We start from the raw sequence: 56,918 nt of genomic DNA, 5'->3' as shown, positions 1-56,918 counted from the left end.
TGTAATATTTTAACTTACTGTTAAGCATGAAATATAATTTTTTGCAAGTAATTCACTGCCTTCAATTTTAACACATTTTGCCTAGAATGAAAAAGAAGATTCAACATTTTCTTGTAATAAATTTAATCATTTACAACGGCGGTTCCAGATTGATCTGTTGAGTTTTGTGCTGATTCCTCAGCAGTTGAATTTTCAGTATACGGATAGCTGTAAATTCCTGCCTCCATATCTACAATCCCCTTGATTCCTTTGTCGTTCATTTCCTTAGCAATTTGGGGATAATACTTCATCTTATTTCCTAAATCGTTGATACTGACCAAAACCTTATTCCCATCGTTCATGAAAATTTCCAATAATTCCTTATTTTCATTCGTTGGAGCATATTTAATCTGAGATATTCCTTGTTTAACCTCTTCAGATAATTTTTTGTAGCCTTCAAGCACTTTTAGAATTCGTTTAGAGCCGGTAAAACTTTCTAAAATAGGTAGATCTCCGTCACTCTTTTCTACTTCAATCGGAATAATTTTTCCATTTGAAATAACAGGAGAATACTTTCCATCATTCTCTAGGTATGCGACTTCCGGATATTCTTTTACCTCTACCTCAAAATGATTGATTCCATCCAAGCGAACCTCTGCATTTTCAATTTGCAATTCTCGTTTTTTCAAATTTTTTACGTTATCTTTACGATCAAAATATTGAGTCCAAAGATTGTCACCAACGCTAAAATTCAATTCTTTTTCAATTATCTCCGTTGAAATTTTCTCGTTACCTTTTACACTCACACCGCCTAACTTAGCTAATGGTGATATGTAATACAATAATAATAAGGCTGGGATTGAAAATAATCCAATTAAAATCAAGGATCTCTTTACGAGTCGTCGATTGCGCTCATGTTTGATATTAGGCAACCGTTCTAAAAATGAACCATTTTTGGGTCCATTTGGAACGTCCTCCATCTCAGTCTCTTCAATTTCAGACTGTGAAGCAATAGATTCATCTTTTTCGGTCTCTTCTATCTTTTCTTCGGCTGGTCCATCAGTGCTAGATATTTCATTAGCCTCTTCTGAAGTTGTTACCTGCTCCACTGGCTCGCCCTTTTCGAGCGCTTTTTGTTTCAAGTACTCCATATTTGCTAACTGCCAAGGGGTCAAGTTCTCTTGCTTTGGTTTTTCTACTTGATGATTCTCTTTGCTTTCTTCTGGAAACTCTTCACGACTAATGGTCCTCACCTCCAAAATAATTATTTTACAATGTCATTGACCAATGACCACAGTCGCTCTGCTGCATCTGGGATGCCCTCTTGACGTGAAGCTTTCGCCATCATAGCCTTTTTATCGGGATCATTCATAATTTCATCTACTGCTTCTACTAATTTTTCCCCAGTTAAGTCAGAATCAGTGATCATTTTGACAGCTCCGGCGTTGACAAGACTCTGAGCATTTTTCGTTTGATGATCATTAGTGACATAAGGACTGGGAATGAGAATAGCTGGCAATCCTAAAGCCGTAAGTTCTGCGATTGAAGTTGCTCCAGCACGTCCAATCAGTAAATCAACATTTGCCATAACGTCTGTCATATTTTTGATATACGGTTGAAGTGACAGGTTATGATTGATTTTTTCGATATCAAATTTTTCTGCTATTTCATTATAATAACGATCACCAGAAGCATATAACACTTGATATTCTTTCTGTGAAAACTTAGGTAGTGCTTGAATAACCGCTTGATTTATCTTGAGCGCTCCTTGGCTCCCACCAAAAATTAAGACAGTCGGAATGTCTGGCAACAGACCATATTGTTCTAATACTTCTGACTTTCCACTGGTCACCACTTCTTGGGCTCGCGGATTTCCAACTAAGACAGTTTTATTCTCTGGAAAATATTGTGCAGCATCTGGAAAACTAATCCCAACTCGATCAGCAAAGCGACTGAGAAATTTGTTTGTAATTCCCGGAACGCTATTTTGTTCATGAACGATTGTCGGGATTTTCATCCGTGCTGCTGCGTAAACAACTGAACCAGAAACATATCCACCTGTACCAATCACAACATCTGGTTTGAACTCTCGTAAGATTTCTTTCGAACGTTTAATACTTTCAATAAATAACTGGACAGTTTTGACGTTATCAAGCGAAAGTTTTCGCTTAAAGCCTTGGATTTTGATTGTTTTAAAAGAGATGCCTGTCTCAGGCACGATCTTATTTTCCAACCCTCGATGCGTTCCTACATATAAAAACTCTGAATCAGGTTGGATTTTTTGTACGTAACGGATAAACGCTAAGGCTGGATAAATATGTCCGCCCGTGCCGCCGCCTGTAACAAGTATTCTCATTTCATTTCCCTACTTTTCTAATTGCTTAACAGCGTGCATAAATTTGTCTCCACGGATTTCAAAACTAGGGTATTGATCCCAGCTTGCATTCGCGGGAGATAACAAGATACTATCACCTGCTTCACTTTGTTCATAGGCTAAAGGAACCGCCGTTTCAACATTTGAAGTCATAATAATTGTTCTGATTCCTGCTCGTTCAGCCGTTTCGGCTAATTTATCTTTTGTTTCTCCAAAAAGTAAAATCGCTTTGACTCCTTCAAGTGACGGGATCAGTTCATCAAATCCATTTCCACGATCCAATCCACCAGCAAGCAGGATCAACTGTTCATTATCAAATCCGCTTAACGCCATTTCTGTTGCTAAACTATTAGTCGCTTTTGAATCATTGTAAAACTTACGACCATTAATTGTGGTAACGTATTGCGTACGATGAGGAACCCCATGAAAATTACTCAACGCAGAACGAATTCCATCATTTGAAACTCCTTTTAACTTCGCAACGGCAATCGCTGCTAAGGCATTCTCAATATTATGAGCGCCTGGCACTCCCAATTCAGAAGCATCCATGATTTTTTCTTGCTTATAATAAAGACTCCCATCAATAGAATAAGCTCCATTTTCAAGTTTTTCTTTCGATGAAAAAGGAATGATTTGAGCCTTAGTTTGTTTACTCATTGCCTGCAATTCTTCTGAATTCCAGTTTAAAACTAAATAATCATCTGCTCTCATATTTTCTTGGATTGACCACTTCGCGGCCACATAATTTTCACGTGTTTTATGATAGTCCAAATGTGCCTCGTAAATATTAGTAATGACAGCGATCTGTGGTTTAAATGTTTCAATCCCCATCAATTGGAAACTTGACAATTCCATTACTATATCATCTTCAGCTGATGCTTTAGCAGCCACTTCACTGGCAGGAAAGCCAATATTACCAGCGAGATGGGCTTTCCCAGCAGTACGTTCTTGATTCAACAATAGACCGATCATGGTGGTGGTCGTCGTCTTGCCATTCGTTCCGGTAATACCAACGATTGGACATTCAGCGACTTGATAAGCCAACTCCACTTCGGTCAAGATTGGGATATGCAATTCCTCTGCTTTAGCTACTAATGGATTGTCATAAGGAATACCAGGGTTTTTCACCATTAAAGAAAAATCCTCATCTAGCAGCTCGATCGGATGATGCCCAGTGATCACCCGCACACCTTGTTCCAATAACCCTTGAGCCTCTGGGTTTTCTTCAAACGGTTTTCCGTCGTTGACCGTAACAAGTGCGCCCAAGTCATTCAACAACTTGGCCGCACTAAATCCACTCTTCGCTAATCCTAAGACTAATACTTTTTCGTTTTGATATTGTTTAATTTGTTTCATTTTCAGTCATCTCCTACAGTACGATCAATAAAACAATGATGGATGCAATGAGCCCAATAGACCAGAACACTGTGTCTACTTTCCACTCTGACCAACCAGACATCTCAAAATGGTGATGTAATGGTGACATTTTAAAAACACGCTTACCTGTCATTTTAAAGGAAGTGACCTGAATAATCACGCTTGCTGTTTCAAAGATGTATACCAAACCAATTAATAACAATGTCCACTCTTGATGTAAGATAATCGACACGGCTGCCAGTAGCCCACCTAATGCAAGCGATCCAACGTCACCCATGAAAATTTTTGCTGGTTTCTTATTATAAGGAAAGAAGCCAACTAGTCCGCCCATCACAGCAAGACAAACAATTAAAACCTCATACTGTTGTTGTTTCCAAGCAATGATTCCGTATGTGGCAAATGAAATTGTTTCTAAGCCAGATACTAATCCATCGATTCCATCTGTTAAATTTACTGCATTTGAAAAACCGACCAACCAAAAAATCACAAACAAGCCATAAATAATATTTAGTGGCAAATCAATACCGAAGAAATTCAAGGTATTGGGATAACCTTCCATTCGATAGATAACGTAAAAAACAATCGCTACAATCACCTGAGCAATGAATTTCTGACTTGATGTCAACCCTTCATTTTGTTTTTTTGCTAGTTTAATGAAATCATCTAAAAAGCCGATAATTCCATACAGCAATAAGACAAACACTAAAATCAACAGTGAAGTCGTCATTTTTTCTGTCCAAAGACTATACCAAATCGATGTAATCACAGCTGCGGCTAAAAACCCAAGTCCGCCCATCGTCGGGGTACCTGCCTTTGAGTTATGCCATTTCGGGCCCTCATCACGAATTTCTTGTCCTTGTTTCTTCATCCTAAAGTAGCCAATTATAAAAGGCATGCCTGCTACAGTAATTGCGAAACTACTGGCAAAAGCAATAAATAGTTGTGCCGGTTGCATTTTATTCTCTCCAGTCTAACCTAACGTAATTTTCAATTTCTTTTTCGAGACCTCTGCGTAAGGAGCAATACTCTGCTTCGTACAATAACCGTCTCCTTTGAAGCTGACATCAATATCCAACAAATTTGTTAGTTTTAAGATGTCTGCTTTAGACCAGCCGCGGACGTCTGGCATCTCTTTTTTACCATCGGTCAGCAAAATGAGATGTTCGTTCGCCATAACTTTCTCGCCTGGCTTCGCAGACTGTTCGATAACTTTATCTCCATCCCCAATCACAACAGCTGTTAATCCACGTTTATTTGCATCTGCTGCTGCTTTAGATGTTGAGAGATTGCGGTAATCCTCTACCGTAACCTTTGTGTTGCTTTCTTCTTCAGAAGAATCCGTTTCGGTATTTTGAAATTCCATTACACGACTTAATAGTGGATTCGCAATTTCACCCAAAATGCCTTCTTGCTTTTCTTGAGGTTGTTTCATAGTTAAATATAAAATATACTCAGGGTCTTCCGAAGGAATCATCAACGCAATCGAATAGATATAATTCGTATCTCCTGTTAAGTATCTTCCGTTCTCTGCAATCTGGGCTGTTCCCGTTTTAGCAGAAATATGGTATCCGGGTACTTTGTATTGATCATAAGCCGAACCATAATTTTCGCTTTCAACAGTATCACGCATATATTCACGAACCTTTTGTGCAGTTTCAGCTGTAATTGGTTCACCTACTATTTCTGGTTTCGTAATGATCTCTTTTCCTGTATTAGGATTGGAGACTTTTTCAATATAATGAGGTTGAAGCATTTTCCCATCATTTGCTACAGCAGTAAAGCCACGCATCATTTGGAAATTGGTTACACCAATTGCTTGTCCGTAAGAGCTCATTGCTTGGTCAACGATATTGCTCGTTGGCAATGTTCCTTTAGTTTCACCTGGTAAACCAGAATAGGTGCTTTGACCAAAACCAAAACGTTTCACATATTCAGGCCAACGATCTCCTAAGCGTTCTTCTAGCTTGACCATTCCTACGTTACTTGACCAAGAAAGGGCCTGACGCATTGTCAAGATTCCTTTTTTACCCAAGTCCCAGTCGTTGATAGTGGCATCAGCTACTTGGATTTTTCCAGAAACATAACTTTCATTTTCATTAAAGATTCCTTCATTAACTGCAGCAGAAGTAGTGAAGACTTTCATGGTCGATCCCGGTTCATAGCTATCTTCTACTAGGAAATTTCGCCATGCATCCTGTTCGCCCAAACCTTCTTTAGTTTCAGGGTTGAATGTTGGACGCTGAGACATCGCTAAGATATCTCCTGTTTTTGCTTGCATCAACATGGCGGTCATCTCAGATGGTTTTGCTTCTGAGCTTACTTTATCCATTAATGTCTCTAAGTAACTTTGCAAACCAGCATCTAATGTAGTATAAATATCTTCGCCATTGACTGCCTTTTTCTCTTCAGCAACGCTTCCTGGAATCGGTCGTTGATTTTCATCTTTTTGGTAAACGACTTTGCCATCTTTTCCTTTTAAAACATCATCATAAGCCGCTTCAACACCCATCATACCAACCAGTGATTCTTTTTTATCAGGCTGTGCGTATCCAATAAAATGAGAGGCAAAATTTCCATTTGGATACATACGATCCGTGTGTTCTGTAAAGTAAAGTCCTTTGACCTTATCCTTTTTCATCGCATCCTCGATGTTTTGTTTCGTTTCTTCGGAAATATTTTTACCTTTATTACCAAATTCGACTTGGTAATACTTACTAGTCCCATCACTATTGATCCCACTTTTCAGGGTCTTTAAGGCTGACTTTTCTTTGATTCCTAAATACTTATTTAAAATAGAAGCTAAATCATCAAAATTCTTTTCTTGAGCATAGAGCTTTTCATTGCCGTTCACATAGCTTTCTGAGAGAATCGCGTAAATCGAGTAAGATGTCGCATCTTCAGCAATCACTTCGCCATTGCGGTCATAAATTGTGCCACGTTTAGCTTTTACTACCTCGCCGCCATGATACAACTCTTCGGTTTTAACTTTTAAAGATGTTCCAGCTACGTGTCCACCTGCTACCACGTAGATCATGCGAACGGCAAATAAAAAGAACAATCCAATACTCGTAGCAAACAAAATAACGCCTACTTTTTTGCGATTGTTCATCGGAGTCAAATTCTTTTTTCGGATTTTTCTTTTTAGCCTTTTAAAGCTCATTTACTTCACTTTCCTTAAATTGTCGTCATTGATTGAAAGTCCAGCTTTTTCAGCAATTTCTTTTAGACGATCAGAACGAGACAATTCGCTCTTTTCTTGCTGTAATTGTGTTGCTGTCTTTTCTTTTGCATCAATGTCGGTTTGAATGCTTGTAATTTCATTTTGTGTTTTGCTTATTTCATTGCGATAATTGACCATCACAACTGATAAGCCAATCAACATCACTAAGAAGGCTAACACGGCAATTTTTTCTACCCGTGTGATTTTCTTTAAACGATCACCAGGAGAAACGAAGACTTTGAAAGAATCTGGCGTTTGGTGAATTTCTTCTTGCTGAGAATCAACTTGAAATGGTTGGTTATTTTTTAATTCTGCCATAATTCCTATCCTTTCTTCATTTTCTCAGCGATGCGCAATTTTGCACTTCTCGCGCGGTTATTATCCTGTAATTCCTCTTCAGAAGGAATAATGGGTTTTCGATTCACTAATTTCAATACCGGTTGGAATTCCTCTGGTACCACAGGTAAACCGGGAGGCATATCCTTTGGTGTACTGAATTCTTTAAACATTGTTTTCACGATCCGATCCTCTAATGAATGGAACGTGATCACGCTGACTCTGCCCTCAATTGATAATAAATCAATTGCCTGTTCCAAGGAACTTTCAATGGCGCCAAGTTCATCATTCACAGCGATGCGAATAGCTTGGAAAACGCGTTTGGCGGGATGACCACCTTTACGCCGTGCCGGAGCTGGGATTGCCTCCTTGATCAGGTCAACTAGTTCCCCCGTAGTTTCAATCGGCTTATCAGTACGTTTACGCTCAATCAAACGAGCGATTTGTTTGGAAAACTTTTCCTCGCCGTAGCGGAAAAAGATTTTTACTAATTCATGGTAGGAATATTCATTCACGACTTGGTAGGCACTCAATGGTGCATCTTGATCCATCCGCATATCCAATGGCGCATCTTGATGATAACTAAACCCGCGTTCTGCTTCATCCAACTGCGGAGATGAGACACCTAAGTCATATAAAATCCCATCGACTTCTGTCACACCCAACTGATTCAGCTCAGTGGTAAGTTCTCTAAAGTTAGCTTTAACAAAGGTCACTTGTTTTTTTGCGACATATTCAGCTAGACGAATTTTCGCGTTTTCAATTGCCTTTTGATCTTGATCAAAAGCATAAAGATGTCCATCATTGTTTAACTGACACAGTAAATACTCACTGTGTCCAGCCCCACCTAATGTACAATCAACATAAATACCGTTTGGTTTGATTGCTAGACCATCAACTGTCTCACGAAGCAAAACGGTTGTATGTTGAAAGTCTGTCATTGATAATCCTCTTCTCTAAAATCCAAAATCGACCATTGTTTCTGCAATGTCATCAAAACTATCTTCAGTTTCTTTTGTGAATTCATTCCAGCGTGCTTGATCCCATATTTCGATCCGATTGGCAACGCCAATGATCACGCATTCTTTCTCAAGTGAGGCATGATTACGTAAAGACACCGGGATATTAATCCGTCCTTGCTTATCAATCTCACACTCAGTTGCTGCGGAGTAAAAGAAACGTACAAATGCGCGCGCATCTTTCTTAGAAAGCGGCATCTCATTTAATTTAGTTTCTAATTGGTTCCATTCGGGTAATGTGTATCCAAATAAGCAGCCATCCATACCACGGGTAACTACAAACTTCTCGCCTAATTGTTCACGTAATTTTGATGGAACGATCAATCGACCTTTAGCATCAATATTATGTTGAAATTCGCCCATGAACATCTAGACTCCACCCCTTTTTACCACCGCATGAGATTAGTCTACCACAATCCCCCACAATCTACCACATTTTGTAAAAAACAAAAATAACACTTTTTTGACCTTTACTAACCATTGTGTTTTTTCAAGGTTTCTACGGATAATCTGGAGTTTTTTTAAAGTTTTTTTAGTTTATAAGGCATTAATAATACTGGCAATAATCAAAATAAAATAGACTAAAACTGAAAGTAAAAACGTTAAGCGCCAAAACATTTTAAAGAAGCGACCATACATAATTTCGCGATAACGATAGGCTTGGAATACGACTACGCTAATACCCAATAATAGAATAGTTAATAAAAAATATGGTAAAATCGAAAACGAGCTGATACTTTTTGATATTTCGTGCATTCCAACAATCAAAAAGGGTATCGTAATATCTGGCGTTTTCAAATTGAAGCGTTGTTTTAATTTAAAAGTTGTTACGATATAATCTGACGCTAAAAAGACGATTATCGGGAAAATGTACCATAACAATAAAATTGGTGAAAATGATGCCAACAAATACAGTCCTTCCTCTTCAAACTACTACCCTCACTATACTGCATTATCGTTACATTCGTGTTTCAATTCATTTAAAATATAAAGGATTTAGCAAGTTTTAACAATTGAATTCGCAATATTGACGCGAAAAGATTTCTTAGTATTTTTTAAAAGTTTTTTTTGGTTGATTGCGGAGTTTTGAAAAATGAAGTATGATGATTTTGAAGTTTTTTTGAGGGATGGTGACATCATGAATAACAAAAAATCTACGAGCACGTTTTCTAAAGTTACAAAGGTTGTTATTTGGACCATGTTAATTTTAACAATTGGTTCATTAGTTTTGAGTAGTCTGTTAAGTATTATGTAAGCAAATAGCCGGAGCAAATGCTCCGGCTATTTTTTTGCTAGTTGCAGTAATTCCTTCGCGTGCTTGACAGTTAAATCCGTGATTTCGGTTCCTGCTAACATACGCGCAATTTCTTCTGTACGGTCTTGCTCAGTTAGCTCCTCCACCTTGGTCAAAGTTCGACCATCTACTACTTCTTTGCGAATAAACAGCTGATGATCGGCTTTAGCAGCTACTTGAGGTAAATGTGTAATACAAAGTGCTTGGGAATTTTGCCCAATTTGATAAATCTTATCCGCGATAGCCTGGGCCACTCTACCACTGACTCCCGTATCCACCTCATCAAATACGATGCTAGTCAATTCTTGCGTTTTTGAAAAAATCGTCTTCAGAGCCAACATGACGCGCGAAATTTCTCCACCTGATGCAACTTTAACCAGCGGCTTCAGCGGTTCGCCAGGATTCGTCGTAATAAAGAACTCTACTTCATCGATACCTTCAGGAGTAAATCCGGTTTCTTTGAAGCGCACTTCGAAGCGGGCATTCTCCATGTAAAGATCCTTCAGTTCATTTTGAATAGCCGCTTCCAGCTTCTTCGCCATTTTCTGTCGGGCAATTCGTAGCTTTTCCGCCAATTTTTGCAGCTTACTTTCTTTGACTGTTAATTCCTTTTCTAGTTTTTCCAATTTATCTCCAGAAAAATCTGAATCTAGAAGTTCTTGGCTTATTTGTTCATAATAGCTTAAAATGATTTCGATCGAATCACCATATTTGCGTTTCAATTGATGAATCAATTCCAAACGCTCATTAACCAAATCTAAGCGTTCTTCATCAAGCTCTAACAGGTCTAATTGACGGCCAATCTCGCTAACAGCGTCTTGCAATAGATAATATGCACTATGCACATTGTCAGAAATATTCTCATAGTCTTTATCCAAAGAGGCGATTGTTTGGAGTTCTTGACTAGCTGACCCGATAGCATCAAGGGAACTTGTCTCCTCATTCGTCATGGCTTGATAACTATAGGAAAGGCTGTCAACGATCTTTTGATAATTGGTGAGTTTGTCACGCTCTTCAACCAGTTTTTCTTCCTCACCTAGAGTTAGCTCAGCATTGCCGATTTCCTCTTGCTGGAAAGTCAACATATCAATTCGTTGGACAAAGGACTGTTCATTTTGTTTAAATTTCTTAACCTGGTTCGCCAAGGTAACATAATCTCGGTAAGCTGTTTGGTAAGTCACTTTAATTTCTTGAAATGCTGCATCACCAAAACTATCTAGAAGGCGTAAATGTGATTCTGGATGCATCAATTCTTGATGGTCATTTTGTCCTTGAATATCCACTAAAAATTGTCCGATTCTACGTAGATTTGCGAGAGTCACGATTCTGCCATTAACACGTGAGACACTTTTTCCTGAAATATTCAGATCTCGCTGAACGATCAATCCAGCCTCATCGACTTCAATTCCAAGCTCTTCCATTAACTCATTAAAATCCGACTGCTTTGGCAAATCAAAAAGTCCTTCTACTAAACATTTATCACTGCCTTGACGAATATATTCAATCGAAGAGCGTGCCCCTGCCAGTAAGCTTACTGCATCAATAATAATCGATTTTCCGGCACCAGTCTCACCGGTTAAAGCGGTCATTCCATCAGTAAAGCCCAAATGCAACGAAGAAATGATCGCAAAATTTTTAATTGTCAATTCCTGTAACATTCTGCCTATTCCCCTTTTAATGAGACATACTAATTATTTTGACTTTTTTCAGCGATGTCTTGCTGAATACGTTTGGCGTCCTCTTCTGTTCGCGCAATCATCAAGACACCGTCATCATCATTCAAAGTCGTAAATAAGATTTTTGTGAATTGTTTCTCTAATAGATTTGCACATGCCGAAGCATTCCCAGGTAATGTTTTCACATTAATAAATTTCTCCATCTGGTCGACAGATATCACTGCTTCTTTTAACAAATCAGCAAGTTTTTCATTCACGTCTTCTTGCTCTTTTCGCGGCATGCTGTAACGATAACCACCATTTTGTGCGGGTACTTTAATCAGTTTCATTTCCTTGATATCACGCGAGATCGTAGCCTGTGTTACTGTCACTCCTTGTTGTGCTAGTATCGCCACAAAATCTTCTTGTTTCTTTACATCATACTCACTTAATAGCTGCGTGATGATACGATGCCGTTCTTGTTTCCGCATTCCCTCTCCTCCAGACTATTTATCTAATTGCTGATGGGCTTCTGAGACAATATTCGTTAAATCAATTTTGGGATTTAGACTGCCACTTTCGGATACTTTTTTCAAATGAGCAAGAAATTCGATATTGCCCTCGCCTCCGGTAATTGGAGAGAACGTTAACTCTTGCACATCAAATCCATGAGCCGTTGCAAAATCGGTGATGTCTCTTAGTACCATGAAATGTGTTTTTGGATCTTTAATAATTCCTTTTTTTCCAACATATTCTTTTCCTGCTTCAAATTGAGGTTTGATCAACGCCACGACATCACCATCTTCGGTCAAAATGTCGTGAAGTGGTGGTAAAATCAATTTTAAAGAGATAAAGGAAACATCAATCGTCGCAAAATCAGGTTGTCCCTTTTCAAAATCTGCTAATTTTGAATATCGAAAGTTTGTCCGTTCCATCACCACTACACGTTCATCTTGGCGCAATTTCCAAGCCAACTGATTGTAGCCGACATCCAGTGCGTAACTCAACGTGGCTCCATTCTGTAATGCAACATCGGTGAAGCCGCCCGTTGAGGAACCAATATCCAACAGAATTTTTCGATTCATATCAACATCAAAAGTCTTTAGTGCTTTTTCTAATTTTAGTCCGCCACGAGAAACATACGCTAAACTTTGACCTTTGATTTGTAAAATGGTCTCAATTGGAATTTTTTCACCTGGTTTGTCCAGTCGTTCATTTTTCTGATCATAAACTAATCCAGCCATAACACCACGTTTTGCTTTTTCTCTGGTTTCAAAAAGCCCTTGGTTAAAAGCCAACACATCAACACGTTCTTTTTTCATAGTTATTTCCTACTTCATTATAGTTTATTTTGTAAGTGCAAATAGCCCAAGTAACTCTTGGAAAATTTGTGGTTGAAAATCAGCGGCTTTTGCTAATTGTTGTACAATTATTTCTGCTTGCTTCAACTCATCTGTCAGTGCTTCTTTCGCACCTTCTACGCCGAGTAAAGCGGGATAAGTACTTTTATCTAATTTTTCATCTTGTCCAACCTGTTTTCCTAGCTCCTCAGTAGTTCCGACAACGTCTAACAGGTCATCGCGAATCTGGAAGGCCAATCCAATGTGATCTCCAAGCTTTTCAAGCAACTCAATCACATATTCGGTCTGATTGGCTAAAATGCCACCTGCAACGAAAGCATAAGTTAAAAGTGCTCCAGTCTTTCCGCGATGGATCGCCTTTAACTCGTTTAGCGCTACGTGTTGCTTCTCGGCTGCCATGTCGCCTGCTTGACCAGCTACCATACCACCGCTTCCTGCTGCTTTTGCCAAAAGCTGGATCAATAAAATGTTTTCAGTAGGACTCAAGGTGGTTTCACTAACCAGTTGAAAGGCACCGGTCAAAAGTCCATCGCCAGCTAAAATCGCTAAGGCTTCACCAAAAACCTTATGATTAGTAGGTTTTCCGCGTCTCAGATCATCATCATCCATCGCTGGCAAGTCATCATGAATGAGTGAATAAGTATGAATCATCTCTAATGCTCCGGCGGTTTGATAAACCGGGACTGTTAACTCTTTCTGAAATGCCTGAACAGTCGCTAATACAATGAGCGGCCGAATCCTTTTCCCGCCTGCTTTAACGGAATAAAGCATGCTTTTTTTCAACTCTTCATGTGCAGTACAAGTAGTAATGAAATTAATGATTTCTTTTTCAACCTTTGGTAGCTCTTCAGCAGAAAGCTGCTGCAACATTAGGCTTCCTCCTCACCTGTAAAAGGCACTTCTTCATCTTCGCTCATCATTTTAGTCAATGTTTTTTCTGCTTTTGTTAACGTATCCTGACATTGCTTACTCAAAACCATTCCTTTTTTAAACGCTTCTAGTGCTTCTTCTAAAGGCACATCGCCACGCTCTAACTGCGTAACAATCGTCTCTAATTGTGTTATTGATTCTTCAAAGGTTGTATTTTCCATTACTCTTCTCCTTTTTCAATTTCTAAAATCGCTGCTTTAACCGTACCATCAACAAAATGAATGGTCATCTCTTTTTCCTGCAAATCGTTTACTGAACGAACAACTTTCTCATCTTGGGTCGTATAGGTGAATCCCCGGCCCATTGTTTTCAATGGACTTAATAAATCCAATGAAGTGATGGCCTGCTGCACTCGCCGTTGTTGGTTTTCCAAATAGCCTTGCATTTGCTGCTGCAAACGTTCCTGTAAGTAGGTCATTTGCTGTTGTGCTTGTTTGACTCGATTGATGGGGTTGGCTTGGGCCAAACGATTACTATATTGCATTAGTTCTCGTTCTCGCTGATTCACCAAAACAGTCATGTTCTGTTGTAATTGCTGCGTTAAGCGATCCAGTTGTATACTTTGCGCTTCATATAAACGGTTTGGCTGTCTGAAAATATATGATTGCTGCAAACGTTCAAACCGTTCTTTTTTTCGTTGCAATTGATGCAAGAAGGCCTGTTCTAAACGTGCCTGCTTTTCTTTGATTCGTAGAATTTCCTCTGATAAGACAGGAACTGCTAATTCCGCCGCTGCCGTTGGCGTTGCCGCACGTACATCAGCAACTAAATCTGCAATTGTTGTGTCCGTTTCATGCCCTACAGAGGAAATGATTGGTATTGGTGAAGCTGCAATCGCCCGCGCCACACTTTCTTCATTGAAATGCCATAAGTCTTCAATGGAACCACCGCCACGACCGATGATAATCGTATCAAAATCCATTGCTTCGGCCTTTTTGATATTTTTAACAATATCAGCGTCCGCTTTGTCCCCTTGTACCAGAGTTGGGAAAAGAACCAACTGAGTAATTGGGTATCGGCGTTTGACAGTCGTGATAATATCGCGAATAACTGCACCGCTTGGACTAGTGATCACCGCGATTCGTTTCGGATAACGCGGCAAAGTTTTCTTTGGCTGTGAAAACAATCCTTCTTTGTCTAATTTCTCTCGCAGTTCTTCTAAAGCTTGGTATAGTGCGCCAACACCGTCAGGCTCCATGTGGTCAATATATATTTGATAATTACCGCTGGCTTCATACAGTGCCACACGACCGACTACCAGCACTTTCATGCCTTCCTTTGGTGTGAATTTCAGTTTTTGAAAAGCTCCTTTGAACATGATTGCACTGATTTTGGAGCGCTCATCCTTTAAGCTGAAATATTGATGACTATTTGCCCGCATGCGAAAGTTGGAAATTTCTCCGGTCAAATAGACCCGCTCTAAATAGGGGTCTACGTCGAATTTTCGTTTGATGTATTTGTTTAATGCACTGACAGTTAAATACTCTTGTGCCATTTAAACACCTCTTTGCTATTCGTGATCTAATACTTGGCGTTCGCAACATTCCACGGTTTGCTGCATCAGCATCGTAATGGTCATAGGGCCAACACCGCCAGGAACAGGCGTAATGTAGCTGGCGATCGGTTCAACCTCATCAAATTTCACATCACCGATCAGTTTCCCATCCTCATTTCGATTCATACCGACATCGATAACGACAGCTCCTGGTTTGATGAATTCTTTCGTTACAAAATGGCCTCTGCCGATTGCTACAACCAGAATATCTGCTTTGCTAGCAACTTTGGCTAAATCTTCTGTTTTAGAATGTGTTAGAGTCACTGTTGCATCTGCACCTAAAAGTAAGATTGCCATTGGTTTGCCCACGATGTTGCTGCGACCGATCACCACTGCTTGTTTACCCGCTAATGGGATATTGTATTCTTCAAACATTTTCATGATGCCATACGGGGTGCAAGGAATTGTGTGAGGCATTCCAGCAAATAGACGCCCCATGTTCATTGGATGGAAACCATCGACGTCCTTTAATGGATTGATTGCCAGTAAAACTTTCTCTTCATCGATATGATCTGGTAAGGGCAATTGAACCAAAATACCATGGAATTCAGTTGATTGGTTAAAATAGTCAATTTCTTTGATCAGCTCTGCTTCGGTGATGGTTTCTGGATATCTTTTGACTTCAGAGTGAATTCCGATTTTCTTCGCTGCAAGTTCTTTGTTTCTAACATAAATTTGGCTAGCGGGGTTTTCGCCGACTAATAACACGACTAATCCTGGATGGATACCCTTTTTTGCTAATGTTTCGACTTGCTGTGCTGTCTCTTGTTGTAGCTTTTCTGCTAATTCTTTACCATTAATAAGTTGTGCCACGTTCATTCCCCGCTTCTTTCTTTTCTATAGTTTAAATGAAGCTGGGAAAAATAGCTTTATTAGCTATTTGCCCCAGCTTCATCGATCTCTTTCATTACATTAGATAAGATTCCATTGACGAACTTTCTTGATTGGTCATCGCTGAAAGTTTTAGCTAATTCGATGGCTTCATTTAAAACCACTCGGTTAGGTACTTGAGTATTGTACAACATCTCATAGATTCCTAGTCGCAGGATAATCAAATCCATTTTTGCAATTCGTTGAATCGACCAGTTCGAACGAAGATGCTTTTGGATAATTTCATCTAGTTCTGCTTGGTGTTCGACGACTCCGCCAACTAACTCATCAAGATAGACTGGAACAAATGCTTCTTCGTCTTCACTGACAAATTCTTGTTGGTCAATGCTCAATGCATGGTTGATGGCGTCTTTTTTCGTTAACTCCTGATTGAAATCCAGTGGGAACAATGCCTGTAAGGCCTTCTCCCGAATCTCGTGACGTGATAATTCTTTATTCATTATTTTCCTCTTCATCATTGAATAATTCTTCTAAAGTTGGTTGTTCTAATTTTTCAGCAACAACACCGACCACATGGACATTGACTTCGCTTAAAGCTAAATCTGTCATAAACAAAACTTGTTGTTTTACCCGCTCTTGCATGGCCATTGCCACTTTCGGTACAGAGGTGCCATAGTCAAAATACGAATAGATATCAACCTTTAAGCCGTCCTCGTCATTTTTAAGATAAATGCCTTTGCCATGAGCTGCTTTACCAAGCAATTCGGTCACGTTACTGGCTAAAGAGCCACGCATCCCATAGACACCATCCACTTTAGAAGCTGCGATCCCGATAATTACTTCGATTACTTCTGGTGCAATGATAATTTCACCAAGTTCCGGGCTCTCGCCTAAAACTAAATTCTTTTCATCTGCCATCTTACTCTCTCCTTACTCCTGCTAAATGTAATTATTTTTCTTACCAGAAAAATAAGTCTGATGTTCGTGCCGTATATCATTCTGTTATACTGGTTTATTCTTTGCTTTATTTTTGAATAGCGAGTTTGTTTTTCTGTCTTTTGATTCTGCGAAAAACAGAACTGACATCCTTACTCCTGCTAAATGTAATTATTTTTCTTGCCAGAAAAATAAATCTAATGTTCGTGCCGTATATCATTCTGTTATACTGACTCATTTTTGCTTTCTTTTTGAATGGCGAGTTTGTTTTTCTAACTTTTGATTCTGCGAAAAACAGAACTGACATCCTTACTCTTTATTATGCTCTAGAAGCGTAGCTGCCATCTTGTGTATTGATGATCAGTTTGTCTCCTTGATTTACGAAGAATGGTACATTGACTGTCAATCCAGTTTCCATCACAGCGGGTTTTGAACCACCTGATGAGGTATCGCCTTTGATGTTTGGTTCTGTTTCTGTTACTTCTAATACCACTGTATTCGGCAGATCCACACCTAAAACTTCATTACCATACATAATGACGGTCAATTCCGTGTTTTCTAATACATAGAGCATTTCTTCTGCTACTTGTTGTTTAGGCATTTCGATTTGTTCATAGCTTTGCATATCCATAAAGACATAGTTGTCGCCGTCATCATAAAGATATTGCATTTTTTTATTGTCAATTTGAGCTTTTGCTACTTTTTCACCAGCACGGAAGGTCTTTTCTTGAACCGCTCCCGTACGAAGATTTTTAAGTTTTGAACGAACGAAGGCCGCACCCTTACCTGGCTTTACATGTTGGAAGTCGACTACGCGCCAAATGCCGCCGTCCACCTCGATCGTTAAGCCAGTTTTAAAATCGTTTACTGAAATCATGATACTTCCTCCTAATTCAATCTCTGCAGATTTGGTTCTAGTTTATCATTTCTTGTTTACTTACGCTACCACTACTCAATGAGACTTATAAAATGATGAGCTCTTTTGGTGACCGCGTCAAAATTCGATTTCCTTCAGCTAAAATCACCAAATCATCCTCAATTCGAACACCGCCTAAACCAGCTAAATAGATTCCTGGCTCATCAGTAATAATATTCCCCACATTCAACGGTTCATCATTTGAACGACTGATATTCGGGCCCTCATGAATCTCCATACCGATCCCATGACCTGTAGAATGTCCAAAGGCTTCTCCATAACCAGCTTCAGTAATGAAATCACGGGCAACCCCATCTAATTGTGCTCCGGTCACACCAGCTTGTGCTACCTCAATGACTTTTAATTGTGCTTCCAAAACGATTTGATAAATGTCCTTCAATTGTTGCCCAGGATCGCCAATCGCAAATGTTCGAGTAATATCTGAAACATAGCCTTGATAGACGCAGCCAAAATCAAGCGTGATTAAATCTCCCTGTTCGATCATTTTTTCGCTGGCAACGCCATGTGGCAAAGCAGAACGAACACCGCTAGCCACAATCGTATCAAACGATGTGCCCGTTGCCCCAAGTGAACGCATGAAAAAGTCCAGTTGATTGGCAACTTCAATTTCAGTCATGCCTGGACGGATCATTTTTAAAACATGCTCGAAGCCCTCATCAGCAATAGCGCAGGCTTTTTCAATAATAGCAATCTCACCATCATCCTTTTGTTCCCGCAGTTTCTCAATCATACCACTAGCTGGAGCCAGCTCCGCATCAATCACTTCTTCAAAAATAGAATACTCTGCGTAAGTCATGGATGCATCCTCAAAGCCAAGGACATTGATGCCTTCACTTTCCATCAATTTGATAATCTCATCAACAATATTCCCTTGCTGTTGGATAATCGTCATTCCTTGCACCTGTTCACTCGCTTGTTCAGTGTAACGAAAATCAGTAATAAAGAACGCCTTTTCTAATGTAATCAAAGCTAACCCAGCAGTTCCGGTAAAATTAGTCAGATAACGAAGATTCGCTGGACTTGTTACTAAGTACGCGTCAATGATCTCTTTTTTCATTGATGCTCGTAATTTTTCAATTCGTTTTATCATTCTTATCACCCATCATCTATTATAACAAAGAGTTTCAAAAAGCTGAACGAACACGACTAGAAAAAGAAAAAGCAATGAATACACAAAAAACAGAAGTCACACTCTCAACTTCTGTTTCTTTAATCATCGCCGTCCGGTAAAAAATGAAACAACCGCCACAACAACTACTGCACCTAAAATCGATGGTACTAATGCCATCCCAGCTAAATGTGGTCCCCAGTGTCCAAATATTGCTTGTCCAATATAAGAGCCCGCCAAACCTGCAATGATATTGAAAATGCATCCCATTTGTTTGCCGCGACCAGAAAGGCTACCGCCGATTGCGCCAATTATAGCGCCAACAATTAATGTCCAAATCATAGTTATCTCTCCTCATCTTTCCATTCAAAATTATCTAAACACCTATATAATATAGCTGATTTACACTTTATATCTTACTTATCTAATTTCCTCTAAGCAGAACAGCTATTTTGACTTGTTCGTTTGATAGTCGAACGCTTATCTCAGTTGTCAAGAGCTTAACAACGCTTTTTCTAAAAAGTTTCTCAGTTGTGAAACTCTGATAAACATTGATATAATCGCATTTCACTGTATGTAAGCGGCTAAATCAAAACGAAAAAACGCTTTTTCGGATGATCCTGTGAATAACTTTTTATTGAATCAGGTCTGACCGCAGCTTTACACTGTTTTGCTCCCAATTTACTGTACCTAGTTGATACGGAAAATCCCCTAGTAGAGAAAAACTTCCAACTTCCGGTACATTAATTTTGTTCATTCGGGCACTACCCTTTGCTAAATAGCCTGTCCCCATCTTCAACATATCCTTCAAATTAAGATTGCTACCGGAGTATTCTTTGACTGTTCCATAGTTACTGGTGATCGAAGATAAGCGTGGGCGAACCGTTTTGCGTTTCATCAACCGAATAATGTCCTCCTGGCGTTCGAAGACATCGATTTGACCATCCTGATCAATCTGATAACTAATATACGCATCAATCTCATCAAGAGTCATCCGGTGGTCACCTTTCGTAAACTGTTGTCCATTTTTCAAAGCGATAAAATCTTTATAAACAGTTACTGGCATTTTACCATCTGCTTCAAGGCCAGCCTCCTTCACTCCTAATAGACTGTCCGCTTTTTTTAAGATTAAATATTTTTTTACTTCTATAGAAAAGGCCACGGAGAAATAGCCTAGAAATTTTTCGATCGGTACTTGGGTATATAATTCCCCCAACGTCAGTTTTTGAATCTTTATTTCGGGTGAGACACGTAAAAGGCTATTCACACCACTCGTTAAATCATAAACAAAAAAACTGGAATATTCCCGATCCTCAAACACAAACAAAACTTTCATGACGATCTTCCTCTCTAAAATAAGTGTATAAAAGATCGAAAAGAAAATCATCCGTCGAAAGACTGAGGTTTAAATAGAAAAAAACTTTCGATAAGTTACTATCGAAAGTTTTTTTCTATTAATCTACATATTGTGTATCATTGATTTTAGCTACGGAATAGTTGCCGTCTTTATACTTCAAAGTAGTAACACTGCAATTATCGATGGCTTCTCCTTGATATTCACCCGGAACCAGCATTTCTAGTAATGTCGGAATCATACTCCCCGAAGAAACGATCAAGACTTTTTTTGCTTTTTGCTTTTTCGCATCTGCGACTACTTTATCCATCGCTGCTTGCCCTCTTTTTGTGATTTCTTTATAAGTTTCAGCGACTTTCAATGGATCACTCTCAGCAATAGCATCCGCCACGCCTTCATCACCTAATTTATTTACCAGCTTGTCATAATCGGTCCACTCCTCATCAAACGTCAAATCATTCGCTTCAAAAATCGGTGTCCACATCTCAGCGTTCGTTTTTCCTTCAAAACCGCCATAATTCCATTCTTTGAATCCGTCGTGTTCAGAGAGCTTAGGCGTCTTCTTCTCGTTCTCAGCCAGGATTAATTTAGCAGTATTTCTTTGACGTCCTAAATCACTGGAATAGGCTAAGTCAAACTTCGTATCTTTCAGTCCCTTACCCACTTGTTTTGCTTGTGCAATTCCTTTATCTGTTAAAGGTGAATCTGCGAATCCTTGAACTTGTCCCGTTGTATTGAAAAAAGTTTTCCCATGACGAACCAGAAAAATGGTCACTTCCGTTTTTTTCTCGGAATTTTTCTCTTTTGCTTGTACTGAAATACCACCCATTAAACTGAGCCCTAATAAGAAAACAAACAATAATCCCCAAAATTTTTTCATTTTATAGCTCCTCCCCATTACTTTTAATGACTTTTTTATACCAGTCAAAAGAATCCTTTTTCAGCCGTTGCAAACTTCCCTGACCTTCATTGTCTAAATCAACATAAATGAAACCATACCGTTTACTCATTTCACCAGTTGTCGCACTGACTAAATCAATTGGTCCCCAAGTCAAGTAACCCATGCATTCTACAAAGTCTTCTTCTACTGCCTGCTTCACTGCTTTAATGTGTTTTTCTAAATATGCGATACGATAGTCATCATGAACGGTTCCGTCTGTTAATTGATCAATCGCCCCCAGCCCGTTTTCAGTAATCAGGATTGGCAACTCGTACTTTCGGTATAAATAGTTCATGACATAACGGATACCTGTTGGATCAATTCCCCAGCCCCATTTAGACTGTTCTAGATATGGATTTTGGAGACCGCCGAATAAAGCTGACTCGCCCTCTACCGGACGGTTTGGTTCTGACAGACTAGACATGTAATAATTTAAGCCAATAAAATCAATCGTTCCTTTAGCGAAATCTTCAACATCTTCTGGTTGATTTCCTAAATCGAGCGCTAATGCTTGATATTGTTTCATTTTGTACTTAGGAAACTTGCCATTACACATGGCATCGACTTGATAATAATCCCGATCATTGTCTAAAAAGGCCTTCAATGCATTATCTGGGTGGCAGTCATAGGAATAGATTGGATTCAAGCCAAAGACACAGCCGATTTTATTTTCAGGATTGAGTTCTCGTCCAAGCCTAACTGCCTTCACTGCAGCTAATGTCATGTTATAGCCAATTTTGGCTAACTCTTCTACTGGGTTTTCCATCTCGCTATATTTTAAACCCGCAATCAAATAAGTGAAAATATCCGATTGTTCGGACTGTGGATCAATATGATTCATCTCATTGAAAGTCACCCAATATTTCACTTTGCCATCATATGCTCGCATGACCGTTTCACAATAATGTAGATAAAAATCAATTACCTGTCGATTTTTCCATGAGCCATACTCGCGAACTAAATGGATGGGTAATTCAAAATGATAAAGGGTCACGATTGGCTCGATCCCATTAGCGAGCAACTCATCAATTACCTTGTCATAAAAATCCAATCCCGCTTGATTCGGCTCCTGCTCATCTCCTTTAGGAAAAATTCGCGACCAATCAATCGAGATCCGTAGTGCTGTGAACCCCATTTCTTTAAATAGTTGAATATCCTCTTGGTAATGATGATAAAAATCAATTCCTAGATGTGAAGGATAGTCCAACGTTGGATCGATTGTCTCCGTGATCACTCGTGGTTCTTTGTTTGATCCCTTCGTAACAAAGTCCATGATTGCTGGACCTTTTCCATCTTCTTGCCAAGCCCCTTCACATTGATGAGCGGCAATACTGCCGCCCCATAAAAAGTCATTTGTAAATGTCATTTGCTTCTCCTTTTTACAAAATTACTGTTAGTAATTCATCTTCTTGTTCATTACTAGCTGAGATCACGTCAAGGTAGTCATTAGAATTCGTTACGACCACAATGATCACTGGATCGAATCCAGCTTCTTCAACTTTAGCGGCTTGATATTTTGCTAAAATATCGCCTTTTTTGACATCCTGTCCTTGCTCTACGAAACCCTCGAAATATTTACCCTCTAGATTCACCGTATCTACACCAATGTGGATCAATAGCTCCACACCATTTTTTGTTTTAATGCCATACGCGTGTTTGGTTGGGAACGCAACAGTTACCGTTCCTTCAACAGGAGAAATAATCGTTTCCTCTGCTTGATTTGGTAAAATTCCCACGCCTTTTCCTAATGCCCCAGAAGCAAATGCCCGGTCACTGACTTCACTTAAGGGAATGGCTGTTCCTTCAGCAATCTTGCCAATACAAACCTGTTTCAACCCTTGATTGCTTTCTAACGCTTCGACAAGTTCTTTTTCTTCAAGTTCTTCTTCGGATTCTTCTTTAGGGATGCCGATACCATACGCCACAGCTGTAGCACCAACAAAGCCAACCACGACACTAATGATCATCCAAATAAAGTTACTTGTTCCACCTGCCAGATATGTTGGTAATGAGGCTAATCCCCAAACGAATCCCATCGTTTTCACACCAGCTATTCCAGCAATTAATCCCCCTAGTCCACCGCCGATAATGACCGCTAAAAATGGACGACGATACTTAACAAAAACCCCAAATACGGCTGGTTCAGTAATTCCCATTAAGGCACTAAAACTGACCGTACCGAACATTTGGCGCTGATGGCCTTTTTTTGCACGTAAGAAGTAACCAAACATCGCTCCGCAAACTGCCACATCAGAAATTGTTGCCGCATGCATGATAATTGGGTCATAGCCTACTGTTCCTAAGAAGTTCAGCACGATTGGGTAAGTAAAGTTGGCAGCACCTAAAACGATCAAGAATGGTTGGAAGGCCGCATACAAGACCACCACAATCCAGTTACCAATCGTATTCATCAATACATCAAAGAAGGCACTTACACCATCACCAATCAATGTTCCGATCGGGCCAAAGACGACTAAAATAACTGGAAAGGTTAATACCAGTGATAATGCCGGAACTAAGAAATATTGCAACCCGCTTGGGATGATTTTCTTCAGGTATTTTGTCACGACACTCAAGAACCAAACACCCAACAAGATTGGAATAAAGGTATTCGCATAACCGATCGTTGGTAGATGATAACCGAACAATTCCAAACCTTTTGCCCCATCAATATTAGTAGAAAGTAAGCCAACTGCCAGCGCCATTGCTACATATTCGTTCAGCTTCATCCGTTTCGCTGCGGATGCCGCGATAAAAACTGGCAAGAAATGGAACACTCCACCTCGTAACGTATCAAAAATCATATAAGTCGAACTGTCTTTTGAAACTAAGCCAGTTAATGAAATGATCGCCATGATCCCCGCGATCATTCCGGCGGCTAACAATACTTCAATGATCGAAGTCATGGTTTCTGAAATCATGACTAAGATTGAAGAGGCAATTCCTTTGATTCCTTTGGCTTTTGGCTTTTCGATTTCTTCGCCATCCGGTTTCAAGCCAAGCATCGCCATAAACTCATTGTAGACTTCCGTAACGTGTGTTCCGACAATGATTTGATAGGCAACCTCATTGGAGACGACATCAATCACACCATCCAAATTTTTGATTTCTTCAGTTTTTGCTAAACTGCGATCCTTGAGAGTTAAACGCAGACGGGTCACACAGTGAGCGACTGCTTTGATATTATCTTTACCGCCGACCAATTCGATCAGCTGTTTATTTAATTTTTCGTAACTCATTTTTTGTCCTCCATTCTTTCTGTTACACGATTTATGTGAAGCATTAAATAGGTTTCTTCATTGATTGAAATCTCTAGATTAAATTGTGATTGTACATAGATTTTCATTTTCTGGACAGCCTTAAAAGATTCTGGATATAACTGACAGACTTGCTTGTAAAGCTCCAGCGTTTCTGCACCATCGTTAAAGGTATCGCCATTGACGATCCGCTGTACAAAATATTGCAGATGAGTGGTGAAGCGCATATAATTCATCGATTCTTCATCTAGTGTCACATTGAAATGGTGTTCGACGATTGAAACTAGATCACTCAAGGCCCGCATCTCCAAAACATGATCTTTGCGGCTATCACGGCTTTCCTCCATGTTGACAAAGTGCAAACATAAGGACACGGCCTCATCTTCAGGAAGCTGCAGCCCCTTTTGTTCCTCGATCATTTTTAACGCCTTGAGTCCGACTTTAAAATGCTCAGGGTAAAAACGCTTGGTATCCCAAATTAGCGGACTTTTGATGAACTGCTGTTTCTCCACGCGCTTCAACAAAAATTCCAAGTGGTCAAGAAGAGCCAAACTCAAATAATCGCTTGCCTTAATGTTCAATTGTTCCTCTCCATAGGAAATAATATTGCTGACCAAAAGAATATCGTTGGGATCTGAATGAGCCAATAAATAGCTGAAATGATCCAACATATCAAAGGAATCGAGAATATACATTTTCTCAACTTCCTCTTCTGCGATTTGCTGTCCCTTTTTCTTTTTAAAACCAATTCCTTTGGCAACGACGAAGACCTCGTTTCCTCCTCGTTTCACCAATGCAACGTTATTATTTAAGATTTGGCTGATCTTCATATTTCCTCCTTTCCAGAAAAAAAACCCAAGAAAGTATACAGCGGGACCTTGGTCTCCAACTGTGCTTTCTTGAGTTCTGCCTGATCATTTTCAGTAACATACTCACAATCACGACTCCAGCGCCATGATCGGTCTTTTCTCTTAATTTTTATAGTCTCATTCTAAGTGATAGAAATATGAATGTCAACGCTTTCTCGAAATATTCCTTTTTATATGTTTTCAGGTTCATTTTCGACTATCCTAAATTTCTTTGTTATTTAACAGTTTATGACATCCTATAATAAATAGGACTATTAGCAAAAATAGGAATCAATGGTACAATGAACACGGAGAAAACCAATGAATAAAAATAACTAACCAAAAAATCCTTAACAGAAAGGATCATACTATGAATACTATCAGCTATGTTGTTTTGGCGATGCTCGTTCGTGCGCCATTGACTGGTTATGAATTGAAACGCTTCTTGAATCTTTTTTGGGAGGCTCACCATAGTCAAATTTATCCTACCTTAAAAGAATTGCGCAAACAGGAATTAATCGAAATTGTCGATATTCCCGATGGCAAACGTAAAATCTATGATATTACTCCGGCAGGAAAAGAAGTGGTAAAAAACTGGGTCTTCACTAAAAGCCACGCTCCCTCTCAAAAAGATGAATTCTTAGCAAAAGTATTCACCATTTCTGCATTAGACAGGGATACATCAAAATTCTTGATTATGGAACGGAAACAATACTTCAATGAACAATTAAATGAGTATTCGACAGTTTTAAACAGCTTGAGTGAGTTAACTAAAGAGGAACGCCGTAAAAATTTTGGTCGTGAGTTGATTATTGAACGGAAGATTCGTCTATGCAAAGAGGAACTGTCTTGGTGTGAGTGGGCAGAAGAAAAAATCGACGCTTATTTTTCTGAATAAGTTTAAAGCAGATCTCTTGAGGTCTGTTTTTTTTTTGGCAAAAATAATTGTAAATATATTTATGTAAATATTGACATAAAATCTTTTTGTGATTAAACTGTTGAATGGAAAGTGGTGACCTAATGGAAAATTTAAACGAAAACAATGAAAGTATAGTTACGGAGAAAGAAAATGGTAAAGCAGCGTATGTCGTTGCCTTTGCCTGCATGATCGCCTTCATGGGGATCGGATTGGTCGATCCAATTTTGAATTCGATTGCAAAATCATTACAAGCAACGCCTGCGCAAACGACGTTATTATTTACCAGTTATATGATGGTGACCGGTATTGTGATGCTGTTTACTGGTTTTGTTTCAAGTCGAATCGGTACAAAGAGAACTCTGATGCTCGGTCTATTTATTATTATTTTATTTGCACTATTTGCTGGCTTATCCAATACGATCGACGCATTGATTTATTTTCGTGCGGGCTGGGGTTTAGGAAATGCCCTATTTATTTCGACCGCTTTATCGGCAATTGTCAGTGTTTTGATCGGACAAACAGAAAAATCAATTATGCTTTATGAAGCCGCAATGGGATTGGGGATGTCGATTGGGCCTTTAGTCGGCGGTTCACTAGGTTCTATTTCTTGGCGTTTGCCATTTGCTGGCGTATCGGTTTTGATGCTGATTTCTTTTCTATCGATCTTGATCATGTTCAAAGAACCAAAAGGCGAGAAGGAGAAAATTGCCTTTTTTGCTGGCGTCAAAGCCTTGAAAAACCACAAGCTGCGTTCGGTTGGTTTAATTGCTCTATTGTATAACTTCGGTTTCTTTACTCTACTTGCTTATGCGCCCTTTTTAATGCCGAATTTTTCTGAAATGGAAATTGGTATGACCTTCTTTGGTTGGGGAATTTTATTGGCTATTTCCTCGATTTTCTTAGCCACTCGATTTGAACGAAAAATCGGAACATTCTATACCTTGATGATCGGATTTATCGGTTTTGTTGTCTGCCTACTGCTGATGGGAATCAATGCCGACCAACCCTCGCTTGTTGCTGCTGCGTTGATTATCGCTGGTTTCTTCCAAGGAATCATCAACACCTTGATGACAACGATTGCGATGGAAATTCCTGGGATCAAACGCAACATCGCTTCATCAACCTACAGCTTTGTTCGCTTTTTTGGTGGTTCGTTAGCACCTTTTGTAGCTGGTCTAATCGGGGCGAGATTCGGCGGTAATTATACCTTCTACTTTGCAAGTGCGATGGTTTTCATCGGGATCATTTTAGTGGTTGTTCATTCACGCTATTTTGAAACTAAAGAAGAGGAAGAATTGGAAGAGAACCTGTAACTGAAATAAGCCCGTACCTTGTAAAATTACAACGTACGGGCTCTTTAGTTATTCTCAGATAAGCAATGTTATGTGATTACTAAAAATGAAAACCGTCCAATAATTGATTTTATAACGATGCAACCAGCAATTACAAATAGCGCATTTTTAGGATCTTGGATAAGTGGAATCTGCCAGTTAAATAACTGAACCACCGTAGTAAAAAGTGCCATGACACCAAAAATATACCCCATGATTGTTAATGGATGTGCAGGCGCATTACTGATAAACTTGCCAATCGTCGGCATGACCATGCACATGGTAAATCCGATTAAACCTAATGTAATCACCGCTGACCTTGGTCCGTCAATAAAGAACAGTTTCCTTCCACATAATCCTGCATAAACGATCATTCCTGTAACAACCCATTCCGCTGCCAGTATCCCGATTCCCTTCATCATTGATCACTCCTCAGATAGATTTTATTAAACTGGGTGATGTGCTTTTCTAAAAAGGACAATGCTTCTTCATACTTTTCGGGCTGATTATCGTATTTGGTCAACAGTAAATACAGAGGCGAATAAAATTGTAAGGCCATGACTTCAGGATCAGCATCCAAATAGACTTTTTCTGCTATTAATTGAGAAAACACCTGTGTTATATACTCTAATCCATTGTTAATTACGAGTTCACGAAAAAAACTGCTTATTTCAGAACTACGATACTGTTCAATTGTCAGCATTCTGCGCAATTGTGAGCCATACTCTGTTTCTAAATAAAATTGAAACATTGTAAAACTCATCTGAATCAATTCTTCACGGACATCCTTTGCATTTAAGAGACCATCCAGTCTTTTTGAAGCGTCAATCTCGGCAGTTTCCTCTTGGTAGCGCTGCTCAATGTCTAAAATGATTGCGTCAAAAATCGCTTGCTTTCCGCTGTAATGTCTATAGATTGCACTTTCTCGTATCCCAACTTCCTTTGCAATATCTCGAATTCCAACACCAGCAAACCCTTTTTCAGAAAACTGTTTTAAAGCCACCTGTAAAATAAGCTTTTTAGTATCTCGCGCTGCTTTTCTTGGCATAGTCATCCCTCCGTAATTAAGTTAACGACCGTTCACTTAATTATAGTGAACAGTCGTTAACTTGTCAAACGCGCTTAAAAAAGGTGTTGGGAAATTTGATTTGCTGGCTATTAACAATGTATTTCTGATGTCTATCTTAAGACTGCATTCTAATATTACGGTGATTGCTAATGAAGCTTCGGCAAAGCTGATTAATTAACTAGTTTAACAGAAAACGAGAGGCGATGATCGCCTCTCGTTTTCTATCTTTATTAGTCTAATAAACTTGCTGCTGCGCGATCTAAAATCACCGTTAGATTCGGATGCAATCGTAAAACAGATGCTGGGACATCTTCTGTGATTGGTCCTTCTAACGCCTGTTTGATGATTGCTGCCTTCTTCTCGCCATTAGCAATCAGCACCAATTCTTTTGCTGCTAAAACCGTTTGAGCGCCAAAGGTCACCATCTCTTCACCAGGCTCATAGGGACTTGCTCCCTCTAGAAGCTTGTATAATTCATCGTCCTTCTCGATTGGTACCCGATAAACCCCAAAATCAAAGGAGGTGAATTCTGGCAAATTACCACAGAAGTGACCGTCTCCACCAATGCCCATCAAAACCAAATCCAAGCCGCCATCTTCAGCGATTTGTCGATCATAATCTTGATAATTTCCAGCATCTAACACTTCGATGTTTTCTTCTTCGATCCCTAACGGCTGGAATAGCTCCTTCGTTAGGGCCTGCATCGTCAAGCCAGATTCTTGACCCTTTAAGGTAATTTCATCAAAATTGTAGAAATGCGCCAAGCTTTGGTCAAAAAAAACCTGATTCAATCGTTCTGCTAAAATCTCGTACGCACGCTTAGGTGAAGAGCCCGCAGTCAGCGCCAGATTCACGCGGCGACTTTCCGCCCATTTCAGCAAAACGAGATCCGCTGTGAGTTGACTTAATGTTTCATAATCCTCTGTTACTAATAATTTCATTTCAACACCTGCCCTTTTTCTTTTAATGATAGCACATTTTTTGAAAGGGCTTCCGCTATTTTTATTAACTAGGAATCTTTTCCTTCGCCGGCATCTGTAAAATGCAATTTTGCGGACAGATTTCCACACACTCGCCGCAATCGATGCACAGATCTGGATCAATTACTGCAACATTGTTTTCCATCTTGATGGCTTTTTGCGAACAGGTTTTCACACAACGATTACAGGTGATACAGCCCACATCACAGATTTTACGTACACCGCCGCCTTTATCCTGATTGGAGCAGGCTACGAGCGCGGTGTTTTCTGCTGGCAGCATCTTAATCAGATTTTTTGGACAGGCGGTAATACATTTCAAACAGCCGACACATTTATCAGGATCAACCTTGGCCACCCCGTCTACGATGTGCAACGCATCATAGTCGCAAACAGCTGCGCAATCGCCGAAGCCCATACAGCCAAAGCGGCAGTCTTGCGGACCGCCAAATATTTGATTGGCTCCGTAGCAGGTCTCTGTTCCGGCATAAGCCATTTTCTTATTCGTAAACTCACAGCTGCCATTACAGCGAACAAAGGCAGCGACCTTCTGAACATCCCCAACTTCAACGCCTAATATCTCTGCCAAGGCTTGTTGGGTAGATGGGCCACCTGGCGTACAATTGGTGGCTCCTGCTTCTCCTTTAGCCATCGCTTTAGCATAACCATCGCAGCCGGAAAAGCCACATGCTCCGCAATTGATTCCCGGCAGCGCTTCTCGCAGGGCCTCTTCCTTTTCATCCACCGGTTTATGGAAGATGATGGTGGCCAAGGAAAGAATGACTCCTGCGATTAATCCCATTCCGCTAACAATGCCGATGGGTATCATGATTTCTGTCATTATTTCCACCTCCTACTGGAATAATCCTTCTGCCAAACCGGCAAATCCAAGAAACGACAACGATACGATAGCCGCGGCAATCAATGTGATTGGCAGCCCTTTAAGCGACTCGGGAATATCATTTCCCTCCAAGCGGCCGCGTACCCCGGCAAAAATTACCATTGCGACTAAAAAACCGATTCCTGCGGCAAATGAATTAACCATTGATTGCACGAAGGAATAATTTTTCGAAAAATTCAGGATTGTTACACCAAGCACTGCACAGTTCGTAGTAATCAATGGTAAATAAATCCCTAACGCGTTATAAAGCGGAGTCATATACCGTTTCATCACCACTTCTACCAGTTGCACAAGTGCGGCGATCGTTAAGATAAAGACAATCGTCTGTAGGTAATCCAGCCCCATCGGTACTAATACCGAAGCGTAAAGCGGATAGGTTACTAAGGTCGCTAATACCATAACAAAGGTAACCGCGAGAGACATGCCGACAGCCGTGTCCAATTTCTTCGATACTCCCAAAAATGGACAAATTCCTAGAAACTGTGACAAGACAAAATTATCCGTTAAAATACCGGCAACTAAAATCGTTACAAAAATCTGCATCACTGATCACCTGCCTTTTCATCACAAACCGTGGTACAGGCTTCAGCGACCGGACAAGCACTACAATCGATTTCTTTCGTCTTGCGATCACTCAATTTATTCGCCAGCATCACCAGCATACCGAAGACGAAGAACCCGCCTGGCGGCAGCAGCATGATCGTCATTGGTGGAATCACACCTGCCGTAATCGAAAACCCTAATAAAGTTCCGCTGCCAAGCAGCTCGCGAATACCGCCCATACATAACAGCGCCATTGTAAAGCCGACACCCATTCCTAAACCATCTAAAGCGGAATGAAGCACGGTATTATTTTTGGCATAAGCTTCTGCACGCCCTAGAATAATACAGTTCACTACGATTAAGGGTAGATAAATCCCTAAAGTAGCATCTAAGGCAGGGGCTAACGCCTTCACCACTAATTGAACAACTGTTACAAAGCCCGCGATGATAGTGATAAATGCTGGGATTCTGACACGATCAGGAATTACTTTTCGCAGAAGAGAGATTACGACATTGGAGCCTAAAAGAACGACCGTTGCCGCGATTCCCATTCCTAAACCATTCATTGCAGAGGTTGTCACCGCTAACGTTGGACAGGTCCCTAACATCAGACGCAGGACAGGATTTTCTTTGATCAACCCTCTGCTGAAAATAGTGGATGCTTTTTCTTTTTCCATTGCTTCTCCTCCCTATTTCTCTGACGTAGCGACTTGTTCAAACAGAGCAAGTGCCTCTTTGACTGATGTAGCAACGGCATTGGAGGATTTGGTTGCTCCTGTTACCGCTTCTACTTGATTCTTATTCGCAGGATCGTTCTTCACTACCTCCAGCGTGTCATCGGTACCGTCGAACTGATCGATAAACTCTTTTTTCGTGACATTTTGACCAAGTCCCGGCGTTTCGTTAGAGGCATCAAGCACATCGACACCGATGACTTTGCCGTCCATCACTGCACTCATGACACTCACGTCACTGCCGTAGCCATAGGCCTTTGTCACGAAAAGATAACCAACAGTCTTGCCACCACTATCCAGCGCTTTGTAGCCTTGGTTATCCCCTGCTACTTTGACTTCTTGAAAGTCATCAGCCTTAATCAGCTGGCTCATGACACTTTGAGTTTGCTCCCATTCTTGCTTGGCGATTCGGTCTTTAAAAACAGAACGTGTTCCAGCTACCGCAAAGGTGATCACGAGGCAGATAATGAAGAGGCATAACGCATCGGTAAAAATGACTTTGGAACTGGATCGCTTCATTTTACCTTCGCCTCCTCACCAAAGACCTTCGGAATCGTCAAATTCTCAATATGAGGGACTAAAATATTCATTAATAAAATGGCATAAGAAACACCCTCTGGTAACGCCGCAAAGAAACGAATCAAGACAGTTATAATTCCGCAGCCAATCCCGAAAATAATCTTGCCATTTCTGGTAATCGGCGAAGTTGTATAATCCGTCGCCATGAAAATCGCCCCTAGTAGTAATCCGCCTGACATCATTTGGTACAATGGATCTCCGCCTAATAAGGTAGAAAAAATGACCACTGTTCCGATAAAACAAAGTGGAATAATCGGTGAAATCACCTTTCTTACTACCAAGTAGACACCGCCGAGCAGCAAGGCTAACGCACAGGTCTCACCTAGACTTCCCGCGCGTATACCCAAAAACATATCCAATAATGAGGGAATCTTCTGACCTGTCTGAGAGGCTGAAAAATAAGTCGCCGATGAAATAACGTCTGGTCGGAACATATAATAGTTTAGCGGCGGCTGCCAGGTACTCATTTGGGAAGCAAAGGACATCATTAAAATAATCCGCGCAGTGATCGCGGGATTCACGAAGTTTTGACCAACTCCGCCGAAAAATTCCTTCACGATCACAATTGCAATCACACCACCTAAAATAGCCATCCAAAATGGCAAGGTAACCGGCAGATTCAAGGCCAGTAAGATTCCTGTGACAACTGCTGTCAAATTGTGAATCGAATCTGGCCGCTTTAAGATTTTCCGAGTGACATACTCACTGATGACACACGCCGCAACCGTAACGATAATCAAGATAAGCGCACGAAAACCAAAGATAATCGTGGAGGCAATCACTGCTGGGATCAAGGCAATGATCACGTCCTGCATGATTCCTCGGCTGCTCCGTCCAGAGTGCAGATGGGGTGAAATGGAAACAGGTAATTTGTTCATTTGGCAGCCTCCCTTTCTAACTGTTTCGCTCGTTTCATTGACTGAACGAGTCTTCGACCAGCCGGACAAACAAAGGCACAGCAGCCGCATTCCATACAGGCGGAGACATTCAATTTTTTCAAGCCTGCAAGGTCATTATTATGAGTACAACGTTCGATTTGTACAGGCAACAGCGACATCGGACAAGCCTCGACACAGCGTCCGCAGCGGATACATGGTGATTCCTCCGGCAACTGTTGTCCCGCTCCTAAAATCGTGATGGCATTGGTTTGCTTCGTGATTGGCAAATCGACAGAAAATTGGGCGATTCCCATCATCGGTCCGCCTAAAATAATCTTGCTAGGTTCATCAATCAATCCGCCACAATAGTCAATTACTTCGCCGATTGGTGTCCCCACTGGAACTACCACATTTTTTGGATTCGCCACATTGCCATCCACAGTAATTCGCTTATGGGTTAGCGGCATACCGATCTCGATATAACGCTGCAACAGTGAGATGGTCGAAATATTCATGATTAAGCATCCAACCTCAGACGGCAATTTCCCTGGTGGAATTTTTCGTCCAGTGGTGGCGTAAACCAGCATTTTTTCCGCTCCTTGCGGGTACAATGATGGAATTTCCATAACATCAATGGACGGATCACGATCAGCCAACTCATTCAAGTGATCTCGCAGTCTTCTTAACCCTTTTGGCTTATTACTCTCAATGCCGATAACACCATGAGCGATATTCAGGTACTTCATCACCAGCTGCATTCCTGCAATAATCCGTTCCGGATACTCCAAACTTTCGCGGTAATCCGATGTAATGAAGGGTTCACATTCTGCCCCGTTGATCACTAACGTATCAATCGGTGTGCTCTCATTAACATTCAGCTTTACGTGCATAGGAAATCCGGCGCCGCCAATACCAACGATGCCGCTATCTCGTGCAGCCTTCAAAAGATCCTCCTTTGAGTGGATCTCCACCGGCTTGGGTTCCGGAAATTCCACAGGCAACCCATCACTTGCGATATGAATAGCGTCACACATCTGACCATTCGCCATCAAAACCGGTTTGATTCCCTTTACCTTTCCAGAAACAGAGGCATGGATCGGAGCTGAGACAAAGGCTTCCGAATCCGCGATTACCTGTCCGACTGTGACAACGTCCCCTTTTTTAACCGTCGGCGTACAAACACCTCCAATGTGCTGCTGCATTGGAATGGTCACAATTTTCGGCGGCTCCATAAAAACGCTTTCAAATTCTGCCGTATTTTTATTATGGGGGACTTTGACACCTCCTTTAAACTTTGCGATTGCTTTCGTTAATGTTTCCATAGACAAACCTCCCCTGTGGTCCAACAAAATCATTGGGCTTACTCTTCATTTTGCAACATTTCATACACCAGCAGGCTTATTCTTATTCCAAATAAATAATAGAAGAAAAATGCCGAAACAGTGAAGCTGAACCTGTAGCTGGCTTGGTTTTAAACGTTCATTTGTTTAATCCGAAAAAATTTTTCACAAAATGATTCACAAACTTCAGTATCGATTTTATCAGTATACTTATACGTTTATGATAGCACAGTGAAAAACAAATGTAATTAGTTTTCACAAACTCACAAAAAAAAGCGCCTAATTTCTTAGGCACTTTTAATCGCTTATCACTTATGGTGTATTGGAAATGGTCCACTGCAGAGTGGTTTGATAAGTTCCCGTTTGTTTTGGGGTATTTTTAGGAACAAAAAGTTGAAATTGATTAAGCGGCATCTCAAAATAGCCGGGATCCGTAGTGGCGCTCAAAGAAAATAAGGTCACTTGATTGCTGGGGAGCATATGGACTGTCTGATTTGAGATGGAAAAATAATTCTGAAAGCTGCTATTTACTCCACCTAAGACGATATCTAGCCGAGCGTTAGCTAAATTCTTCTGCCCGCTTACCCAAGAATTTGTTTGTGCAAGTTTCAGCTGCCAGGCTTTTGCTGTAGTTCGAGTATCATCAATTCGGATCGTTCCTGTTTGCAGCGGATTGGCACTATTTCCTCCAATATAGGCATTCCATGTTTCATCAACTTTCGTTTGAACCGGATGACTGCCGAAGTTCAAACTGCTTGGCAATAATTCATTCTTCATCGTCAGGCTTCCAGCGGCGAAATAAAGATTTGTGTTACCGCCATAGTTGCTTAACAGCTGGACATCAAAATTATCTGTTTGAAAAATCCCGCCCCGTACAACAGCCGTATAATCTTGCGTCAATCCTGTAGGGCTAGAGACCAATGTCGGAAACGAAACGCTCGTTGACCCTAAAATGGAAGCCGCTACTAAATTTTTGCTAACTGTCGAATTCGCATTGCCAAGGGTACTAATCGTATTCGTCAAAGCAGTTAAAAGGTTATTTAAAACTACATTGATTAAAGGAACAGGAGTGATTCCCTGAACGATTGTTTGTATGGCCTGTAAACGTAAGATCAATGCATTCGTTATGATTGGCAGCAGCCCTTGGCTAATATCCGCTCTTAATAGAGTTGACGAATACTGTTCCTCCGGAGATAGGAAGACCTGCCGCCCGAAGTCTTCCTTATTCAATGCCGTAACCGCACTGTTAAGATTTGTCACTAGCGTACCCAATCCCAAGGTTGTCAGTAATCCGGTCAATGATGTTACTAATTCCAAAACCGTTCCTGTTGCAGCCTTGATGTCAGAAGCCAGTACCGTGACTGTGGTATCTACAGTGGCGTTTCCGTCCTTTTGAACCTTACCAGCTAATTGCGCCGGTACATTGACAAATACATACTTCACACCTGTCCTTCCCGCCGTCGCGCCTATTGCTGTTGTTCCATTTATCGTAAAAGTCACGGGCTTATTCGCAACATTCAAATAGGGTGCTGCTGAAGTAGTCCCGCTGTTGTTGCTCACTTGTGTATTTGAAAATAAATCCAATGACACTGCACTCACAATGATATTCGAACTGGTTAGAAATAGAAAAATAGCTAGTCCTATAAGCCAACATTTATGAAACAAACGAAGCCGCTCTTTCGTCATTTTATCTCCCCCTTTATTCTCGCTTGGATTGCTCCCTTCAAAAATTTCCTTCGCAAGAAAATAATCGATGACAGGTAAAAATTGATCATTTATTTGTTTTTAATTGCCATGCTTTCTTGGATAATCCAATAAAAAAGCCCTTTATTTCTACACCTTCTCCCTTAATTAAAGCTGGTGTGTCAAAAAGTTAAAAATATTTTGCTTAACTGTGAAAATTCTGTGAGCAATCTTATAACGTTATTTTCTAATAAGCTTATATAATTCCGACATAAGAAATACTTTCTTTTCTGCGCAGAAAAGAGCCACTACATTTTTTCCAAGAAAGGGGGAGACAATTGAAGACACAGATTGGAATCCTCTTGGTTTTTCTGTCACTCTTCGTTGTCCCTTCTCCAACGAGCGAAGCGGCCGTTACCAACGGCAAGGTTCAGTACTATTACGAAAGCAGTACGGCTGCTAGTGACAGTTCCACCGCAAGCTCTCAGAACAGTACTAGCGTAACAAGCAACAGCACGACTGATGTTGATAATCATAAAGAAACACCTGCTTCATCCAGTAATCGAAGTAACATGCAGCACTCAGGCATTACCCGATTTCTGCACACAAATGATCAACGGAATATCTTTTTAGTCATTATTGGATTACTGATCCTCGCAATCGCTTTTTTAGGGTGGCGAATCGTCAAAAATAGGAGGAAAAACGAATGAAAAAACAAGCAGCCTTATTCATTGCCGCGCTTTTTGCCGGCAGCCTATTTACCTTTGCAACTGGCGCTCACGCTGCCGACACCACCGGTACCGTTGACTATACATCTGGCGGCATCACTTTTGATCCGCAAATACCCGGTGATCCAAGTGCGTCTCTGCCTACAAACTTGAACTTTGGTTCGCACCCGATCCAAACAACACAAGCAGAAACTTGGACAGCTACCTCTGATGGTGAACAAGCTTCTCCAGTAACAACTGGACAAGTTGCTGTCAGCGATAATCGTGGGGCAGCTGGTAGCGGCTGGTCTGTAAAGGTCGCTCAGCCAACACAATTCACGGCTGGGCAAAGTGAACTTTCTGGAGCGATCCTATCCTTTACTGTCGGAGCTCTTACCAACAACGTGAACTCGCTACCGACAGGTGATGGAATCGCCAATAACAGCACGATTGACTTAGTTCTTGGTCAAACAAACTCCGTCATCACTGCACAAGCCAATCAAGGAGCCGGCGAAACTGCTTTGCCGATCAATAAATTTACCTTGAATGTACCCGCCAATACGGCAAAGACAGCGGCCCAATACCAAACAACAGTCGTATGGACCTTCTCATCAACACCAAGCTAAAAACTCGGGCAGAATCCCGACTGCAGCCACGCCTACTGTGAAGGCGATCCCAGGCTGTAGACCATGATTCTGCCCTTTGATTGATAAATAAAGGGGAAAGAAACGATTGAGAGAGACTCTTCCATTACGCGGAAAATACAATTGAAGGAGACAAAAAATGTTAAAGCAGCCCATTTCATTGATTCGAGGACTGTTCCTCGTACTAGCCTTTTCATTTTTACCAGTTGTCGCTCATGGAGAGTCATTGGATAGCTTTGTTGCGGTGATTCACCCATCAGAGCATCAAATCGGAAAAGAACAGCTTTACTACGATTTACAGTACCAACCAAATGAAACCGAGCGACTAACAGTTACCTTAACTAATCGGACAGAGCAGCCGATCAAGCTGAAGGCCGCCTTTAATCGTGCGGTCACTAATAGTCTGGGTGTCGTTGAATACTCCGGGATGAATGAAGATGAGAGTGATTTCGGTCCCAATATCACCGACTACGTCAAGCTTAGTGACCAAGCTATTGATTTAGCAGCAAAGGAATCAAAGGATATCCATTTGGATGTAAAGATGCCAGACAAAGAATTTGAGGGAGTCTTAGCTGGCGGCCTTTACATCGAACAAATTTCAACCGAAAAAGTCGAAGGCAATATCAAAAATGTGTTTTCACGAGAGATCGCCGTCTTGCTGCAAAATAAGACAGACGAGGTAAAACCAGATTTGAAAATCGCCCAAGCAAATGCCCTTCAGGTCAATCACCGCAATGCGGTGACCGTGACTGTTGACAATGAAAAATCAACCTACGTCAAAAATGTAGCCATTGATTATCAAGTCGAAAAGGATGGCAAAACTCTCACCAAAGATAAGAAAGAAAAGTTAACCTTAGCACCAAGTTCACGCATGCCCTTCTTGATTCAAATGGACAATACCGAGTTTTCTCCAGGAACCTATACCGTCAAAATGACCGTACGCTCCGGAGACCAAAAATGGACCGGCAGTCCAACCTTCACCATTAATCAAGAAAAAGCCAAGGATTACAATGATCAAGATGTTTCACTTGAAAAAGACAAGACAACACCTTGGATCTGGGCAGGGATTGCCGTGATCATCCTATTACTAGCCGTCGTAATCTTCATGTATAACCGAAACAGGAACTTGAAGAAGAAAATAGATGGAAAATAAAAGAAAGCGACGCCTCTTCATTTCAAAAGAGGCGCCGCTTTTTTTAATAAGGTTGAGTAGCCAGATGGATTGTTGCTAAATGAAACAACGTTACAGCAGTACAAGAAGCACGATACGCAGCAAATTAGCAGCTGCTAAAATAAGTGAGCCAAAAACAATAATTCCTATTTTCTCCCGTAATGACTGCCGAAGGTCCCATCCTCTTTGACGGGCCAATACTTTTGTACGCATATCCTTTTCCTCCTTACCCATTCCAAAGTAATAATTGTCCAAAAAAGTCGTTCGATTCAAATGCCGTCAATCATTCAGCGAATGCTTTTACCCTTAAGAATAAATCAGTACAAATCTGTCCTTCTTTACATCTAGATTATATACTGAAAAGAATTTGGGTTAACCCCCAGAAACTTGATGATCTGTAAAAAAATTGATTATTCGTAACAATGAGAAAACTCTGCGGTCACCTTCGCCCTCTTGTCGAAATAATCCAGCTTGTCGTTTTGATAAACAGTCTCGTCTACTGTCAACGAGACTTGACGTGACAACGAAAACAAACTACTATAAATGATAGTAGTCGTTCTACTACCACTCGTAGATAGATTAAATAGAAAACTGGATAGAAAGAAGGGTTTAGCGATGCGAACAATTGATTTGATTGTTCTGGGAATTCTAAAAAAAGAATCTCTCAGTGCCTATGATATCCAAAAACTTATTGAATACCGCAACATTTCTCAATGGGTAAAAGTCAGTACGCCAACAATCTATAAAAAGATGCTGCAGCTGGAAAAACAAGGCTACGTCAAAAGCACCCTGAAGAAAAATGGAAAGATGCCCGAAAAAGCCGTCTACTCATTAACCAAAAATGGCAAGACTGAATTCGAGAAATTAATGCTGGGTATCGCTGCCCGCCCTATCAATATTTTTCTAGATTTCAATGCCGTGATTCTCAACCTCGACAGTCTCTCCCCCGCAGATCAAAAGGCCTGCATCAGTATCATTGAGGCTAACGTACAAAAAATGAAAACAACCTTGGAAGAAAGCCTTCTAACCAACAAGGCTGAATCAGATATTCCTGCCACTGGAAAAGCTGTGATGCATCAGCAGTTAGTTTTGATTAAAGCCATTGAGGAATGGATTGTTACTGTGAAGAAAGGATTTTGAGGATACTAATCGGAGGACCTATCTATGCTAAATAAAGAAAATATCTATCAGAGTTCATTTTCAATAATCAATGGCAACATGATCATCCTTTCTCCCCATCCGTTACTGCGGCCCTATATTGCCAATTATACTTTTACTGATCCTAGCAAAATGCACCAGCAGCAAACAATCCTGCCCACCATCAGTTCAACCCTCGTTTGTACCTTTCAAAACGGTCAATTTACCGCAGGTCTTCGAGGTGTAAACACAAAACCTACGATGATCGCTGACTATGCGCGACAATTTGATTTTATGTTTTTAGTAGAGTTTCATGCGTCTGGACTTTATCCTTTTCTGAACATTGATCAGCATCACCTGGCAGACAAAGGATTTCTCTTTGCAGATTTAAATCAGGCATTGTATGAACAAATAGCCGAAGCATATTACACTGCCAAAACGATTCATGAATTGGCGAGTAAACTAGATCAAATTTTCTTGGAAAAAATAAATCAAATAGAATTGAATCCTGCGTTTTGCATCGCTTTTGAAAAACTTCTTAAGAGCGATGGAAGTGTTCGTGTAAAGGATTTGGCAAAGGAAACGTATTACAGTGAAAAGCAATTGAATCGCTTATTTATGAAATATACCGGAGCAAAGGTTAAAACCTGTTCTCGAATCATCCGCATGAAGCGAGCTGTTGATCTATTAAATAGCAAACCCGAAACGTCCTTGCTATTTGAGGAGACCGGCCATCATGACTATGCTCATTTTATCCATGACTTCACCGCAATCTATGGGATCACTCCTAAGAAATACATGGAAAAGATGTCCCTTTTTTACAATGACCCCTATAAATTGTAAAGGTATACTTTCAAGTAAAGAAGAAAGGTAGTTGAAGTTTATGTTCTCACCCTATATCCGTTTTAATGGGGCATGCGAAGAAGCATTTTTATGGTATGCCCAACTCTTCAATGGCAACATTCAACACATGTCTAAATACGATGAGATACCTGAAAATCCTAATTTTCCAATTCCCACAGAACTAAAAAACAAAGTCATGCATGCGCGACTTGCTATCAGCGAATTTGATGGCATCACTGGTGCAGATTATCCAGAACCGATAGAAAAAAATGGAAATGTCGCGATCCAGGCCCATTTACCTGAAGAGGCTATGGCTAGACATATCTTTTCGGAGCTATCCAATGAAGGAACCGTTGTCGCAGCAATCGCCAGCAATCCCCCACCCGATGACAGCAGTATCAGCGGCTGTGTGGAGGATAAATACGGCGTGACTTGGATCATTTCAGCGATGAAATAGCTTAATAATTCTTTATGAACCAATAACGAAATCAGTTATTGGTTTTTTACTTTTTTTAAATTGACCTGATAGGTAAATACTGCTACACTCTAATTAACCTACTAGGTAAGGAAGTGAGCGCTTTGACTGAAATTAATACGACTGATCCAAAGATTCAACGAATTCTGAATGCGGGATTGCGGGAATTTTCCCAACGTTGCTATGAGGAAGCGTCGACGAATCGAATCGCAAAAGCGGCTGGAATGTCGAAGGCCTTGATGTTTCACTATGTAAAAAGCAAAGAGGAGTTGTTTTCGCTCTTATTGGATTATTGTCAAAAAACAATCGCTGAGGATTATTGGACAAAATTGAACTGGCAGGAAAAAGATGTCTTTAATCGATTACTGCAATCTTACACGTTACAAATTGACTTGATGAAACGAAACCCTTGGATTCTTGATTTTACGAATGTAAAGATTGAAAAAAACTCTGAGATGATCAATCAAAAAGTAGCTGACCTAGCTAAACGACAGCATTCTTCTTGTGAAAAGGATTTATTTGAAGGGATTGATGAAACAAAATTCCGAACAGGACTTAATGTGGATCGCTGTAAGCAATTGATTCTTTGGGGAAACATCGGCTTTACTAATGAGATTTTGGATGAATTGAAAAATACAAATCCTGAACAGATTGATTACCAAGCCATCACCGATAAGCTAACACAGTATTTAGAAGACCTTAAAAACGTTTTTTATCAAGAGTAATTAGAAATGAAAAAAGTGTTGATTCTTGTTGGTTGTCTCTTGTTTTTCTGGTCTTTCTCACAATTAGGCACAAAAAATAAACACCTGCAGAAAGAAGGTTTTGTGATGCCAAACGAAATTGCCTTTCCCCTCCGTGGTGAATGGTACACTGAAACAAGCCCAGCTGATCGGGTTCCAAGTCATGGAACGAATCGTTTTGGACTGCGCTATGCCTTTGATTTCATTCAAAAGGATAAGAATGACCGTTCACATACTGCTAATTCAGCCGACTATCTGTTAGGCGGAATTCCTTTAGAAAACTACTATTGCTTTGGCCAGCCCGTCTATGCGCCCTTCACTGGTGAGGTCATCACAGTGAAAAACAATACCTCTGATGGGGAAAAAGCCTCCTGGCTTCATGATCAAACCACCGCTATTCGCCACTCCCTCTTTTTCGATCCAGAACGAGACGGCTTCGAGGCAATCGCCGGAAATTATATCGTCATCAAACAAGCTGCCAGTATCTACGCTGCTTTCTGTCATCTGCAAAAGGATTCAATTACTGTTTCAGAAGGGGAACACATTGCAAAAGGAACCTATCTTGGCAACGTCGGACATACTGGAAATTCCACTGAGCCGCATTTACATTTTCAACTGATGGATTCTGCTATAATCGAATCAGCAAATGGTCTCCCTTTGGTTTTTGAGACCTATGAAAAATACAATGGGAACACGTGGGAAATCGTCCAAAATCAGTTTCCCGCTGCTGGCGAACGTATTCGTTCGTTAAAGTCAGACAGAAACTAGGTGAAGCATTTGGAAATGAATAATTTATATAAACCTCAGAACCGTCAGGATCTGAGAGATTGGTTAAAAGAAAATGCTGCAAGTGCAAAAGATTGCTGGATTGTGATTGATCGCGATCAATCAAACCTGACCTATTTAGACATCGTGGAGGAAGCTCTTTGCTTTGGCTGGATCGACAGTACTAAAAAGAAGCTTTCCGAAACGGAAATTGGGCAACGGCTCTCACCTAGGACGAAAAAGAGCCAATGGACCGAGCTGAATAAAGAACGAGCTCGCCGTTTAATCTATTTAGATTTGATGACTGATTTAGGTCGAGCAACCTTACCGGACTTGTCTCCAGAAAGTTTTGTGATCGATCCGCGAATTATGCAGGCACTCGAAGCAGATCCTGAAATCCAACAAAACTTTTCAGCCTTTCCAGAGCTTTATCAACGAATCAAAATTGATAATATTCAACGCTATGGTGCAGATGTCGAACTATTCGAACGACGCTTGGAAAAATTGCTGACAAACACCAAAGCCAATCAGCTTTTCGGTGCTTGGGATGACAACGGTCGATTAAGCAGCTACAAAAAGAACTCTTAATAAACATACGGAAGTGAATCACTTGGTTTACTTCCTTTTTTGTTATTCCCTTCGTTTTCGCAGCCGCTCAATCAGCCTTCCGCGTTTTTTCTTTCCTCTCGTTGGCACAGCAGTTGCCGATAAGGAATCTGGCTCTTCCTCGAGTTTAACTAGCAGTCGGAACCTAACTGGATGTGTCTCCTCAATGACGTTAAAATCTTCCACCGTTCCGCCCTTTGGCACCATTGCCATAATTAAGGATGCTGCTTCGCTTTCAGAGATAGCTTGTGGTTCGATTCCTTTGGGCAGCTCAAATAACAGCTCAAGCATTCCAGGCTTGATTAGTTCTTGCTGAACAATCAGGTCTTTCGGATCTTGAATAGTATCTATGGGTCTTTGTTCGTTTACTGGTGTCGTTTTGGGACTTTCTAATTGAGTATCAGTTTTTTTATCAAAAATCGGTGTCTCAATTGTTTCGATAAATTTTGCAGTAATAACCTTCTCAAAAAAATTAACGCCATCCTTTTCAAAGATATCTAACGTCGTCAATTTTTCTAGCGATGTTTTAATTTCCTTCGCTGACTTATTTGGATTGGCATGTTTCATCCGCCAGGTATGTTTTCTGCCGTTACTTTTTTCAAATGTTGCCGATAAACTTAACATGATTCCACCTCTTCTTTTTGTCTTAATAAGTCACTCTTTCCACACGTCATGAACCTGCCAACCTTGTCAGTGGTTCTTTCATGAATTGAGTATAGAATTTTTCGATTTTCTCTGTGATATAGGTTTTGATTGAAAACAGTCTGATGGATACGACCTTCCACTCATCTGAAGAAAAATAATTCTTGAAATAGAAATAATAGCGGCGCAATGTCCGAGAAGTCTTAGTCTCTAAAAACAGCTTACGAACAAGCCGCTTCATGAAAAATGAAAAATCCTCTTCGCCTAGTTCGTCTCGCACCTGAAGCGCTATCAAAATTTGAATAGTTGATCCCGCATCACGGGTTTCTTGGTAATGTTTATCTATTCTTTTCTCTAATGTTTTAGGTCGTAGCGAAAAAACTTGTCTTGGTGTAAATAATGCTCCTGTCAAAAGGATGCTCCTCTCTGATTGGTTTGTGATCACGCCTCGACTATAATCCTATGAAAACACTCCTGTCAATCGACAAAATTTTTTTAATGTCCGTTTTGGAGCCATTCGACAACGACAAACCCGCCTCGTTATGCGAACTAATCAAAAAATAACTTAGAATTTTATTTTCTATTAAAAAAAGAAACCGTGGAATTCGACTATTTTGCGTATCTTATTTCTTGTTTCTTATGGCTAATAGCGTAGAATGAGCATAGAAAGACAGTGAAAGGATGTTTGCGATGGAAAACTTTGTCATCCGAATCGATATTCCCGAGGTTGAAGAATACTTGGCACTGCGACAGATTTGCGGATTGTCTGCGCGAGACAAGGAAGCCAGTAAAATGGGGCTGGCAAATAGCATTTATTCGGTTATTATCCGAAATAAGACCGATGAGAAACTGATCGGAATGGGGCGAATCATCGGAGATGGCGGTACCGCTTATCAGATTGTGGACATCGCTGTCCATCCAAAGGAACAAGGAAAAGGTCTTGCGAAAGCGATCATGGAGCTGCTGATGAAGTACGTTCACGATGAGATCAATCCGCAGGCTTATGTCAATCTGATCGCTGACAGACCAGCAGATAAGCTTTATGGACAGTTTGGCTTTGTAGAAACCGCACCTGAAAGTCTAGGGATGTATTTGAAAAGATAAAATAATGACAAAAACAGGATTCCTCAAATAAAAAGGAATCCTGTTTTTCGATTTATTTAGTAAATACCACAAAGCCTGGTAATTCTGGATGATCGATCACTAACCCCTCGTGAATCGAGCGTGCCCCCCAAAAGATCAACAAGTCGCCTGCTGCCATAAAAATATTAAAGGCAGAAAGCAAGATCAGCTCTGTATTTGGAAACAGCAGCGACAGGAGAAAATAGCCGCCTCCTAGTACCACAACTGGTGCTAATACACCGATTTTATAGGCCTTTGCCTCCAGCGCTTCTTTACAATGACAATACGGCATCAGCTCCTTGACATTAAAGCCAAAGGTGATGCTTTTCATTTTCTTTTTTGCATAATTCGCCCACGCCAGCCCATGAATCAGCTCATGAATTGGGATGGAAACAATGAACAGAATCAGAAACAGGAGAAAATTAATCTCCCATAATGGCGATGCGTCCGCTCCCCAGCGCCAAAAGTAGCCAATCACGACCAATACGATAAATGGAATTGGCAGCAGCATTCCCTGCGTCCCAGCTTCTTTAGTCGAAAAGGTCTTATCCTGCATATGATAATCCTTTTCTTCCATTTCTTGACAAAGAGCGTCGAATAGTTCATATTTCTTGCTCCTTTTGCCCTTTTCATGCTTTTTCTTCATACCATGTCCCCCTTTTCCCTATGTCCCCACATATTTTTTTAACTCCTTCTAACCCTTTCTATTGCCATAATATACGTTTTCACCTATCCGCGTCAAAGTTTGGAACTATAATCATCGTCAATGAGAAAAACCAGAAACTTTTCTGTAAAAGTCTCTGGCTGCTTGATCCTCCATTTGCTTTGTAGGATTCAACATTTCAATAACACAGAAGTAACTGTATCAGACTATTCTTTTTTTAAATAGCCTACACAATAGGGTAATATCAAGGCGATAAAAGCCATTATTAAGCAAACCATGGTCAAATAAATAATTACTTCATCAGTTGGGAAAACTACACTAAAAATCACAAGAAAATAGAAAATCATCTGAAGTATACGACTTACTTTATTACTCCTTCGATAAATTTTTTCGTTTCTACTTGAATCCATGATCGTCATTCCTCCTAAATGAAAGCCGGACTACCTTTTCACTGGGCCAACTCAACAACAGGAATAAACCATTTGAGACTGCTTACACGCTATATATAAACCAATCTCCCCTCACTACTATTATAAAGGATTGTTCACTGTTTCACTTGTTCGTTTTTTTGTTATTTTTTCAAAAAAAAGGTATATTGAAACAAAAAAGCCAATGATATTTATCATCGGCAGTAAAAAATTTAGATTATTATTTAAAAATAGAACAAATCTTCAAACTTCACATCCAGCGCGATACATAAAACCAAGGCTAATTTAGCAGTTGGACTGAACTGGCCCGTCTCGATCGAGCTAATAGTTGTTCGCGACACCCCAACTAACTTAGCAAGTGCAGCTTGGGATAATTTCTTTTCTTTTCGCGCTTCTTTTAAACGATTTTTTAAGACTAATTTTTCTTCAGACATACGACTCACCTAGACTATCTTAGGATCAGAAACCAGCTGTTTTAGATGAAAAACGATCATTACGATCGTAACCAATAAATAGATTATCCCGAAAATCAAATCTCTACGTCTTCTTAAGTAATAGTATCTTACCAGAAAGTCTGTAGCACCATAAGAAAAAGTGACCGCATAAAGTCCAAAATTAAAGCCTCTATCAAGTAATTTTTGGATGATAAAAAGACCCGTTGATAAGAGAACTACGACTAACCCGCTAAAAGAACTCGAACGTTTTTGAATTTCTTCACGGTAAGGATCTTTTTTTCGGTTTTCTTCACGGCTTTTTGCCAGTATTTCTTCTTTTTTCAAAGATGATCCCCACTTTCTAATTAAATATTATAGCTAATTTTCTGAAGAATGGATAGCTTAAGATTGATTAATCAGACTCCATGCCTCGTTTTCTGTATGCTATAAGAAAAATTACGATTCCTAAAACAAACCAAACGGACATTGTTACAAGATCCAACGCATTGAGAGAATAGCCTTCTTTGCTGAAAATTCCATCAACATAACCGGCAATCACCCCAGAATAGCTATAACTCGACACTTTATCGATCGTTGAACTGAAAAAACGCAGCTGAGGCAGCATCGTAAAAACGAGCAGAAGCGGCGTACAGATCACGCCAGATTGCGTCTGGTCCTTCGTCAAAATCCCGACAACAAAGCCTAAAATAATGCTAATCAAGGTCCCGGCAGCTGTAATCAAAAGAAAAACCGGAAGATCAATGGCTGAATAAGCTATCCCGCTAGCTGGAATTAAAAGGAGATTAACGATCATGATGATACTAAAAGTTGGGATCAATGACCCGACCAAATACTCATTGCTTTTTACTGATGAGGTCATCAAAACCCGCAACGTATGCTTCTCTTTTTCTTCAGCGATCGACGTGCTGCTGATCATCAAACCGCCAGAAACAATATTCATGATCAGTCCCAACCCCAGTAGAAAGGCATCCACGCGAAAGACGCCATTTGCTTGCGGCAGATTTGTCATTACTCGGCGAAAAACCATTACGATCATCAAAGCAATGATCGGATTGCTCATCATACTCAAGTTGCTCAAGATCGTTTGAAATTTCAGGCCCATTATGGCATTGATCCGTTTCACTGTATTACTCATACTAAATTCCTCCCTGTTGCTTCCAAAAAGACTTTTTCTAAAGTGGGCTCGCAGGAATGGATTGTTTCCACTCGATCTGCGGCGATCCATTTTTCAATCAGCTTGGCTGTTTCAACTGATTGCATTAATTGAACTTCCGTCTCATCCGTGAGTTGGATACTAAAGCGTTTCTGCTTATTAAACTTAAGCCGTAAATTTTCCGGTGAATCCAGTTCGGCGATAACTCCTTCGTTCAACAATGCTACCCGATCACACAACTTATCGGCTTCCTCCATATTGTGAGTGGTTAAGAAAATCGATGTTCCTTCAGCACGCAATTCCTCCATCATTTGGTGGACCGCTAATGCCGAAACCGGATCTAACCCACTAGTCGGTTCATCTAAAAAAAGTAATTTGGGTTTATGTAAAATCGCGCGAATCAAAACCAACCGTTGCTTCATTCCTCTTGAAAGCTTCTCTGCCAGCTTTTGTCGATGCTCATACAACCCAAATTTCTTTAATAGATCGTCAATCACTGCTGGATCAACAGCTAACAACTTTGCAAAAAATTTCAAGTTCTGATAGACGGTCAATTTTTCATAAAAGCCGCTCATATCAGAAACGATCCCGATTTTTTTATAGATATCTTCATTGACCTTCTCCACCGGTATGCCTAAAATACTCGCCTGTCCCGAAGTCTGTTTCAATTGTCCCGTTAAAATCTTAATCGTCGTCGTTTTTCCTGCTCCTGAAGGTCCTAAGAAACCAAAAATCTCCCCTTCATAAACTTTGAAATCCAACTGATTGATCGCCTGATAGTTTTTGAACTGCTTTGATATTTCCTTTGCTTCGATTAATACGCTTCGCTCCATTATCTTCCACTCCTGTTTTGATAAGTTTTCTTGTCAATCATCTGCAAAAAAATAAGCACTATTTATCCATTTCTGCCAACATCGGCTTGCCCTCTTTATCAACCAACACTGCCATACCAGAACCCATGTTAGGAACGATTGCTAATAAATATTGCACACCTGATTGTTTGTCAGTCACAACAGTCGTAATCCCAGGGCCGCTTGTCTCAATCGTTTTTACATAAAATCTTTTTACTTTACTCATCGTTAACCTCTCCTTTTCGACAAGTTTTATTGTCAAAAACAGTATAGAACTGACAAGTAAACTTGTCAACTATAAATTATTAAAAAGTCAGCGACTCTTCTTCGCTGACTCTAAAAACGTTTATTCTATCGCAATTTCTGATTTATTTGTTTAATCTCGCGCTTATATTTCAAATAATTGAACAACCAAATGGCAAAAAAGAGTAGAAAAAAGGAGAAGGAGGCCGACAAAACCACCTGCCACTTAAAGGGAAACCATTGATTCACCCAAGCCACAATCAAAAAAGCAATAAATCCTCCCCCCATCTGGATCAACGTTTGAACAAGAAGCGACAACCTTTTCACTTCATAGATCAGACTCAATAATCCGATCACTACCGACAAAAGAACAAAACTCAGGACGATTTTTCTGACTTGATTATCGGCATAAATAAAAGCAAACAGCATGCAGATAGTACTGCCAAAGCCGACAGATTGTCCTAATAGTTTAAGTACTCGCTTCATTTTGATTCCTCCTTTTGATTCCTAAATGCTGCTTCAACTGATCGACAAACCGACGAGAAACGGTGATCCTTTGACCGTTACTCAAATAGGCAAATAAACTTCCAGAAAAGGCAATCTCTAATTTTTGAATAGCCTTTGTATTGACCAAGGCTGATTTTGAAACTTGCAAGAACTGATCGCTTGGCAGTTCTTCTTTTAGTGCCGTGAGGGATTTACGAAAAGAATACGTTTCCTTTGCGGTATAAAGCGTTACAATTTTATTGAAGATTTCTAAATAAATAATTTCGGTTTTATTTAATAAGACAAACTCATCCTTTACTTTGATCACTAATTGCTCCTCTTGAAACGCCTCTAAACAGCTGACAAGCTGGCTACCTGTTTTCACTTCAGCCGCCCGAATCCGTACCTCCGGCGCTATCCAATTCTTTCCGATTTCCACTTGAATCTTCAACCTCTTCAACATGGAGCATCGCCACCTCCTTCTCTATTCTTATAGTAAGCCATTTTTGAAGAGTAAAATAGCTTTTTTTCCTGTCCGGTAAACAGTGCGCCTCATCCGGTAAAAAATAAGAAAGGCTTCGCGAACTCGCTCAGCTTTTGAACACCAGGTAGGTACTGTTCCACATCAGCTCTGCAAGCAATCGCTGTGTGTCTCAGCAATAAGACCAAAATATTTCTAAATTGCCAAGAAACACAGTGATCGAAGAGAACTGATGTTGATTGGTACCTACTCGGTGCTTCTCAAATTTCGAAATATTTTTGCTTATTGCCGAAAAAGCTAGTTCGTGAAGCCGGACATGGATATACCCGCTGTAAGGCAAGTTATTCATATGAAAAGTTTATACTTTCTTTATAGTCAAAAAATGAACCCTTCTTATGAAAGAGTTCTTTTGATCTCATTCTTCTGTTTTCTCATTCCCAAGAGCTCTATTTTATGCGCGCCAAGTAGTCTAATCCATCCTTCCAGTACTGTTAAGACTTCGCATGTAAAGAGGAGAGAGGAGGTATTAGCCTCTATTTTCTAGATGAAATTGACTACCTGGCACACAACAGCAGGATTCTTTTATGCCTCCTAGCCCAATAGTAATAGCTGTTCTAAAGAAGATCAATCAAGCAATGTCCAGTGTGTCTTACACTCGAATCATTGATTCTATGCTTTTCATCGGTTAAAAGATAAGGTCTACTTTTTTTTGATGCCCTGAAATTTATCAAACTGAATCATAACCATCAGTAATCAACTAAAAGATTGAAAAACCATTTTTTTCGCAAATCATTGAGTATTTAGAGGATTTGTCCAGAAATGCCCTTTTTGAAAACAAAAAACCGAGTAAAATTCTTCACTCGGCTTTCAATCAGTTTATTAAGCTGTAACAATTAATCTTGGACCATTTCGACACCGACCGGCTCTGCCGCGTAGTCAGTCTCGCTGTCCGTTTCCATCGGACGCTCTTTCAATTCAATTTCTAGCTGATGTTGCTGCAAAGTTCCGATCTTTTGTGTGATCAATACCAACAGTTGTCTCAAGCTTTCTTCTGAATTGATTTTGTTCTCAACAATTGCCTGACAAAGGTATTCGATTTGATGACTTAGCTCAAATAGTTCTAAATAACTTTCACTATTGCGATCAACCTCACGAATCAACTGCCAATCTGTATCATGATAATAGGTATCATACATGATAAAATCTAATCGATAAACGCCCAGTACGAACAAATCCCGTACTTTCTGACTTTCTTTCAACAGCTTCGCCAGCTCCGTCGAACCATTCGCGATTTCTCCACCCAATTCTACTAGCGCCGAATAATTATTTTGATATTCCTTTTTCAGCTTCGTAAACAATCGCGTTGTCTTATGCACTTCCTTCTGCTTTTCCCGATATTTCAAATATTGAAACATCAATAGCGCTGCTAAAAATGAAAAGAAGCAACCAAAGAAAGCTGTTGACGCATTGACAAATGTTCGAATGACATTGATGTGTTCTCCGAAAAATGCTCGGTTAAAATAAATCAATCCGATGCTGATCACCGCAATGACTTCACCGACCAATAAAACGGCTAAAGCAACAATCGCTAATTTTTGTTTTTCTGAAATCATTTTTCACCACACATTCAGATGAATGCTTCTCCTTATATTTTTTCTCCCAAACCCCTAAAATTAAGTTACTTTCCCTCCTTGCTTTATTCGCTAAATACTCCAGAAATTATTTCCAGTATATTTAATCAATAAAATGACTTTTTTATAACGAAACAGATATTTTAGCGTTTAATAACGTTTTTTATTATATCATTTATCACTCGTATAATAAAGACCTTCTGAACTTTTTGGATAATTGTTTTATTTGTAATATTTGAAATAAACAAATATTTCACCCAAAAAACACCATTGCCTACGAGCTGTAGACAATGGTGTTCGCGTCTATTTCATTTGTTGTAAGCAGGTTCAGAGACTTTCAGCATTTCTCCATAACAGAACGGTCGTTACTCCTTCTCTATCAACCCTTCAACCTGCGGCAATCCAATCCCTGCCGTGTAAACTTCAATCAAGCCTGACGGCAGTTCAAGGTCATCGGTATGTCCTTTGACATTCATATGGATCGTCTCTTCATTATCTGCTAAGATTTTTTCTTTGAAGTCTGGATCAGATAATGCTGCCACACCCATCGACGCCACATCGCCATAGTTCAGTGCATCCAAGGCCTCATCAGCTGAACGAATCGTCCCTGAAATAACTATCGGCACTCTGCCTGCCACAAACTTCTTGATGACCAGGCTGACTGGCTCAGTAAAATCGCCTTTTTGCGGCATCGCCTTATAGGCATCTTTACCAAAGTTTCCGCCTGCCGCTGAAGATAAATCAAGAAAATCGAGGTCTTGTTCCAACAGCTTATCGATCAATTTCAATGAATCATCCAAGTCATACCCGACCATCTCCCCATGAATCTCTTCCGGTGAAATTCGATAGCCGACAATTGCCTCAGGATTTTCTGCTCGCGCGACTTTCAAGACTTCTTTTGTCACTTCAATGGCAAAGTTCATCCGCTTTTCAAACGAGCCGCCCCAATAATCCGTCCGTTGATTTGAATAGCTAGAGAAGAACTGCTGGATCAAATAGTGATTTGCCCCGTGAATCTCCACACCGTCAAAGCCGGCTTTCAACAAGCGCTGCGCTGCTAAGCCAAAATCCTTCACCACTTGCCAGACTTCATCTTCTGTTAATTCGGTTACCTTGTATTGCAAAAATGGAAATTCGATCGCACTTGGTGCATAGGCTTTTCCAGTGACATAGCAGCCATACGCGCCTTCACGGCCGGGATGCTGAATCTGACCAATCGCTTTGCTGCCATTGCTCTTCATGGCCGCAGCTAATTTGCTGTAAGCATCAATTGCCTCATCATTAAAGATAGATAATTGTTTCGGATGTCCTTGGATATTTTCCTGAACCGTGATCGCACCAGTAATCAACAAATCCGCAAACTTATTGCGCCGCTCAAAGTACTTGATATCCTCCTCCGTTGGCCGGCCCGTTGCTGGATCAGCTGCGAAAACCACCATCGGACACATCGCGAAACGATTCTCCAAACGTCCGCCGTGCTTCAATCCAATCGGTTCAAATAATGGTGCATATTTTTCTTTCATTGATGATTCCTCACTTTCTTTTATACTCGTGCATGTGTCGTATACCAGCCGCCGTCGATCGTGATGGTCGCACCAGTGATGAAGCTAGCTTTAGCCGATGCTAAGAAAGCAAATAATTTCGCTGGCTCCCAATCCTCACCGATCCGCCGACTCGGGATCGCCTTCAATGCTGCTTCGGTTCCCAACATCTCCCATGCTTGATCCGGCATCAAATTCGTACGGATCAATCCCGGACAAACCGCATTTACCCGAATGAAGGTATTGTCGCCTTCATCGATCTCCGTTACTGCTTTAGGTCGCCCAAACATATCCGCTGGATTATTATTTAACAACGCCGCCGCACTTTGCCGCGTGTAATTCAATAAAGCTGCCTTCAAAACATTATAAGGAACCGAATCCCCAATCATAAAGGAAGCCACCGATGCGGTGTGGGTGATACTCGGATTTTTCGACTTGCGTAAAAGCGGCACACAATATTTAGTAAACAGCGCGGCATGCAGCACGTACAATTGAAAGGCCCGTTCAAACTCACCCGAATTTACCTCCTCAACCGTACCCACGATCGCAGAACCCGCATTGCAAATCAAGCTGTCTAATCTACCGAATTTTTCCTTCGCAAAAGCCACCGCTGCTTTGATCTGCTCCTCATCCGTCACGTCACATTTAAACGGCAAAAAGTTCTCGCCTAACTCCTTCGTTCGACTGAAATTTCGCCCAATCCCGATTACCGTTGCCCCCTGATCCAGAAATTCCTTCGTTGTCGCCAAGCCGATGCCAGAAGTCGCGCCAGTAATCATTACGATAGAATCTTTTAACATGTTGAATCCTCCTTCTACCTCATTTTAAGGAATTCATTTTTTTCAAAAATGAGTCTTAGTTTCGTCACGTATACCATTCCACTAAACGTTCATATTTTGAATAAACTGCAAAAAGTGGAACTGGCATCTACCTCATTTTAAGGAATTCATTTTTTTCAAAAATGAGTTTTATTTTCGTCACGCATACCATTCCACTAAACGTTCATATTTTGAATAAACTGCAAAAAGTGGAACTGGCATCTACCTCATTTTATGGAATTCATTTTTTTCAAAAATGAGTCTTAGTTTCGTCACGCATACCATTCCACTAAACTTTTTTCTTTAATTTAAACTGCGTAAAGTGGAACTGGCATTAATTACTGACCGTCATCAAGCCGCCGTCGATCAAGACATCGGCGCCATTGATGTACTGTGCATCTGTCGAGGCTAGAAACGCGATCAAATCCGCTACTTCTTCCGGTTTTCCTGTTCGTCCGCAAGTAATCTGCGCCATTTGATCATACATCGCCAAGACATCAGCTTCCGCCATATTGACACCCTCTCGTTGGAAGATCGGCGTCTGGATAAAGCCCGGCGACACACTATTGCAGCGCACGCCAATAAAGCCCTGGGCTTGTTGCTTGGTATACAGCACCACGGCGTTTTTCGCTAGATTATACAAGGGATTTTCAGAGCTGACCGTTCGGCTGGCGGCAGAAGCGGTATTGATAATACTTGCGTTGTTTTTCGGAGCATTTAATAAAAGAGGATACAATTCTTTGCCAAACAGCATCGGTGCCCGCAGCAAAAGACTGAAGCAGCGATCAAATTGATCGACCGTCACATCACGAATCGTGGTATTCTCGCCAAAACCCGCATTGTTCACAAACACATCCAGCTCATTGTCAAACGTTTCTTTGATAAAGTCACAGGTTTTTACGATCTCATCGGCATCCCGCACATCACAGGTCCGAGGAATAAAGCGATCACCTAAATCCTTCGTCTTGCTAAAATTCCGACCGATCCCAATCACTATCGCGCCCTCCTTGATAAACAGCCGAGCCGTAGCCAGACCAATACCAGAAGTCGCACCAGTAATCACAACTTTGTAATCTTGGAACATCGTTCTACCTCCCTTTTCAAAAAGCAAAAAAACTTCAAATGAAAATAGGACAGTTACATTTGTTCAATTAGAGACTCTTGTTGGATTTTAGTTGCAGACAGATGTCTTGATGAATCGAATAAAGTTTGGGGGATACTACGTTACTACTACAATGATAGCACTAATCAGGGCGCATAGAAAACGTCTTCATGAAAAAGGCACACTGTTTTTGCTTATTGACGTTCGTTCTTGTAAAAAGCTGGCTGAATGAAAACTTCTGAAGTAATAATCGTTTTCTTAACTAGTCTATTTGTAATTAAATCCTATCTTGACATTCAATTTGGACTACGATACGGTTAATTATAGAGATTTTTAGCTAGGATAGGAGAAATGATACTTTGGACGACGAGGACTCGTTGTGTATAGAAAAAAATAATCATGTATTTAATAATAATGATTTTAACGTGCGCTGTTGGCATACAGGGTGCTTTTTTGCATTAGCTGAAAAATATAAGGAGGAAGCTTTTTGGATAATCTAAGTGTCATGATGGTTGTATTGGTAATATTGCTGGCTCTGTCAGCGTTCTTTTCATCGAGTGAAACGGCCTATTCTTCATTAAATCGCATTCGGATCACTAAATTGGCAGAGGAAGGAAATGATAAAGCAAGGAACGTTTTAGAATTGTTTCATAATTTCGATCGTCTATTATCAGCGATCCTGATCGGGAACAACATCGTGAATATCGCAAGCTCTTCGATTGCGACCGTCCTGTTTGTACGCTATTTTGGCAACATCGGCGTTACGCTATCGACAGTTGTAATGACGATTCTGGTTTTAACTTTTGGTGAGATATTTCCCAAAACATTGGCAAAAGAAGCACCTGAGACTTTCGCACTTGCCGTTGCCCGTCCATTGAAAATCTTGCTGACGATTTTTTATCCACTGACGCTCTTTTTCTCTGTCTTGAAAATTGGTCTGATGAAGCTGCTACCAAACAAAGAAGCGACTCCTTCCATCACCGAAGATGAATTGCTGATTCTTGTGGAGGAAGCAGCTCAAGAAGGTTCGATCGATGCAGATGACGAGCTGCTAATCAAAAGTGTGGTCGCATTCAACGATTTGGAGGTACAAAAAATCTTTGTGCCCCGTACCGATATTATTTCCATTAACAGTAAAAAGAGTACCGAAGAAATAGCCGAAATTTTTGAATCCTCCGACCTATCTCGCCTGCCCTATTGCCAAGATAGCATCGACGACGTGACCGGCGTGGTGAATCAAAAGGACTTTTATTACCATGTGCTAAAAGGCGAAAAAAGAATCGAAGACATCGTCAAACCAATCAGCTTTATCCCAAAAAGCATGAAAATTTCCGAGCTGATGAAAAAATTTCAAGCCGATCAAATCCATATAGCCATCATTATCGATGAATACGGTGGAACCGCCGGACTCGTTACACTAGAAGACATCATTGAAGAATTGGTCGGGGAAATCTGGGATGAATATGATAACAAGAAACTGGATTATTACAAGCTGGCAGATGGCAGCTTCCTGGTAAATGGACGTTCAGACTTCGATTGCCTGGAAGAGCTCTTCAATATTACAAATACCACGAACTCCATATCCGTCGCAGGCTATATTTTAGCATCAATCGAACGAATCCCTATGGAAGGCGAGACGATTCAGTTAGATGGGTTGAAGATAACTATTTCGAAGATGAGAAATCGCAGGATTGAGGAAGTGGTGATTGAGCCGGTTGTTGAAGGTGGATGTTGTTAGGTTGTAGAGGATTAAGAATATCTTGATTTAGTTTTTACTAATGTACTGAATAAGTCTCGTCACGAAATAAAGTGACGAGACTTATTTTATAGGGTTTGTCAACTAAACTGTGGAAGTTAAATAGTTAAGAGTTTTTAACAACCATAATTCTCTCGGCTATTTTGAAATCAGATAAATTTTGATCGGACACATAGTTGAATAAACCTA

Annotated in this window: 66 protein-coding genes; 14 read left to right on the top strand and 52 right to left on the bottom strand. The window is 40.4% G+C overall.

All coding sequences use genetic code 11. The annotated features are described in order from the left end of the window. Positions 1-122: 122 nt before the first annotated feature. The 9 genes from KQI58_RS15065 to KQI58_RS15025 form a co-directional block, all read right to left on the bottom strand. Entirely contained in the window at positions 123-1,238 is a 1,116-nt protein-coding gene (locus KQI58_RS15065) for a cell division protein FtsQ/DivIB (protein ID WP_216409869.1), read from the bottom strand. Positions 1,239-1,243: 5 nt separating this feature from the next. Further along, complete coding sequence (gene murG / locus KQI58_RS15060) at positions 1,244-2,335, bottom strand: undecaprenyldiphospho-muramoylpentapeptide beta-N-acetylglucosaminyltransferase (protein WP_216409868.1); 1,092 nt, start codon at positions 2,333-2,335, stop codon at positions 1,244-1,246. Positions 2,336-2,344: 9 nt separating this feature from the next. After that, complete coding sequence (gene murD / locus KQI58_RS15055; protein WP_216409867.1) at positions 2,345-3,709, bottom strand: UDP-N-acetylmuramoyl-L-alanine--D-glutamate ligase; 1,365 nt, start codon at positions 3,707-3,709, stop codon at positions 2,345-2,347. Between the two features lie 13 nt (positions 3,710-3,722). Next, positions 3,723-4,685, bottom strand: coding sequence for a phospho-N-acetylmuramoyl-pentapeptide-transferase (mraY, locus tag KQI58_RS15050; RefSeq protein ID WP_216409866.1), 963 nt, complete (start codon positions 4,683-4,685; stop codon positions 3,723-3,725). Positions 4,686-4,700: 15 nt separating this feature from the next. Continuing rightward, positions 4,701-6,890, bottom strand: coding sequence for a penicillin-binding transpeptidase domain-containing protein (locus KQI58_RS15045; RefSeq protein WP_216409865.1), 2,190 nt, complete (start codon positions 6,888-6,890; stop codon positions 4,701-4,703). Further along, positions 6,891-7,268 carry a cell division protein FtsL gene (gene ftsL / locus KQI58_RS15040; protein WP_216409864.1) on the bottom strand — a complete coding sequence of 126 codons (378 nt, stop codon included), beginning with the start codon at positions 7,266-7,268 and terminating at the stop codon, positions 6,891-6,893. A 5-nt stretch (positions 7,269-7,273) separates the two neighbouring features. Further along, the gene (gene rsmH, locus KQI58_RS15035; protein ID WP_216409863.1) at positions 7,274-8,227 is read right to left on the bottom strand and encodes a 16S rRNA (cytosine(1402)-N(4))-methyltransferase RsmH; all 954 of its coding nucleotides are present in this window, start codon (positions 8,225-8,227) and stop codon (positions 7,274-7,276) included. 15 nt (positions 8,228-8,242) lie between these two features. After that, positions 8,243-8,674 carry a division/cell wall cluster transcriptional repressor MraZ gene (gene mraZ, locus KQI58_RS15030; RefSeq protein ID WP_016180546.1) on the bottom strand — a complete coding sequence of 144 codons (432 nt, stop codon included), beginning with the start codon at positions 8,672-8,674 and terminating at the stop codon, positions 8,243-8,245. A gap of 168 nt (positions 8,675-8,842) precedes the next feature. Then, positions 8,843-9,214 carry a DUF3397 domain-containing protein gene (locus KQI58_RS15025; RefSeq protein ID WP_216409862.1) on the bottom strand — a complete coding sequence of 124 codons (372 nt, stop codon included), beginning with the start codon at positions 9,212-9,214 and terminating at the stop codon, positions 8,843-8,845. A gap of 229 nt (positions 9,215-9,443) precedes the next feature. On the opposite strand from KQI58_RS15025, the gene KQI58_RS15020 reads away from it, so the two are divergent. Then, positions 9,444-9,560 (top strand): DUF4044 domain-containing protein, encoded by a 117-nt coding sequence (locus KQI58_RS15020; protein WP_010745911.1) that lies wholly within the window; start codon positions 9,444-9,446, stop codon positions 9,558-9,560. Between the two features lie 26 nt (positions 9,561-9,586). Here KQI58_RS15020 and recN read toward each other — a convergent pair whose 3' ends face one another. The 17 genes from recN to KQI58_RS14935 form a co-directional block, all read right to left on the bottom strand. Further along, positions 9,587-11,257, bottom strand: coding sequence for a DNA repair protein RecN (gene recN / locus KQI58_RS15015; protein WP_216409861.1), 1,671 nt, complete (start codon positions 11,255-11,257; stop codon positions 9,587-9,589). A 29-nt stretch (positions 11,258-11,286) separates the two neighbouring features. Then, positions 11,287-11,745, bottom strand: a complete 459-nt coding sequence (locus tag KQI58_RS15010; protein ID WP_216409860.1) for an arginine repressor — start codon at positions 11,743-11,745, stop codon at positions 11,287-11,289. 15 nt (positions 11,746-11,760) lie between these two features. Continuing rightward, the gene (locus tag KQI58_RS15005; RefSeq protein WP_216409859.1) at positions 11,761-12,576 is read right to left on the bottom strand and encodes a TlyA family RNA methyltransferase; all 816 of its coding nucleotides are present in this window, start codon (positions 12,574-12,576) and stop codon (positions 11,761-11,763) included. A 24-nt stretch (positions 12,577-12,600) separates the two neighbouring features. Then, the gene (locus KQI58_RS15000; protein WP_216409858.1) at positions 12,601-13,485 is read right to left on the bottom strand and encodes a polyprenyl synthetase family protein; all 885 of its coding nucleotides are present in this window, start codon (positions 13,483-13,485) and stop codon (positions 12,601-12,603) included. Further along, a complete protein-coding gene (locus KQI58_RS14995; RefSeq protein WP_216409857.1) occupies positions 13,485-13,706 on the bottom strand; it encodes an exodeoxyribonuclease VII small subunit in 222 nt (73 codons plus the stop codon). The genes KQI58_RS15000 and KQI58_RS14995 overlap by 1 nt, the downstream gene beginning before the upstream one ends. Continuing rightward, positions 13,706-15,040, bottom strand: a complete 1,335-nt coding sequence (gene xseA, locus KQI58_RS14990) for an exodeoxyribonuclease VII large subunit (RefSeq protein ID WP_216409856.1) — start codon at positions 15,038-15,040, stop codon at positions 13,706-13,708. The genes KQI58_RS14995 and xseA overlap by 1 nt, the downstream gene beginning before the upstream one ends. A 15-nt stretch (positions 15,041-15,055) precedes the next feature. Further along, positions 15,056-15,913 carry a bifunctional methylenetetrahydrofolate dehydrogenase/methenyltetrahydrofolate cyclohydrolase gene (locus tag KQI58_RS14985; RefSeq protein ID WP_216409855.1) on the bottom strand — a complete coding sequence of 286 codons (858 nt, stop codon included), beginning with the start codon at positions 15,911-15,913 and terminating at the stop codon, positions 15,056-15,058. Positions 15,914-15,972: 59 nt separating this feature from the next. After that, entirely contained in the window at positions 15,973-16,431 is a 459-nt protein-coding gene (gene nusB, locus KQI58_RS14980; protein ID WP_216409854.1) for a transcription antitermination factor NusB, read from the bottom strand. Beyond that, positions 16,424-16,849, bottom strand: coding sequence for an Asp23/Gls24 family envelope stress response protein (locus KQI58_RS14975; protein ID WP_216409853.1), 426 nt, complete (start codon positions 16,847-16,849; stop codon positions 16,424-16,426). The genes nusB and KQI58_RS14975 overlap by 8 nt, the downstream gene beginning before the upstream one ends. A gap of 337 nt (positions 16,850-17,186) precedes the next feature. Beyond that, a complete protein-coding gene (gene efp / locus KQI58_RS14970) occupies positions 17,187-17,744 on the bottom strand; it encodes an elongation factor P (RefSeq protein WP_216409852.1) in 558 nt (185 codons plus the stop codon). Between the two features lie 85 nt (positions 17,745-17,829). Beyond that, on the bottom strand, positions 17,830-18,894 hold the full coding sequence (locus KQI58_RS14965; RefSeq protein ID WP_216409851.1) for a M24 family metallopeptidase: 1,065 nt from the start codon (positions 18,892-18,894) through the stop codon (positions 17,830-17,832). Between the two features lie 123 nt (positions 18,895-19,017). Beyond that, positions 19,018-19,254: a GlsB/YeaQ/YmgE family stress response membrane protein gene (locus KQI58_RS14960; RefSeq protein ID WP_034876217.1), complete on the bottom strand. Its 237-nt coding sequence runs from the start codon at positions 19,252-19,254 to the stop codon at positions 19,018-19,020. Between the two features lie 292 nt (positions 19,255-19,546). Next, positions 19,547-20,248 carry a hypothetical protein gene (locus KQI58_RS14955; protein ID WP_216409850.1) on the bottom strand — a complete coding sequence of 234 codons (702 nt, stop codon included), beginning with the start codon at positions 20,246-20,248 and terminating at the stop codon, positions 19,547-19,549. Between the two features lie 118 nt (positions 20,249-20,366). Then, positions 20,367-21,146, bottom strand: a complete 780-nt coding sequence (locus KQI58_RS14950) for a histidine phosphatase family protein (protein WP_216409849.1) — start codon at positions 21,144-21,146, stop codon at positions 20,367-20,369. A gap of 1 nt (position 21,147) precedes the next feature. Next, on the bottom strand, positions 21,148-22,572 hold the full coding sequence (locus tag KQI58_RS14945; protein WP_216409848.1) for a family 1 glycosylhydrolase: 1,425 nt from the start codon (positions 22,570-22,572) through the stop codon (positions 21,148-21,150). A gap of 13 nt (positions 22,573-22,585) precedes the next feature. Then, positions 22,586-24,445, bottom strand: a complete 1,860-nt coding sequence (locus tag KQI58_RS14940; RefSeq protein WP_216409847.1) for a beta-glucoside-specific PTS transporter subunit IIABC — start codon at positions 24,443-24,445, stop codon at positions 22,586-22,588. Further along, the gene (locus tag KQI58_RS14935) at positions 24,442-25,293 is read right to left on the bottom strand and encodes a PRD domain-containing protein (RefSeq protein WP_216409846.1); all 852 of its coding nucleotides are present in this window, start codon (positions 25,291-25,293) and stop codon (positions 24,442-24,444) included. Before KQI58_RS14935 ends, KQI58_RS14940 begins: the two co-directional genes overlap by 4 nt. 388 nt (positions 25,294-25,681) lie before the next feature. Here KQI58_RS14935 and KQI58_RS14930 point away from each other — a divergent pair, with 388 nt between their 5' ends. Together KQI58_RS14930 and KQI58_RS14925 are read left to right on the top strand one after the other, a co-directional pair. Beyond that, positions 25,682-26,209, top strand: a complete 528-nt coding sequence (locus tag KQI58_RS14930; RefSeq protein WP_216409845.1) for a PadR family transcriptional regulator — start codon at positions 25,682-25,684, stop codon at positions 26,207-26,209. Positions 26,210-26,313: 104 nt separating this feature from the next. Beyond that, positions 26,314-27,543: an MFS transporter gene (locus tag KQI58_RS14925; RefSeq protein WP_216409844.1), complete on the top strand. Its 1,230-nt coding sequence runs from the start codon at positions 26,314-26,316 to the stop codon at positions 27,541-27,543. Between the two features lie 68 nt (positions 27,544-27,611). Here KQI58_RS14925 and KQI58_RS14920 read toward each other — a convergent pair whose 3' ends face one another. The 10 genes from KQI58_RS14920 to KQI58_RS14875 form a co-directional block, all read right to left on the bottom strand. Continuing rightward, positions 27,612-27,983: a hypothetical protein gene (locus KQI58_RS14920; RefSeq protein ID WP_216409843.1), complete on the bottom strand. Its 372-nt coding sequence runs from the start codon at positions 27,981-27,983 to the stop codon at positions 27,612-27,614. After that, positions 27,980-28,609 carry a TetR/AcrR family transcriptional regulator gene (locus KQI58_RS14915; protein ID WP_216409842.1) on the bottom strand — a complete coding sequence of 210 codons (630 nt, stop codon included), beginning with the start codon at positions 28,607-28,609 and terminating at the stop codon, positions 27,980-27,982. Before KQI58_RS14915 ends, KQI58_RS14920 begins: the two co-directional genes overlap by 4 nt. A 251-nt stretch (positions 28,610-28,860) precedes the next feature. After that, entirely contained in the window at positions 28,861-29,571 is a 711-nt protein-coding gene (locus tag KQI58_RS14910) for a glucosamine-6-phosphate deaminase (RefSeq protein ID WP_216409841.1), read from the bottom strand. A gap of 64 nt (positions 29,572-29,635) precedes the next feature. After that, positions 29,636-30,448 (bottom strand): RnfABCDGE type electron transport complex subunit B, encoded by an 813-nt coding sequence (locus tag KQI58_RS14905; RefSeq protein WP_216409840.1) that lies wholly within the window; start codon positions 30,446-30,448, stop codon positions 29,636-29,638. Positions 30,449-30,460: 12 nt separating this feature from the next. Next, on the bottom strand, positions 30,461-31,051 hold the full coding sequence (locus tag KQI58_RS14900) for an electron transport complex protein RnfA (protein ID WP_016180520.1): 591 nt from the start codon (positions 31,049-31,051) through the stop codon (positions 30,461-30,463). Continuing rightward, a complete protein-coding gene (rsxE, locus tag KQI58_RS14895; RefSeq protein WP_127978712.1) occupies positions 31,051-31,728 on the bottom strand; it encodes an electron transport complex subunit RsxE in 678 nt (225 codons plus the stop codon). Before rsxE ends, KQI58_RS14900 begins: the two co-directional genes overlap by 1 nt. Positions 31,729-31,740: 12 nt before the next feature. After that, positions 31,741-32,304, bottom strand: a complete 564-nt coding sequence (locus KQI58_RS14890; protein WP_216409839.1) for an FMN-binding protein — start codon at positions 32,302-32,304, stop codon at positions 31,741-31,743. Further along, positions 32,301-33,242 carry an RnfABCDGE type electron transport complex subunit D gene (locus KQI58_RS14885; RefSeq protein WP_161169097.1) on the bottom strand — a complete coding sequence of 314 codons (942 nt, stop codon included), beginning with the start codon at positions 33,240-33,242 and terminating at the stop codon, positions 32,301-32,303. Before KQI58_RS14885 ends, KQI58_RS14890 begins: the two co-directional genes overlap by 4 nt. Next, entirely contained in the window at positions 33,239-34,564 is a 1,326-nt protein-coding gene (gene rsxC, locus KQI58_RS14880; RefSeq protein ID WP_216409838.1) for an electron transport complex subunit RsxC, read from the bottom strand. The genes KQI58_RS14885 and rsxC overlap by 4 nt, the downstream gene beginning before the upstream one ends. A 330-nt stretch (positions 34,565-34,894) precedes the next feature. Beyond that, positions 34,895-36,268, bottom strand: a complete 1,374-nt coding sequence (locus tag KQI58_RS14875) for an adhesive domain-containing protein (protein WP_216409837.1) — start codon at positions 36,266-36,268, stop codon at positions 34,895-34,897. Between the two features lie 335 nt (positions 36,269-36,603). On the opposite strand from KQI58_RS14875, the gene KQI58_RS14870 reads away from it, so the two are divergent. From KQI58_RS14870 to KQI58_RS14860, 3 genes are all read left to right on the top strand, one after another. Further along, a complete protein-coding gene (locus tag KQI58_RS14870; protein WP_216409836.1) occupies positions 36,604-36,975 on the top strand; it encodes an LPXTG cell wall anchor domain-containing protein in 372 nt (123 codons plus the stop codon). Next, entirely contained in the window at positions 36,972-37,598 is a 627-nt protein-coding gene (locus KQI58_RS14865) for a WxL domain-containing protein (protein WP_216409835.1), read from the top strand. Before KQI58_RS14870 ends, KQI58_RS14865 begins: the two co-directional genes overlap by 4 nt. A gap of 157 nt (positions 37,599-37,755) precedes the next feature. Continuing rightward, a complete protein-coding gene (locus KQI58_RS14860) occupies positions 37,756-38,769 on the top strand; it encodes a DUF916 and DUF3324 domain-containing protein (protein WP_216409834.1) in 1,014 nt (337 codons plus the stop codon). Positions 38,770-38,859: 90 nt separating this feature from the next. On the opposite strand, the gene KQI58_RS14855 is transcribed toward KQI58_RS14860, so the two are convergent. Beyond that, positions 38,860-39,000: a hypothetical protein gene (locus KQI58_RS14855; RefSeq protein ID WP_216409833.1), complete on the bottom strand. Its 141-nt coding sequence runs from the start codon at positions 38,998-39,000 to the stop codon at positions 38,860-38,862. Between the two features lie 402 nt (positions 39,001-39,402). Here KQI58_RS14855 and KQI58_RS14850 point away from each other — a divergent pair, with 402 nt between their 5' ends. The 6 genes from KQI58_RS14850 (at position 39,403) to KQI58_RS14825 (ending at position 43,338) form a co-directional block, all read left to right on the top strand. Then, positions 39,403-39,927 carry a PadR family transcriptional regulator gene (locus KQI58_RS14850; RefSeq protein WP_216409832.1) on the top strand — a complete coding sequence of 175 codons (525 nt, stop codon included), beginning with the start codon at positions 39,403-39,405 and terminating at the stop codon, positions 39,925-39,927. 24 nt (positions 39,928-39,951) lie between these two features. Beyond that, a complete protein-coding gene (locus KQI58_RS14845) occupies positions 39,952-40,767 on the top strand; it encodes an AraC family transcriptional regulator (protein ID WP_216409831.1) in 816 nt (271 codons plus the stop codon). Positions 40,768-40,807: 40 nt separating this feature from the next. After that, positions 40,808-41,224: a VOC family protein gene (locus tag KQI58_RS14840; RefSeq protein ID WP_216409877.1), complete on the top strand. Its 417-nt coding sequence runs from the start codon at positions 40,808-40,810 to the stop codon at positions 41,222-41,224. A 122-nt stretch (positions 41,225-41,346) separates the two neighbouring features. After that, on the top strand, positions 41,347-41,967 hold the full coding sequence (locus tag KQI58_RS14835; protein WP_216409830.1) for a TetR/AcrR family transcriptional regulator: 621 nt from the start codon (positions 41,347-41,349) through the stop codon (positions 41,965-41,967). Positions 41,968-42,072: 105 nt separating this feature from the next. Then, a complete protein-coding gene (locus KQI58_RS14830; protein WP_216409829.1) occupies positions 42,073-42,753 on the top strand; it encodes a M23 family metallopeptidase in 681 nt (226 codons plus the stop codon). Positions 42,754-42,768: 15 nt separating this feature from the next. Further along, positions 42,769-43,338, top strand: a complete 570-nt coding sequence (locus KQI58_RS14825; protein WP_216409828.1) for a YdeI/OmpD-associated family protein — start codon at positions 42,769-42,771, stop codon at positions 43,336-43,338. Between the two features lie 42 nt (positions 43,339-43,380). Here KQI58_RS14825 and KQI58_RS14820 read toward each other — a convergent pair whose 3' ends face one another. Together KQI58_RS14820 and KQI58_RS14815 are read right to left on the bottom strand one after the other, a co-directional pair. Next, positions 43,381-43,980, bottom strand: a complete 600-nt coding sequence (locus tag KQI58_RS14820) for a DUF2922 domain-containing protein (RefSeq protein WP_216409827.1) — start codon at positions 43,978-43,980, stop codon at positions 43,381-43,383. A gap of 46 nt (positions 43,981-44,026) precedes the next feature. After that, entirely contained in the window at positions 44,027-44,410 is a 384-nt protein-coding gene (locus tag KQI58_RS14815) for a hypothetical protein (RefSeq protein ID WP_216409826.1), read from the bottom strand. A gap of 278 nt (positions 44,411-44,688) precedes the next feature. On the opposite strand from KQI58_RS14815, the gene KQI58_RS14810 reads away from it, so the two are divergent. Then, entirely contained in the window at positions 44,689-45,102 is a 414-nt protein-coding gene (locus KQI58_RS14810) for a GNAT family N-acetyltransferase (RefSeq protein WP_216409825.1), read from the top strand. Positions 45,103-45,154: 52 nt separating this feature from the next. Here the strand turns inward: KQI58_RS14810 and KQI58_RS14805 are convergent, their stop codons facing one another. From KQI58_RS14805 to KQI58_RS14745, 13 genes are all read right to left on the bottom strand, one after another. After that, complete coding sequence (locus tag KQI58_RS14805; protein WP_216409824.1) at positions 45,155-45,766, bottom strand: DUF3267 domain-containing protein; 612 nt, start codon at positions 45,764-45,766, stop codon at positions 45,155-45,157. 224 nt (positions 45,767-45,990) lie between these two features. Beyond that, positions 45,991-46,194: a hypothetical protein gene (locus KQI58_RS14800; RefSeq protein ID WP_216409823.1), complete on the bottom strand. Its 204-nt coding sequence runs from the start codon at positions 46,192-46,194 to the stop codon at positions 45,991-45,993. A gap of 242 nt (positions 46,195-46,436) precedes the next feature. Next, positions 46,437-46,646 (bottom strand): helix-turn-helix transcriptional regulator, encoded by a 210-nt coding sequence (locus KQI58_RS14795; RefSeq protein ID WP_216409822.1) that lies wholly within the window; start codon positions 46,644-46,646, stop codon positions 46,437-46,439. A 9-nt stretch (positions 46,647-46,655) separates the two neighbouring features. Next, entirely contained in the window at positions 46,656-46,991 is a 336-nt protein-coding gene (locus KQI58_RS14790) for a DUF6442 family protein (RefSeq protein WP_216409821.1), read from the bottom strand. Positions 46,992-47,058: 67 nt separating this feature from the next. Beyond that, positions 47,059-47,802 carry an ABC transporter permease gene (locus KQI58_RS14785; RefSeq protein WP_216409820.1) on the bottom strand — a complete coding sequence of 248 codons (744 nt, stop codon included), beginning with the start codon at positions 47,800-47,802 and terminating at the stop codon, positions 47,059-47,061. Further along, positions 47,799-48,653: an ABC transporter ATP-binding protein gene (locus tag KQI58_RS14780; protein ID WP_216409819.1), complete on the bottom strand. Its 855-nt coding sequence runs from the start codon at positions 48,651-48,653 to the stop codon at positions 47,799-47,801. The genes KQI58_RS14785 and KQI58_RS14780 overlap by 4 nt, the downstream gene beginning before the upstream one ends. A 58-nt stretch (positions 48,654-48,711) precedes the next feature. Then, positions 48,712-48,897: a DUF6440 family protein gene (locus KQI58_RS14775; RefSeq protein ID WP_216409818.1), complete on the bottom strand. Its 186-nt coding sequence runs from the start codon at positions 48,895-48,897 to the stop codon at positions 48,712-48,714. A 125-nt stretch (positions 48,898-49,022) separates the two neighbouring features. Further along, positions 49,023-49,400 carry a DUF3021 domain-containing protein gene (locus KQI58_RS14770; protein ID WP_216409817.1) on the bottom strand — a complete coding sequence of 126 codons (378 nt, stop codon included), beginning with the start codon at positions 49,398-49,400 and terminating at the stop codon, positions 49,023-49,025. After that, positions 49,384-49,863, bottom strand: a complete 480-nt coding sequence (locus tag KQI58_RS14765; RefSeq protein ID WP_216409816.1) for a LytTR family DNA-binding domain-containing protein — start codon at positions 49,861-49,863, stop codon at positions 49,384-49,386. Before KQI58_RS14765 ends, KQI58_RS14770 begins: the two co-directional genes overlap by 17 nt. Positions 49,864-50,774: 911 nt before the next feature. Further along, entirely contained in the window at positions 50,775-51,494 is a 720-nt protein-coding gene (locus KQI58_RS14760; RefSeq protein ID WP_216409815.1) for a hypothetical protein, read from the bottom strand. Between the two features lie 383 nt (positions 51,495-51,877). Beyond that, complete coding sequence (locus KQI58_RS14755; protein WP_216409814.1) at positions 51,878-53,035, bottom strand: hypothetical protein; 1,158 nt, start codon at positions 53,033-53,035, stop codon at positions 51,878-51,880. A 20-nt stretch (positions 53,036-53,055) separates the two neighbouring features. Further along, positions 53,056-53,853: an SDR family NAD(P)-dependent oxidoreductase gene (locus tag KQI58_RS14750; RefSeq protein WP_216409813.1), complete on the bottom strand. Its 798-nt coding sequence runs from the start codon at positions 53,851-53,853 to the stop codon at positions 53,056-53,058. Positions 53,854-54,205: 352 nt separating this feature from the next. Then, entirely contained in the window at positions 54,206-54,955 is a 750-nt protein-coding gene (locus KQI58_RS14745) for an SDR family NAD(P)-dependent oxidoreductase (RefSeq protein ID WP_216409812.1), read from the bottom strand. Between the two features lie 505 nt (positions 54,956-55,460). Between KQI58_RS14745 and KQI58_RS14740 the strand changes: the two genes are divergently transcribed. Then, complete coding sequence (locus KQI58_RS14740; RefSeq protein ID WP_216409811.1) at positions 55,461-56,711, top strand: HlyC/CorC family transporter; 1,251 nt, start codon at positions 55,461-55,463, stop codon at positions 56,709-56,711. The last annotated feature ends 207 nt before the right edge of the window (positions 56,712-56,918 follow it).

The sequence above is a fragment of the Enterococcus raffinosus genome (assembly GCF_018917525.1).
GTDB lineage: Bacteria > Bacillota > Bacilli > Lactobacillales > Enterococcaceae > Enterococcus_A > Enterococcus_A raffinosus_A.
The sequence above is the reverse complement of the archived record's forward strand: the minus strand, read 5'-3'. Positions and strand labels throughout refer to the sequence as shown.

Coding starts and splice junctions, on each gene's coding strand:
- murG (WP_216409868.1), bottom strand. CDS start 2,335: ATGAGAATACTTGTTACAGGCGGCGGCACGGGCGGACATATTTATCCA.
- murD (WP_216409867.1), bottom strand. CDS start 3,709: ATGAAACAAATTAAACAATATCAAAACGAAAAAGTATTAGTCTTAGGA.
- mraY (WP_216409866.1), bottom strand. CDS start 4,685: ATGCAACCGGCACAACTATTTATTGCTTTTGCCAGTAGTTTCGCAATT.
- KQI58_RS15045 (WP_216409865.1), bottom strand. CDS start 6,890: ATGAGCTTTAAAAGGCTAAAAAGAAAAATCCGAAAAAAGAATTTGACT.
- ftsL (WP_216409864.1), bottom strand. CDS start 7,268: ATGGCAGAATTAAAAAATAACCAACCATTTCAAGTTGATTCTCAGCAA.
- rsmH (WP_216409863.1), bottom strand. CDS start 8,227: ATGACAGACTTTCAACATACAACCGTTTTGCTTCGTGAGACAGTTGAT.
- mraZ (WP_016180546.1), bottom strand. CDS start 8,674: ATGTTCATGGGCGAATTTCAACATAATATTGATGCTAAAGGTCGATTG.
- KQI58_RS15020 (WP_010745911.1), top strand. CDS start 9,444: ATGAATAACAAAAAATCTACGAGCACGTTTTCTAAAGTTACAAAGGTT.
- recN (WP_216409861.1), bottom strand. CDS start 11,257: ATGTTACAGGAATTGACAATTAAAAATTTTGCGATCATTTCTTCGTTG.
- KQI58_RS15010 (WP_216409860.1), bottom strand. CDS start 11,745: ATGCGGAAACAAGAACGGCATCGTATCATCACGCAGCTATTAAGTGAG.
- KQI58_RS15005 (WP_216409859.1), bottom strand. CDS start 12,576: ATGAAAAAAGAACGTGTTGATGTGTTGGCTTTTAACCAAGGGCTTTTT.
- KQI58_RS15000 (WP_216409858.1), bottom strand. CDS start 13,485: ATGTTGCAGCAGCTTTCTGCTGAAGAGCTACCAAAGGTTGAAAAAGAA.
- KQI58_RS14995 (WP_216409857.1), bottom strand. CDS start 13,706: ATGGAAAATACAACCTTTGAAGAATCAATAACACAATTAGAGACGATT.
- xseA (WP_216409856.1), bottom strand. CDS start 15,040: ATGGCACAAGAGTATTTAACTGTCAGTGCATTAAACAAATACATCAAA.
- nusB (WP_216409854.1), bottom strand. CDS start 16,431: ATGAATAAAGAATTATCACGTCACGAGATTCGGGAGAAGGCCTTACAG.
- KQI58_RS14975 (WP_216409853.1), bottom strand. CDS start 16,849: ATGGCAGATGAAAAGAATTTAGTTTTAGGCGAGAGCCCGGAACTTGGT.
- efp (WP_216409852.1), bottom strand. CDS start 17,744: ATGATTTCAGTAAACGATTTTAAAACTGGCTTAACGATCGAGGTGGAC.
- KQI58_RS14965 (WP_216409851.1), bottom strand. CDS start 18,894: ATGATAAAACGAATTGAAAAATTACGAGCATCAATGAAAAAAGAGATC.
- KQI58_RS14960 (WP_034876217.1), bottom strand. CDS start 19,254: ATGATTTGGACATTAATTGTTGGCGCTATAATTGGCGCAATCGGCGGT.
- KQI58_RS14955 (WP_216409850.1), bottom strand. CDS start 20,248: ATGAAAGTTTTGTTTGTGTTTGAGGATCGGGAATATTCCAGTTTTTTT.
- KQI58_RS14950 (WP_216409849.1), bottom strand. CDS start 21,146: ATGAAAAAATTTTGGGGATTATTGTTTGTTTTCTTATTAGGGCTCAGT.
- KQI58_RS14945 (WP_216409848.1), bottom strand. CDS start 22,572: ATGACATTTACAAATGACTTTTTATGGGGCGGCAGTATTGCCGCTCAT.
- KQI58_RS14940 (WP_216409847.1), bottom strand. CDS start 24,445: ATGAGTTACGAAAAATTAAATAAACAGCTGATCGAATTGGTCGGCGGT.
- KQI58_RS14935 (WP_216409846.1), bottom strand. CDS start 25,293: ATGAAGATCAGCCAAATCTTAAATAATAACGTTGCATTGGTGAAACGA.
- KQI58_RS14930 (WP_216409845.1), top strand. CDS start 25,682: ATGAATACTATCAGCTATGTTGTTTTGGCGATGCTCGTTCGTGCGCCA.
- KQI58_RS14925 (WP_216409844.1), top strand. CDS start 26,314: ATGGAAAGTGGTGACCTAATGGAAAATTTAAACGAAAACAATGAAAGT.
- KQI58_RS14920 (WP_216409843.1), bottom strand. CDS start 27,983: ATGATGAAGGGAATCGGGATACTGGCAGCGGAATGGGTTGTTACAGGA.
- KQI58_RS14915 (WP_216409842.1), bottom strand. CDS start 28,609: ATGCCAAGAAAAGCAGCGCGAGATACTAAAAAGCTTATTTTACAGGTG.
- KQI58_RS14910 (WP_216409841.1), bottom strand. CDS start 29,571: ATGAAATTATTAGTAACAGAGGATTATGAAACATTAAGTCAACTCACA.
- KQI58_RS14905 (WP_216409840.1), bottom strand. CDS start 30,448: ATGACAGAAATCATGATACCCATCGGCATTGTTAGCGGAATGGGATTA.
- KQI58_RS14900 (WP_016180520.1), bottom strand. CDS start 31,051: ATGCAGATTTTTGTAACGATTTTAGTTGCCGGTATTTTAACGGATAAT.
- rsxE (WP_127978712.1), bottom strand. CDS start 31,728: ATGGAAAAAGAAAAAGCATCCACTATTTTCAGCAGAGGGTTGATCAAA.
- KQI58_RS14890 (WP_216409839.1), bottom strand. CDS start 32,304: ATGAAGCGATCCAGTTCCAAAGTCATTTTTACCGATGCGTTATGCCTC.
- KQI58_RS14885 (WP_161169097.1), bottom strand. CDS start 33,242: ATGAACAAATTACCTGTTTCCATTTCACCCCATCTGCACTCTGGACGG.
- rsxC (WP_216409838.1), bottom strand. CDS start 34,564: ATGGAAACATTAACGAAAGCAATCGCAAAGTTTAAAGGAGGTGTCAAA.
- KQI58_RS14875 (WP_216409837.1), bottom strand. CDS start 36,268: ATGACGAAAGAGCGGCTTCGTTTGTTTCATAAATGTTGGCTTATAGGA.
- KQI58_RS14865 (WP_216409835.1), top strand. CDS start 36,972: ATGAAAAAACAAGCAGCCTTATTCATTGCCGCGCTTTTTGCCGGCAGC.
- KQI58_RS14860 (WP_216409834.1), top strand. CDS start 37,756: ATGTTAAAGCAGCCCATTTCATTGATTCGAGGACTGTTCCTCGTACTA.
- KQI58_RS14855 (WP_216409833.1), bottom strand. CDS start 39,000: ATGCGTACAAAAGTATTGGCCCGTCAAAGAGGATGGGACCTTCGGCAG.
- KQI58_RS14850 (WP_216409832.1), top strand. CDS start 39,403: ATGCGAACAATTGATTTGATTGTTCTGGGAATTCTAAAAAAAGAATCT.
- KQI58_RS14845 (WP_216409831.1), top strand. CDS start 39,952: ATGCTAAATAAAGAAAATATCTATCAGAGTTCATTTTCAATAATCAAT.
- KQI58_RS14840 (WP_216409877.1), top strand. CDS start 40,808: ATGTTCTCACCCTATATCCGTTTTAATGGGGCATGCGAAGAAGCATTT.
- KQI58_RS14830 (WP_216409829.1), top strand. CDS start 42,073: ATGCCAAACGAAATTGCCTTTCCCCTCCGTGGTGAATGGTACACTGAA.
- KQI58_RS14825 (WP_216409828.1), top strand. CDS start 42,769: ATGAATAATTTATATAAACCTCAGAACCGTCAGGATCTGAGAGATTGG.
- KQI58_RS14820 (WP_216409827.1), bottom strand. CDS start 43,980: ATGTTAAGTTTATCGGCAACATTTGAAAAAAGTAACGGCAGAAAACAT.
- KQI58_RS14810 (WP_216409825.1), top strand. CDS start 44,689: ATGGAAAACTTTGTCATCCGAATCGATATTCCCGAGGTTGAAGAATAC.
- KQI58_RS14805 (WP_216409824.1), bottom strand. CDS start 45,766: ATGAAGAAAAAGCATGAAAAGGGCAAAAGGAGCAAGAAATATGAACTA.
- KQI58_RS14800 (WP_216409823.1), bottom strand. CDS start 46,194: ATGGATTCAAGTAGAAACGAAAAAATTTATCGAAGGAGTAATAAAGTA.
- KQI58_RS14795 (WP_216409822.1), bottom strand. CDS start 46,646: ATGTCTGAAGAAAAATTAGTCTTAAAAAATCGTTTAAAAGAAGCGCGA.
- KQI58_RS14785 (WP_216409820.1), bottom strand. CDS start 47,802: ATGAGTAATACAGTGAAACGGATCAATGCCATAATGGGCCTGAAATTT.
- KQI58_RS14780 (WP_216409819.1), bottom strand. CDS start 48,653: ATGGAGCGAAGCGTATTAATCGAAGCAAAGGAAATATCAAAGCAGTTC.
- KQI58_RS14775 (WP_216409818.1), bottom strand. CDS start 48,897: ATGAGTAAAGTAAAAAGATTTTATGTAAAAACGATTGAGACAAGCGGC.
- KQI58_RS14770 (WP_216409817.1), bottom strand. CDS start 49,400: ATGAAGCGAGTACTTAAACTATTAGGACAATCTGTCGGCTTTGGCAGT.
- KQI58_RS14765 (WP_216409816.1), bottom strand. CDS start 49,863: ATGTTGAAGAGGTTGAAGATTCAAGTGGAAATCGGAAAGAATTGGATA.
- KQI58_RS14760 (WP_216409815.1), bottom strand. CDS start 51,494: ATGATTTCAGAAAAACAAAAATTAGCGATTGTTGCTTTAGCCGTTTTA.
- KQI58_RS14755 (WP_216409814.1), bottom strand. CDS start 53,035: ATGAAAGAAAAATATGCACCATTATTTGAACCGATTGGATTGAAGCAC.
- KQI58_RS14750 (WP_216409813.1), bottom strand. CDS start 53,853: ATGTTAAAAGATTCTATCGTAATGATTACTGGCGCGACTTCTGGCATC.
- KQI58_RS14745 (WP_216409812.1), bottom strand. CDS start 54,955: ATGTTCCAAGATTACAAAGTTGTGATTACTGGTGCGACTTCTGGTATT.